Origin of the sequence: Emcibacter sp. SYSU 3D8, from assembly GCF_039655875.1 — a bacterium.
Classification (GTDB): domain Bacteria; phylum Pseudomonadota; class Alphaproteobacteria; order SMXS01; family SMXS01; genus RI-34.
Window position 1 is genome coordinate 1 of sequence record NZ_JBBYXK010000008.1, and the last position, 57,671, is coordinate 57,671.

General features: G+C 65.0%; 48 protein-coding genes (1 of these 48 running past the window's edge). 19 read left to right on the forward strand and 29 right to left on the reverse strand.

The window, feature by feature from the left end; all coding sequences use genetic code 11:
- Positions 1 to 928, forward strand: a 928-nt coding sequence (locus WJU21_RS18665) for an SRPBCC family protein (protein WP_346324982.1), incomplete at its 5' end; no start/stop codon positions are given.
- 75 nt (positions 929 to 1,003) lie between these two features.
- Here the strand turns inward: WJU21_RS18665 and WJU21_RS18670 are convergent.
- The 5 genes from WJU21_RS18670 to WJU21_RS18690 form a co-directional block, all read right to left on the reverse strand.
- Entirely contained in the window at positions 1,004 to 2,257 is a 1,254-nt protein-coding gene (locus WJU21_RS18670) for a cation:proton antiporter (protein WP_346324983.1), read from the reverse strand.
- A 69-nt stretch (positions 2,258 to 2,326) separates the two neighbouring features.
- Positions 2,327 to 3,574 carry a cytochrome P450 gene (locus tag WJU21_RS18675; RefSeq protein ID WP_346324984.1) on the reverse strand — a complete coding sequence of 416 codons (1,248 nt, stop codon included), beginning with the start codon at positions 3,572 to 3,574 and terminating at the stop codon, positions 2,327 to 2,329.
- Positions 3,575 to 3,634: 60 nt separating this feature from the next.
- Positions 3,635 to 4,990, reverse strand: a complete 1,356-nt coding sequence (locus tag WJU21_RS18680) for an MFS transporter (protein ID WP_346324985.1) — start codon at positions 4,988 to 4,990, stop codon at positions 3,635 to 3,637.
- 104 nt (positions 4,991 to 5,094) lie between these two features.
- On the reverse strand, positions 5,095 to 6,090 hold the full coding sequence (locus tag WJU21_RS18685; protein ID WP_346324986.1) for an MDR family oxidoreductase: 996 nt from the start codon (positions 6,088 to 6,090) through the stop codon (positions 5,095 to 5,097).
- Positions 6,091 to 6,223: 133 nt separating this feature from the next.
- The gene (locus WJU21_RS18690; RefSeq protein ID WP_346324987.1) at positions 6,224 to 6,487 is read right to left on the reverse strand and encodes a DksA/TraR family C4-type zinc finger protein; all 264 of its coding nucleotides are present in this window, start codon (positions 6,485 to 6,487) and stop codon (positions 6,224 to 6,226) included.
- Between the two features lie 119 nt (positions 6,488 to 6,606).
- Here WJU21_RS18690 and WJU21_RS18695 point away from each other — a divergent pair, with 119 nt between their 5' ends.
- From WJU21_RS18695 to WJU21_RS18705, 3 genes are all read left to right on the forward strand, one after another.
- Positions 6,607 to 7,878 carry a cytochrome P450 gene (locus tag WJU21_RS18695; protein ID WP_346324988.1) on the forward strand — a complete coding sequence of 424 codons (1,272 nt, stop codon included), beginning with the start codon at positions 6,607 to 6,609 and terminating at the stop codon, positions 7,876 to 7,878.
- A gap of 134 nt (positions 7,879 to 8,012) precedes the next feature.
- On the forward strand, positions 8,013 to 9,377 hold the full coding sequence (locus WJU21_RS18700) for an aromatic ring-hydroxylating dioxygenase subunit alpha (protein WP_346324989.1): 1,365 nt from the start codon (positions 8,013 to 8,015) through the stop codon (positions 9,375 to 9,377).
- A gap of 3 nt (positions 9,378 to 9,380) precedes the next feature.
- Positions 9,381 to 10,169: an enoyl-CoA hydratase-related protein gene (locus WJU21_RS18705; RefSeq protein ID WP_346324990.1), complete on the forward strand. Its 789-nt coding sequence runs from the start codon at positions 9,381 to 9,383 to the stop codon at positions 10,167 to 10,169.
- Here WJU21_RS18705 and WJU21_RS18710 read toward each other — a convergent pair.
- From WJU21_RS18710 to WJU21_RS18720, 3 genes are read right to left on the reverse strand one after another with little or no spacing between them, the layout of a single operon-like run.
- On the reverse strand, positions 10,166 to 11,215 hold the full coding sequence (locus WJU21_RS18710) for an acyl-CoA dehydrogenase (RefSeq protein ID WP_346324991.1): 1,050 nt from the start codon (positions 11,213 to 11,215) through the stop codon (positions 10,166 to 10,168). The two genes, WJU21_RS18705 and WJU21_RS18710, sit on opposite strands and share 4 nt — an antisense overlap.
- A gap of 19 nt (positions 11,216 to 11,234) precedes the next feature.
- Positions 11,235 to 12,419 carry an acyl-CoA dehydrogenase family protein gene (locus WJU21_RS18715; RefSeq protein ID WP_346324992.1) on the reverse strand — a complete coding sequence of 395 codons (1,185 nt, stop codon included), beginning with the start codon at positions 12,417 to 12,419 and terminating at the stop codon, positions 11,235 to 11,237.
- Positions 12,416 to 14,077 carry an AMP-binding protein gene (locus WJU21_RS18720; protein ID WP_346324993.1) on the reverse strand — a complete coding sequence of 554 codons (1,662 nt, stop codon included), beginning with the start codon at positions 14,075 to 14,077 and terminating at the stop codon, positions 12,416 to 12,418. The genes WJU21_RS18715 and WJU21_RS18720 overlap by 4 nt, the downstream gene beginning before the upstream one ends.
- Positions 14,078 to 14,365: 288 nt before the next feature.
- On the opposite strand from WJU21_RS18720, the gene WJU21_RS18725 reads away from it, so the two are divergent.
- Positions 14,366 to 15,433, forward strand: a complete 1,068-nt coding sequence (locus WJU21_RS18725; RefSeq protein WP_346324994.1) for an AraC family transcriptional regulator ligand-binding domain-containing protein — start codon at positions 14,366 to 14,368, stop codon at positions 15,431 to 15,433.
- 7 nt (positions 15,434 to 15,440) lie between these two features.
- Here WJU21_RS18725 and WJU21_RS18730 read toward each other — a convergent pair whose 3' ends face one another.
- Entirely contained in the window at positions 15,441 to 16,673 is a 1,233-nt protein-coding gene (locus WJU21_RS18730; protein WP_346324995.1) for a cytochrome P450, read from the reverse strand.
- Between the two features lie 28 nt (positions 16,674 to 16,701).
- Positions 16,702 to 18,975, reverse strand: a complete 2,274-nt coding sequence (locus tag WJU21_RS18735) for a TonB-dependent receptor (RefSeq protein ID WP_346324996.1) — start codon at positions 18,973 to 18,975, stop codon at positions 16,702 to 16,704.
- Positions 18,976 to 19,227: 252 nt separating this feature from the next.
- Between WJU21_RS18735 and WJU21_RS18740 the strand changes: the two genes are divergently transcribed.
- From WJU21_RS18740 to WJU21_RS18755, 4 genes are all read left to right on the forward strand, one after another.
- Positions 19,228 to 19,752, forward strand: coding sequence for a nuclear transport factor 2 family protein (locus WJU21_RS18740; RefSeq protein ID WP_346324997.1), 525 nt, complete (start codon positions 19,228 to 19,230; stop codon positions 19,750 to 19,752).
- A gap of 306 nt (positions 19,753 to 20,058) precedes the next feature.
- Positions 20,059 to 20,826 (forward strand): Sir2 family NAD-dependent protein deacetylase, encoded by a 768-nt coding sequence (locus WJU21_RS18745; protein ID WP_346324998.1) that lies wholly within the window; start codon positions 20,059 to 20,061, stop codon positions 20,824 to 20,826.
- 62 nt (positions 20,827 to 20,888) lie between these two features.
- A complete protein-coding gene (locus WJU21_RS18750; RefSeq protein WP_346324999.1) occupies positions 20,889 to 21,227 on the forward strand; it encodes a type II toxin-antitoxin system RelE/ParE family toxin in 339 nt (112 codons plus the stop codon).
- A 4-nt stretch (positions 21,228 to 21,231) separates the two neighbouring features.
- A complete protein-coding gene (locus tag WJU21_RS18755; RefSeq protein ID WP_346325000.1) occupies positions 21,232 to 21,558 on the forward strand; it encodes a transcriptional regulator in 327 nt (108 codons plus the stop codon).
- A gap of 14 nt (positions 21,559 to 21,572) precedes the next feature.
- On the opposite strand, the gene WJU21_RS18760 is transcribed toward WJU21_RS18755, so the two are convergent.
- Positions 21,573 to 22,487 (reverse strand): HNH endonuclease, encoded by a 915-nt coding sequence (locus WJU21_RS18760; RefSeq protein ID WP_346325001.1) that lies wholly within the window; start codon positions 22,485 to 22,487, stop codon positions 21,573 to 21,575.
- Between the two features lie 520 nt (positions 22,488 to 23,007).
- Here WJU21_RS18760 and WJU21_RS18765 point away from each other — a divergent pair.
- A complete protein-coding gene (locus tag WJU21_RS18765) occupies positions 23,008 to 23,766 on the forward strand; it encodes an abortive infection family protein (protein WP_346325002.1) in 759 nt (252 codons plus the stop codon).
- Positions 23,767 to 23,805: 39 nt separating this feature from the next.
- On the opposite strand, the gene paoC is transcribed toward WJU21_RS18765, so the two are convergent.
- From paoC to WJU21_RS18785, 4 genes are all read right to left on the reverse strand, one after another.
- On the reverse strand, positions 23,806 to 26,004 hold the full coding sequence (gene paoC, locus WJU21_RS18770; RefSeq protein ID WP_346325003.1) for an aldehyde oxidoreductase molybdenum-binding subunit PaoC: 2,199 nt from the start codon (positions 26,002 to 26,004) through the stop codon (positions 23,806 to 23,808).
- A 15-nt stretch (positions 26,005 to 26,019) separates the two neighbouring features.
- Positions 26,020 to 26,973 (reverse strand): xanthine dehydrogenase family protein subunit M, encoded by a 954-nt coding sequence (locus tag WJU21_RS18775; protein WP_346325004.1) that lies wholly within the window; start codon positions 26,971 to 26,973, stop codon positions 26,020 to 26,022.
- Positions 26,970 to 27,617: an aldehyde dehydrogenase iron-sulfur subunit PaoA gene (gene paoA, locus WJU21_RS18780; protein ID WP_346325005.1), complete on the reverse strand. Its 648-nt coding sequence runs from the start codon at positions 27,615 to 27,617 to the stop codon at positions 26,970 to 26,972. The genes WJU21_RS18775 and paoA overlap by 4 nt, the downstream gene beginning before the upstream one ends.
- Positions 27,618 to 27,848: 231 nt before the next feature.
- On the reverse strand, positions 27,849 to 28,472 hold the full coding sequence (locus WJU21_RS18785) for a glutathione S-transferase N-terminal domain-containing protein (protein ID WP_346325006.1): 624 nt from the start codon (positions 28,470 to 28,472) through the stop codon (positions 27,849 to 27,851).
- 128 nt (positions 28,473 to 28,600) lie between these two features.
- Between WJU21_RS18785 and WJU21_RS18790 the strand changes: the two genes are divergently transcribed.
- From WJU21_RS18790 to WJU21_RS18810, 5 genes are all read left to right on the forward strand, one after another.
- Complete coding sequence (locus WJU21_RS18790; RefSeq protein ID WP_346325007.1) at positions 28,601 to 28,771, forward strand: hypothetical protein; 171 nt, start codon at positions 28,601 to 28,603, stop codon at positions 28,769 to 28,771.
- A gap of 196 nt (positions 28,772 to 28,967) precedes the next feature.
- Positions 28,968 to 30,272 (forward strand): hypothetical protein, encoded by a 1,305-nt coding sequence (locus tag WJU21_RS18795; protein ID WP_346325008.1) that lies wholly within the window; start codon positions 28,968 to 28,970, stop codon positions 30,270 to 30,272.
- 177 nt (positions 30,273 to 30,449) lie between these two features.
- On the forward strand, positions 30,450 to 31,376 hold the full coding sequence (locus tag WJU21_RS18800) for a tetratricopeptide repeat protein (RefSeq protein ID WP_346325009.1): 927 nt from the start codon (positions 30,450 to 30,452) through the stop codon (positions 31,374 to 31,376).
- 249 nt (positions 31,377 to 31,625) lie between these two features.
- The gene (locus WJU21_RS18805; RefSeq protein ID WP_346325010.1) at positions 31,626 to 32,141 is read left to right on the forward strand and encodes a sigma-70 family RNA polymerase sigma factor; all 516 of its coding nucleotides are present in this window, start codon (positions 31,626 to 31,628) and stop codon (positions 32,139 to 32,141) included.
- A gap of 147 nt (positions 32,142 to 32,288) precedes the next feature.
- Positions 32,289 to 33,113, forward strand: a complete 825-nt coding sequence (locus tag WJU21_RS18810) for a PA2169 family four-helix-bundle protein (protein WP_346325011.1) — start codon at positions 32,289 to 32,291, stop codon at positions 33,111 to 33,113.
- On the opposite strand, the gene WJU21_RS18815 is transcribed toward WJU21_RS18810, so the two are convergent.
- On the reverse strand, positions 33,099 to 34,088 hold the full coding sequence (locus WJU21_RS18815) for a glucokinase (RefSeq protein ID WP_346325012.1): 990 nt from the start codon (positions 34,086 to 34,088) through the stop codon (positions 33,099 to 33,101). The genes WJU21_RS18810 and WJU21_RS18815 overlap by 15 nt on opposite strands.
- A gap of 96 nt (positions 34,089 to 34,184) precedes the next feature.
- Between WJU21_RS18815 and WJU21_RS18820 the strand changes: the two genes are divergently transcribed.
- Complete coding sequence (locus WJU21_RS18820; RefSeq protein WP_346325013.1) at positions 34,185 to 35,921, forward strand: SbmA/BacA-like family transporter; 1,737 nt, start codon at positions 34,185 to 34,187, stop codon at positions 35,919 to 35,921.
- Here WJU21_RS18820 and WJU21_RS18825 read toward each other — a convergent pair.
- From WJU21_RS18825 to WJU21_RS18875, 11 genes are all read right to left on the reverse strand, one after another.
- Positions 35,902 to 37,263 carry a GH1 family beta-glucosidase gene (locus WJU21_RS18825; RefSeq protein ID WP_346325014.1) on the reverse strand — a complete coding sequence of 454 codons (1,362 nt, stop codon included), beginning with the start codon at positions 37,261 to 37,263 and terminating at the stop codon, positions 35,902 to 35,904. The two genes, WJU21_RS18820 and WJU21_RS18825, sit on opposite strands and share 20 nt — an antisense overlap.
- 74 nt (positions 37,264 to 37,337) lie before the next feature.
- Entirely contained in the window at positions 37,338 to 37,811 is a 474-nt protein-coding gene (ybaK, locus tag WJU21_RS18830; protein ID WP_346325015.1) for a Cys-tRNA(Pro) deacylase, read from the reverse strand.
- Position 37,812: 1 nt separating this feature from the next.
- Positions 37,813 to 39,930: a sulfotransferase gene (locus WJU21_RS18835; protein WP_346325016.1), complete on the reverse strand. Its 2,118-nt coding sequence runs from the start codon at positions 39,928 to 39,930 to the stop codon at positions 37,813 to 37,815.
- Between the two features lie 198 nt (positions 39,931 to 40,128).
- Positions 40,129 to 44,961: an autotransporter outer membrane beta-barrel domain-containing protein gene (locus tag WJU21_RS18840; protein ID WP_346325017.1), complete on the reverse strand. Its 4,833-nt coding sequence runs from the start codon at positions 44,959 to 44,961 to the stop codon at positions 40,129 to 40,131.
- Positions 44,962 to 45,396: 435 nt separating this feature from the next.
- Entirely contained in the window at positions 45,397 to 49,911 is a 4,515-nt protein-coding gene (locus WJU21_RS18845) for an autotransporter domain-containing protein (protein WP_346325018.1), read from the reverse strand.
- Between the two features lie 461 nt (positions 49,912 to 50,372).
- Positions 50,373 to 51,038 carry an MIP/aquaporin family protein gene (locus WJU21_RS18850; RefSeq protein WP_346325019.1) on the reverse strand — a complete coding sequence of 222 codons (666 nt, stop codon included), beginning with the start codon at positions 51,036 to 51,038 and terminating at the stop codon, positions 50,373 to 50,375.
- Between the two features lie 29 nt (positions 51,039 to 51,067).
- Positions 51,068 to 51,580, reverse strand: a complete 513-nt coding sequence (locus WJU21_RS18855) for an arsenate reductase ArsC (protein WP_346325020.1) — start codon at positions 51,578 to 51,580, stop codon at positions 51,068 to 51,070.
- 11 nt (positions 51,581 to 51,591) lie between these two features.
- A complete protein-coding gene (locus tag WJU21_RS18860) occupies positions 51,592 to 52,044 on the reverse strand; it encodes an ArsI/CadI family heavy metal resistance metalloenzyme (protein WP_346325021.1) in 453 nt (150 codons plus the stop codon).
- A complete protein-coding gene (locus WJU21_RS18865) occupies positions 52,041 to 52,415 on the reverse strand; it encodes a metalloregulator ArsR/SmtB family transcription factor (RefSeq protein ID WP_346325022.1) in 375 nt (124 codons plus the stop codon). Before WJU21_RS18865 ends, WJU21_RS18860 begins: the two co-directional genes overlap by 4 nt.
- A gap of 67 nt (positions 52,416 to 52,482) precedes the next feature.
- The gene (locus WJU21_RS18870; protein ID WP_346325023.1) at positions 52,483 to 53,172 is read right to left on the reverse strand and encodes an RES family NAD+ phosphorylase; all 690 of its coding nucleotides are present in this window, start codon (positions 53,170 to 53,172) and stop codon (positions 52,483 to 52,485) included.
- Positions 53,169 to 53,603, reverse strand: coding sequence for an MbcA/ParS/Xre antitoxin family protein (locus tag WJU21_RS18875; protein WP_346325024.1), 435 nt, complete (start codon positions 53,601 to 53,603; stop codon positions 53,169 to 53,171). The genes WJU21_RS18870 and WJU21_RS18875 overlap by 4 nt, the downstream gene beginning before the upstream one ends.
- Before the next feature lie 219 nt (positions 53,604 to 53,822).
- Between WJU21_RS18875 and epsC the strand changes: the two genes are divergently transcribed.
- Complete coding sequence (gene epsC, locus WJU21_RS18880) at positions 53,823 to 54,821, forward strand: serine O-acetyltransferase EpsC (protein ID WP_346325025.1); 999 nt, start codon at positions 53,823 to 53,825, stop codon at positions 54,819 to 54,821.
- Positions 54,822 to 54,916: 95 nt separating this feature from the next.
- On the opposite strand, the gene WJU21_RS18885 is transcribed toward epsC, so the two are convergent.
- Both WJU21_RS18885 and WJU21_RS18890 read right to left on the reverse strand, forming a co-directional pair.
- Positions 54,917 to 55,255, reverse strand: coding sequence for a hypothetical protein (locus WJU21_RS18885; protein ID WP_346325026.1), 339 nt, complete (start codon positions 55,253 to 55,255; stop codon positions 54,917 to 54,919).
- Positions 55,252 to 55,692 carry a DUF4112 domain-containing protein gene (locus WJU21_RS18890; protein ID WP_346325027.1) on the reverse strand — a complete coding sequence of 147 codons (441 nt, stop codon included), beginning with the start codon at positions 55,690 to 55,692 and terminating at the stop codon, positions 55,252 to 55,254. The genes WJU21_RS18885 and WJU21_RS18890 overlap by 4 nt, the downstream gene beginning before the upstream one ends.
- Before the next feature lie 197 nt (positions 55,693 to 55,889).
- Between WJU21_RS18890 and WJU21_RS18895 the strand changes: the two genes are divergently transcribed.
- Positions 55,890 to 57,071, forward strand: a complete 1,182-nt coding sequence (locus tag WJU21_RS18895) for an NAD(P)/FAD-dependent oxidoreductase (protein ID WP_346325028.1) — start codon at positions 55,890 to 55,892, stop codon at positions 57,069 to 57,071.
- Positions 57,072 to 57,139: 68 nt separating this feature from the next.
- Positions 57,140 to 57,671, forward strand: partial view of a tetratricopeptide repeat protein gene (locus tag WJU21_RS18900; RefSeq protein WP_346325029.1) — the 5' portion only. It continues 17 nt past the right edge of the window; the window shows 532 of its 549 coding nt (coding positions 1-532); the start codon lies at positions 57,140 to 57,142; its stop codon lies beyond the right edge, outside the window.

A 57,671-nucleotide genomic window follows, 5' to 3' on the forward strand; every position in this document is an offset into this window, starting at 1 on the left:
CCGCCTGATCGAGGTGCGGGTCGACACCTGGGGCGGCTTCGTCTGGTACACCATGGACAACGACGCGCCGCCGCTGCTGAAGTACCTGGAGCCGATCCCGGACATCCACAGGAACTTTCCCCTGGAGAAGCTGGTGCGCATTCTCTGGGTGCGCGTCGAGTTGAACTGCAACTGGAAGTTCTCGTCGGACAATTTCAACGAATCGTATCACACCCGCACCGCTCATCCGCAGGTGGCGCCGATCATCGACCAGGACCATTTCACCTCGCGCTACGAGATATTTCCCAACGGCCACGCGCGCATCATCCAGATGGGCCGCCCGTCGCTGCGTGACCGGCTGCCCGAGGGCGTGCCGCACCCGTTCGACGACCAGCTCCGCGCCTGGGACATCGATCCGGACCGCTATGCGACCTTCGAGGAAAAGGTCACCCAGGGATGGATCGATCTCAAGGAAGCCAAGCGCAAGCTGGGACCGGACCGCGGCTATGACCATTTCGCCCGGCTGACCGACGAGGAGATGACGGAAAGCCCGTTCGGCGTGGTGTTCCCGAACATCGCCTTCGGCGCCAATGCCGAGGGCATGGGATTCTTCCGCTGGGAACCGCACCCTGACGACCCGGAGAAGTGCTATTTCGATCTGTGGGAATTCGCCTATCCGGCCAAGGACTCCTACCGGGGCCGCCTCACCCAGACCACGCTGGCGATGAAGGAAGCCGATTACGACTTCCGCGTCTATTCGGGCCCCGAGGCCGTCGCCGACCTGAGCGACCGGGTGGTGTTCCAGGACTGGGGCCTCAGCCCAGGCCAGCAGGCCGGCTGGCGCTCGCGCGGCTATCAGGAGCCGTATCTGGCGGCGCAGGAAACCCGCGTCCGGCGTTTCCATGAAGTGCTGCACGACTATCTCGACGGCAAGCCGCCGGGACGCTGAGGGCGGTCGGCACGGTTTCGCCGACTGATCTTTCCAAGGTGAGGGACCGGGCCTTCGATGCCCGGTCCCTGACGTTTATTGCCGTGGATCCCGCTCGCTGGACGACCGCCCGTCAAGCCGGTCCATCAGCGGCGTGACGGTCATGCCGTGCACCACGATCGACATCAGCACCACGAAACCGATAAGCGCCCAAAGCAGTTCGGCGTTATCGAACGTTCCATGATTGAGCGCATAGGCGAGATAATAGAACGAGCCGATACCGCGGATACCGAAGAACGCGATCATCATCTTCTCCTTCCTCGGCTGCTTCAGCCCGGCTAGCCCGATCCAACCGCAAAGCGGGCGAATGACGAAGATGAACGCCATGCCGGCGATTGCCGCCGGCCAGGTCAATGGCTCCAGCATGCCCGCGGCGATGGTGCCGCCAAACACGACCAGCACCAGCAGCATCAACAGGCGCTCGATCTGTTCGGCGAAATCATGCAGCTGGGCGTGATATTGGTGCCCTGCATCGGTGCGCCGGAGCGTGATCGCGGCAATGAATACGGCCAGAAAGCCGTAACCGTGAACCAGTTCGGTCACGCCGTAAGCCGCCAATGTCGCACCCAGGGCGGCGAATCCGTCGCCGCCGGCAGCCAGCCGGGCAGCCATCGGCAACCTGAACATCAGCCGCGCGAACAACTGGCCGGACAGATAGCCTGCCACGATGCCCGCTGCGATTTTCCAGAGCACCTCGTAGGCTACCCAGTTGGTGAGCTCGTCGGAAAGGCCGGCGCCCGCCGCTACGGCCGCCGCCGCCAACGCCAGATGGGTGAACGGAAAGGCGAGTCCGTCATTGAGCCCAGCTTCCGATGTCAGGGCAAATCGCGTCTCGTCTTCCTGCTCTGACCCCGGCGGCCCAAGCTGCACATCCGAAGCGAGCACCGGATCGGTCGGCGCCAGCACCGCGCCGAGCAGGATCGCCGCCGCAGGCGCAAGCCCCAGCAGCCACCAGCCGGTGATCGCCATGCCCAGGATGGAGAGCGGCATAGTGACGGCCAGCAGACGCCATGTCGGCAGCCATTCGCGCCAGCCGATCCGGCGCTTTATCTTCAGCCCCGCCCCCATCAGCGACACGATGACCACCAGTTCGGTTAGCCGCTCGGCAAGGTCCGGATAGGAAATGGGATGCAGCTGCCGGCTCGGAGAAAACAGGCTGAACACGCCGTAGCCCAGCAGTACGCAGATGATCGGCAGCGACAGCGGCAGGCGCCGCAGCAGCAGGGGCAGCCAGGCCGCGGCAAGGACCACTATGCCGACGAACGCCAGGAACAGAGCGTAAAGGTTCATCCACGGGAATGGATTCCGGGGACGTCTGGTTCCGTTTGGACACGCAGAAAGTTGCGCGCGAGCCGCCGGCTAATGCCGTTTGCGGAACGTGATCGGCAGCTTGATGATGGTTCGTTGCAGCAGGCTGGGCAGGTAGGTGACACCCTCGAAACCTGCCGGATACCGGAAATCCTCCATCCGTTCCATGATCGCCGAGAACGACGATGCCATCTCGACCCGCGCCAGGGTCGCGCCCAGGCAGTGATGGATTCCCGAACCGAATGTCACATGAGCGCCAGCATTCTTGCGCTTGAGGTCGATGTCCTCGGCGGCCGGGAACATGGCCTCGTCACGGTTGCCTGCCGCCCAGCGCATGTTGATCGGCGTGCCCTTCGCCAGCGAAACGCCGCCCAGCACCACATCCTTGGTCGTGACCCGGTAAAGGCCCTGGATCGGTGTCTCCAGGCGCAATACTTCTTCGACGAAATTCTTCATCAGCGACGGTTCGGCCCGAAGCTGGTCCACCACGTCCGGCCGGTCCAGCATGATCTTCATGCCGGCGCCGATCGCGCTCGTGGTCGTCTCGTTGCCGCCCACCAGGATCTCGCCCAGCATGGACAGAATCTCGGCATCGTCCAGATAGCGGCCCTCCGGCAACGGCGTATGGATCAGTCCCGAGATGATGTCGTCCTCGGGCGCCGCGCGGCGCTTGTCGACGATAGCCTTCATGTAATGCTGGGAATTGACCAGCAGCTTGGCGGCTTCGTAGTCCTGCTCGTCGGTCAGCATGTTGGAGATGCGCGACATGGACGCATCCGACCATTCCTTGAACAGGTGGATGTCCTCGCGCGGCACGCCGATCTGTCCGGCGATGACGATGCACGGTAGCGGAAACGCGAACTCGCGCATGAACTCGCACGCACCCCGATCGACGAATGCGTCGATAAGCTCGTGGGCGATGGCGTCGATGTCCGGAGTCATCTTCTTGATCCGGGAACCGGCGAACACCGCGTCCACCAGCGACCGCTTTGACTTGTGGATCGGGTCGTCCATGCGCGACAGCGAAGGATACTGCTTGAAACCCTGCTCGCGCAGCAGCGCCTCGCTCCGCGCCGGCACGCCGCCCGGCCGCAGCGAGATCCAGTCCAGGTCGCTGGAATAGGTGACGGGATCCCGCACGATCTCGCGCAGCAGGTCGTAGCCGGTCACCATCACCATCCCGGTGTTCGGATCCCGGTAGACCGGCGCATTGTTCAACAACCAGTTGTAGGCCTGATAGGGGCACTGCTGCACATCCCGGTCCATCAGGTTGAACGGCATGGCCGGCTGCGTGTTCATGAGACTACCTCCCCCGAGATTGACTGCATGATAGCGCGCGCGCCGCGCGGCTCCAGTCTCTTATGCAGCCGTCGCCGCCTCGGTATCTGCCAGGCTCTTCCGGTACATCCTGAGGCCGAGATACATCAATACGCATACCACGGGCGGCAATCCGCAGTTCACCACCGCCAGCGACCAGGGCAGCAGCTGGTCGTCCTTGAACACATAAGTCGTCAGGAATCCCACCGAAGTCGCGCCCAGGCTGATCCCGACGATGTTGCTCACGAACAGGTAGAATGACGAGATTTTGGCCCGCATCTGGTTCGGCGTGATCGACATCATCGCCGCGCCGCTCAGTCCTGCGGGAACGGCAGCCAGAAACTGCCACAGCGCCAGGCAGGCAACCGCCCACCAGGCATCGGGCGCGAACAGGAACACGCCTGCCGCGACCGGCGCGGTCGGGATGGCGCAGATCAGTGTCGCCCGGAACGGTGCGTCACGATATCCGCGCCTGTCCAGCCAGCTGGCGTACCAGCCGCCGAAGAACGCCCCCGAGGTGCCGAAGACAAGCACCACCATGCCGTAGACGTACCCGGCTTCCGAGGCTGTCCAGCCGAAGCTGCGCGAGAAGAACACCACCATCCACGAGAAGTTGCCGTAGGCGACCAGCACGAGCATCGAGTAACTGATGAACAGGGTCGTCAGTGTTCCCTTGTGAGACCGCACAAAGGCCACGAACTCGGCCATCTGCTGCTTGCTATCCACAACCTCCGAGGTCCGGCCCCGCCGCAACGGTTCGCGGACCGTCAGCATCAGCATTGCCAGTATCAGCCCCGGCAAGGCCGCGGCAACGAAGGCCGCCTGCCAGGGTTTCAGGTCGCCCAGCAGCGGTAGATGCAGCGTTCCCGCATCCTTCAATGCCGCGATCAGCGCCCCGCCCAGCACCATGGCAAGCCCCACCCCCGTCAGGTTGCCCATGGTGAATACGCTCATCGCCATGGCCAGCTTCCGCTTGGGAAAGTAGTCGCTGATGATGGAATAGGCCGACGGCCCCAGCGTGGCCTCGCCGACGCCCACGCCGATGCGGGCGAGGAACAGATGCACGAACTGCGAGGCCATGCCGCAGGCCGCTGTCGCCATGCTCCAGAAGGTCACCCCGGCGATGATGATGTTGCGCCGGCTGCGCTGATCCGCCATCAGCGCGATGGGCACCGACATCAGCGCGTAGAAGATGCCGAAGGGCGGCCCTTGCAGCAGTCCGATCTCGAAATCCGTCAGGCCCAGGTCGGCCTTGATGTCGGCCACGACGAGCGCAATGATCTGCCGGTCCAGGAACGAGATCACCGCCCCGAAATACAGCACGATGACCACGTACCAGGCGTAGGTCTGGTTCGGCCACGGCTGTTCCGCCGTCGGTGACTTCGCCTGGTCGCTCATTCGGAAACCTTCCCCGTCGCGGCATCGCCGCGGGCGGCGAATGTAACCCTGTGGAAACCTCGCGCGAAACTAGATCACCGGCGATCTACCGGCAAGCATGACTTTTAACGCTGGAGCGCAATGACAGCGCGGCCCCGCACCTTGCCCTGCAGAATCTCCTTCGCCAGTTCGGGCACATCCTCGAGCCGGGCATTGAAGGTGGTGCTCTCGAGTTTGCCGAGCGGCAGGTCCGTGCCCAGCCGACGCCAGGCTTCCTGGCGCGGCGCCATGGGCAGCATGACGGAATCGATACCGTAGACGGCAATGCCGCGCAGCAGGAACGGCAGGATACTGGCCGGCAGGGTGACGCCGCCCGCCAGGCCGCACACCGCCGCCGCGCCGGCATATTTCAGCATGGACAGCGCATGCCCGATGGTCGGCCCGGCCACCGTGTCGACGACGCCGGCGAAGCGTTCGGGCAACAGCGGATGATCCGGCGCCTCCGAGATCTCCTTGCGCTCGATGACGTGGTCCGCGCCCAGGCTCTTGAGGTAATCCGCCTCCGACAGACGGCCTGTCGAAGCTGTCACCTCGTAGCCCAGTTGTTTCAGGATGGCGATGGCCACACTGCCCACACCGCCTGCGGCGCCGGTCACCAGCACCTCGCCCATGCCCGGCTTGACGCCGTGTTTCTCGAGCGCCAGCACGCACAGCATGGCGGTATAACCCGCCGTGCCGATTGCGGCCGCCTGCCGGGTGGAAATGGTGTCGGGAAGCTTCACCAGATGGTCTGCCTTCACCCGGGCGCGGCTGGCATAGCCGCCCCAGACAAGCTCGCCCAGGCGATAGCCGTTCTGCGTCACCCGGTCTCCGGCCTTGAACCGCGGATCGTCCGATGACGTCACGGTGCCGGCGAGATCGATGCCGCCCACATGCGGCCAGGACTTCACCAGTCCAGCGCCCGTGGTGAGGATCATGCCGTCCTTGTAATTGAGCGTGGTGTATTCGACGTCGACCGTGACATCGCCCTCGGGCAGCGCCGAATCGTCCATCTCGACCACGTCGCTCACAACCTGCTTGTCGTCGCCCAGCCGCGACAGCAGCGCGTGCATCTTCGCCATGTCTCTGTTCCTGTCAGCCATGAATGGTTAGGCGCGTACGCTGGCCCAAGCCGCGCCCGATGTCCATGCCTGCACCGTTTATTCGGATAATTCAGAAGGTATGATTTTCCCCCGGAGCAATTGCCGGCGGTCGCTATCGCAACTGGCTGTCCTTGCTGCCGCGCCTGTTGAAACCCTGGTTAGACGGGCGCTTGTCGCGCTCGGACTGGCAGTGGACGCAGGTCTTCACCCCCGGCACCGCGGCGCGCCGCCGCTCCGGGATTTCATCGCCGCAGATCACGCAATGAGTCTCGCTTTCGCCCGCCGGCAGCCGCGCCCGCGCATGCTGGACGGCGTCCTTCACCGTATCGTCGATCTGATCCTGAACTGCACCGTCACGCGCCCAGCCGTTCGCCATTGTGTCCTCCGGCGCTTGGAAATGTACTCTCGATAGATGGGGTTCGGCGCGCGGCATTCCAACTCTGGTCAATGTCCGTTGGCGCTCTATACTGGCCGCTCGACCAAGGAGCAGATCACATGTCGCAATGCCCGTTCTCCAAACCCCAGGACATCAACTTCATGGATCCGGTCGTCCAGGAGAACTGGTTCGAGGCCTACAAGGTCCTGCACCGCGATGCGCCGGTCTACCATATGGCCGACCTGGACATGTACATCGTCACCAAATACGACGACCTCGACAAGGTGCTGAAGGACCCCGTCGGCTTTCCCAACGACTATTCCGCCGAGGCGCAGGAGACGCTGATCCAGCACCCCGAGGCGCAGGCGCTGTATCACACCGAAGGCTGGCCGCGCCTGATGCCGCTGTCGACCAACCTGCCCGAGCACCGCTCGTTCCGCGCCCTCATCGACAGCTACTTCACCGCCAGTGCCGTCCGCAAGCGCGAGGCGCTGGTGCAGGCTCGCATCGACGAACTGGTCGATGACTGGATCCACAAGGGCGAGATCGAATTCATCAAGGAGTTCGCCGAGCCGCTGCCCATGGCGATTATCGCTGAAGCGCTGGGCTTCCCGCGTGTCGACCTGCCGCGCCTCAAGCGCTGGTCCGCCGCCTGGGTGAAACCCTGGTCGCGCGGCCTGACCCTGGACGAGGAGAAGGAGTGCGTCCGCACCCATATCGAGTTCCAGCACTACATCCACGAAACCGCGCTGGAGAAGCGCGCCAACCCGACCGATGACGTCATCAGCCACCTCGCGACCTGCGACTATGACGATCCGCTCACCGGCGAGACGCGCAAGCTGACCGATGCCGAAGTGATCGGCATCAGTGATCACCTGCTCACCGGCGGCAACGAGACCACCACCTTCGCGCTGGCCAGCGGCCTGTGGCTGCTGTTCCGCTATCCGGACATCTATGCCGAACTCAAGGCCGACCGCTCGAAAGTGCGCATCTTCGTCGAGGAGGCGCTGCGCATCGAGTCACCAACCCAGGGCCTGATGCGGATCGCCGCCGAGGACACCAGTCTGCGCGGCGTCGAGATCCCCAAGGGCGCCGTGGTTCATGTTCGCTACGGCGCCGGCAACCGCGATCCAGAACGCTACCCGGATCCGGACCGGCCCGATCTGAACCGCCGCGCTTCGTCCGCCCACCTGGCTTTCGGCATTGGCGAGCATATCTGTCCCGGCGCGGCGCTCAGCCGCTTCGAGCAGAATCTGGCGTGGAACACCCTGCTCGACCGCCTCGACAATCTCCGCCCGGTTCCGGACAAGGACGATTACACGCACATCCCCGGCTTCTGGCTCCGCGCCCTGAAGCAGATACATGTGCGCTTCGATCCGGCGAAGGCGTAAAGCGGCGAGCCGGTCTGGCGGCCGGCTGCCTGTCGCTGGATAAGCCAAATTTGTCGCGGCATATCAAGATCGGTGCCCCTGTTCGTCTCTAGTTTGTCCGTCATGTGATGGACCGGCCTGACTGGAGAACGCCCATGAGCGACGGCACCGAGCGCTATGCCGCCGACGAAGTTCGCGACGATTTCGTTCCCAAGGAGGTCTATTACGCGCGGGATTTCGCCGAGCTGGAGGCCGACCGCCTGTGGCCCCATGTCTGGCAGATCGCCTGCCGTGCCGAGGAAGTGCCTCAGGTCGGCGACTATGTCACTTACGACATCGTCGACGATTCGATCATCGTCATCCGCTCGGCCGACGACCGGATCAGGGCGTATCACAACGTCTGCCCGCACCGCGGCCGGCGGCTGCTGTCCGGCCACGGCAATACGCGCCAGATCGCCTGCCCGTTCCATGGCTGGCGCTACGGTCTCGACGGCCGCAATATCAAGGTCATCGACAAGGCCGACTGGGGAAACTGCCTCGATCCCGACGACATCCGCCTGTCCGAAGTCCGGTGCGACGCATGGGGCGGTTTCATCTTCATCAACATGGATTCGGACGCCGACCCGCTGAGCGATTTCCTCGCGCCGGTCACCCGCTATTGTGAGAAGTTCGAATTCGAGAAGCTGCGTTACCGCTGGTACAAGACCGTGGTGATGCCGGCCAACTGGAAGACCGTGCTGGGCTTCTTCAACGAGTTCTACCACGTCCAGCAGGCGCATCCGCAGCTGCTCGAATTCACCAACGACTACTCCAAGAGCGGCGAGTTCGGCCGCCACGCGCAGATGTGGTTCGAGGCCGACGGCGCCATGCCGTTCAGCCGCTCACCCCGTCTGCCGGCGCGCCCCGAACCGCCCATGAAGGAACACATCGTCGCCTTCGCCGAGCACTACAATGTGGCGCTGAAGGCGATGCTGTCCGAGCGCAACTATGCCGCTGCCATGCGGGTGCGCGACGAGGTGCCGCCCGAGACGCCGCCGCTCGACACCCTCGCCAAGTGGGCGGAATTCCAGGTCGAGGCCGCCATCCAGGACGGCGCCGGCTGGCCGGCGGAGCTGACGCCCGAATACATCGAAAGCTCGGGTCTGGACTGGCACGTATTCCCCAACACGATCTTCCTGCACGGCATGATCGATGGCGTGCTGTGGTACCGGATGCGGCCCAACGGGCGCGACCCGGAAAGCTGCATCTTCGATGTCTGGTCGCTGGTCCGTTACGCACCGGGCAAGGAGCCGCCGCTGGAGCGCCAGTTCTTCACCGACTGGCGCGACGGCGACTGGGGCCTGATCTACGAGCAGGATTTCGCCAACATCCCCGAGGTCCAGAAAGGCTATCACTCGCGCGGCTTCAAGGGAGAGCGCACCAACCCGGTGCAGGAACGCGCCATCTCCAATTTCCACCGGGTGTTGCGACGCTTCCTCAAGGACCCCCACGACACGCCGCCGATTACCCGGCAACGCTGAGCCATGTACCGGGCGTACCGGCATATCGCCGCGAGCCGGCGCGGGCGTATTCTCACCCTGACATTGGACAACCCGCCGCTCAACGCGGTCAATCGGGCGCTCCATGACGAGTTGTCCCATATCTTCCACGACGTAGCGCGCGACGACGGCAGCGATGTCATCGTGCTGACCGGCGCCGGCAAGGCGTTTTCGGCCGGCGCCGACCTGGAGGAAATGAAACGCGCCACGGAAGACCCGGCGCTGCGTTCGACGCTGATGTCCCGCGCACCGCACATCGTTCACGCCCTCCTGGCGCTCGACAAGCCGGTGATCGCCCGCCTCAATGGTCATGCGATGGGTCTCGGCGCCACGCTTGCCCTGCTCTGTGACGTGGTGATCGCGGCCGACATCGCGCGCATCGCCGACCCCCATGTGGGCATCGGGTTGTCTGCCGGGGATGGCGGCGCGCTCATCTGGCCGCATCTCATCGGTTACGCCCGCGCCCGTCATCACCTGCTGAGCGGCGAGGCGCTGTCCGCGACCGAGGCTGCCGCCATCGGGCTGATCCACAAGGCGGTACCGCCTACGGCGCTGGATGCCGCAGTCGACAGCTACGCGGACCGGCTGGCGAGCGGCGCCATCCTGGCGATCCGCGCCACCAAGCGGTCCATCAACATGGCGCTGTGCCGCGAGGCCATCGCCAGCACCGAGGCCCATATCGGCCTCGAGGCGCTGACCATGGCGTCAAACGATCACCGCGAGGCCGTATTGGCTTTCCTGGAAAAGCGTCCACCGGTGTTCACCGGGACCTAATCCTCCATGTAGCGGGCAAGATGGGTTTCCACGTCGCCGAAACGCCGCTCGGACACGATGGCCCGGCGCAGATAATGGCCGACCCGATATTCGGTGGTGAAGCCGATGGCGCCGTGCAGGTGCACGGCCATGCCGGTCACCCGTTTCGCCGTTTCGAAGGTGTTGACCCAACAGCCCGAGATCGCCTTCCGCCGCTCCGCACGGCCACGCCCGAACGCCGAGATTGCGCGCAGCACGCTGGAGCGGACACTGTCCGCGTCGATGAACAGGTCGGCCACGCTGTGCTGCAACGCCTGGAAATTCGCCAGCTTCTGGCCGAACTGGCTGCGCGTTTTCAGATATTCGGCGGTCATCTCGATGGCGTTGTCCATACCGCCCAGCATGTCGGCGCACAGGCACAGCCGCGCCTCGTCGAGCGCGTCCTCGATGACATCGAATGCGTCAGGGGACAGCAGGTTGTCGGCGGCGACAGCCACATCGAACCGGAAATCGGCGCAGTCTCGGCCGTCGACCGTCCTGTAATCCCGGCAATCGACGCCCGCCTGTTCCCGGCCCACCAGAAACAGCCCCACGCCGCCGCCGAGCGCCGCCGTGACCAGCAGGTCGTCGGCCCCCGAGCCCCCCATCACCAGCAGCTTGGTTCCCGACAGGCGGTAAGTGCCTCCATCGCGTTCGGCAGTCAGCCGCGGCACCAGTTGATATCTGCTCCCAGGCTCGTACAGGGCGGGCGCCAGCCGCCGCGAGCCGGCAATCATCTCGCACAGCAGCGCGGTCCGTGCATCGCCTGCCATCAACCGGTCGACCAGGCGGGTCGCCAGCACCGCGCCATCGATGAAAGGATCGGGCGACAGCGCCCGTCCCATCTCCTCGGCAAGGACAGCCAGGTCGGCCACCGAGCCGCCCAGGCCACCCGCATCCTCGGGCGCAGCGATAGCCAGCCAGCCCAGTTCGGCATAGCCGTGCCAGCCCGCCCCGGCCTCCTGGGCCAGATAGCGCCGCGCGCTATCGCGCAGCATGGCCTGCTCGCTGTTCAGGGTGAAATCCAATCTCGCCTCCAGCGTTGTCTCAACGGAACAACGTGTTCCAGATGATGGTGCGTTGGACCTCGTCGGACCCGCCGAAGATGGTTGCCGCCCACCAGTACAGATATTGCGTGGTGCGGCCCGCGGCGGCCGGCGGCGCGAAGGCAGGCAGCGGCGCGGACTCCTCCGGACGGAAGGCGGGCGCCGCCTGCGGTCCCAGGATCGCCATTTCCAGGTCGGCGGCGCGCAGCAGGCATCGAGCGCCCCGCACCGCCAGCGCCGACGCCGCAGCGCCCAGCGCCGGGCTGGACTCGCCGGCCAGCACCCGCAGCACCGACCATTCCAGCGCGTCCACGTCGATGGCGAGCCGCGCATGCCGGCGGCGGAATTCCATCGCCTGCGCCTGTGGCAAGCCATTGTCACGCTCGGCCTCGATCAGCGCCGGGATGCGCCCCACATAGCGGCACAGCATGCCCGCATAGGCATTGTGCGTGCGCTCGTGCTCCAGCAGGAATTTCGCCTGGGTCCAGCCGCTGTTGGGTTCGCCGATCAGGTTTTCCACTGGCACGCATACGTCATCGAGAAACACCTCGTTGACGTGATGGTCGCCGTCGAGGGTCTCGATCGGCCGGATGGTGACGCCCGGCGCAGTCATGGGCACGATGATCATCGACAGTCCCGCCTGCGGCTTCACCTCCGGATCGGTGCGCGCCAGGCACACCATGAAATCCGCCATGTGGGCGTCGGTGGTCCAGATCTTGTGGCCGTTGAGGACATAGTCGCCGCCGTCCCGCACCGCGCGGGTCCGCAGGCTTGCCAGGTCGGACCCGGCCTCCGGCTCCGAGAAGCCCTGGCAGAACCAGTATTCACCGCTCAGGATCGGCCCGAGAAACCTGTCGCGCAGCTCCGGCGAACCGAACCGGCACAGTACCGGCCCCACCATGGACAACGCGATCAGGCAGATCTCCGGCACATTGGCCAGCCCGCACTCCCGCTCGAAGATGTAGCGCTGCACCGGCGACCAGCCCGTGCCGCCAAACTCAACCGGCCAGCCCGGCGCCGTCCAGCCGCGCCGGTGCAACGCCGTCTGCCATGCCGCCACCGTCGCCCGGTCGTTGTGGAAACCCATCGCCTCGCGCCGCGCCAGCGCGGGCGGCAGGTTGGCGGCGATGAAATCGCGCACCTCCTGCCGGAAGGCCTCGTCTTCGGGCGAGAAGTCCAGCTTCATGCCGTCGCTTCCCGTTCCCGCGCGTAGGCGGCCGCCATCTCGCGCAGTCTGTCCTTGCGCACCTTGCCGGAAGCGGTCTTGGGAAGTTCGTCCACGACGATGACGCATTCCGGTGTTTTCTGCCGCGCAAGGCCCGCGTCGCGGACCAGCGCCGCCACCGATGCCAGGTCGACGGCCGCACCCGCCACAGGCACCACAAATGCGCAGATGGCCTCGCCGGTCCGTGCGCTCGGCATGGACACCACCGCAACCTCGTCGATCGCCGGGTCGCCGAACAGCACATCCTCGATCTCCCGCGCGCTGATATTCTCGCCGGCCCGGATGATCAGGTCCTTCTTGCGGCCGGTGCAGACCAGATGATCGCCCTCGACCAACCGGCCCAGGTCGCCCATGCGGAAAAAGCCGTCATCGTCGTAGGCATCCAGATTGTCTTCCGGACGGGCATAGCCCAGCGCCATGCTCGGCTCGCGCGACAGGATTTCGCCCTCCGCACCGTCGTCCGCCGGTGCACCCGTTACCGGATCAACAATCTTCACGTCGCAGCGGTAGAGCCGCCCATCGGTCTCGGCGGCCGGCGCCAGATCGTCGCGCGAGGACGGGCCACGCGTCATGGTCGGCGATTCCGTCGCGCCGAACACGCGGAACGGGACGCAATTGGGAAAGCACGCAGCCGCCTCCCGTATCAGGCTGGGCGGCACCGACGCCCCACCGCACAGGAAATAGCGCAGGCTGTCCAGCGTCTCGCCGCGCTCGCGCGCCACCGCGACCAGGTCCTGCATGAACGGCGTCGCGCCCAGCATGAACGAGCAGCCATGGCGCCGGATCGCGTCGAACGCCTGGGCGCCGTTCCAGACGTCGGTCATCACCACCGGCACATCGCAGGTCCACGGCACGTTCAACGCCCACAGATAGCCGCTGATATGGGTCAGCGGCGACGGTGAGAAGGTCCGGTCGCCAGATCCCAGCCCCATGGCCGCCGTCATCTTCAGCGAATCCGCGTTCAGCGTGTTGTGCGAATGCAGCACTCCCTTCGGCCGGCCGGTCGTGCCCGAGGTGTACATCAGCAGCTTCACCGCATTGGGATCGACCTTGCGCGCCTCGGCGAGCGGCGGGCCGTCCAGCAGATCCTCGAAGTACAAAAAGTCCTCGGCGCGGTCACGCACTGTCACCAGCAGCGGCGGCGCATCGAATGAGGGTGCAAGCCGCGCCATCATCGCCGCATGGTCGAAGTTGCGGAACATCCGGGGCACGAAGACAACGCGGGTGCGCGCCTCGTTGAGCATGTAGCCAACTTCTGCATCGCGATAGATCGGCACGATGGGATTGGCCACCACGCCGGTCATCGCCGCCGCCAGGTTGATCACCGCCGCCTCCCACCAATTGGGCAGCTGGAACGAGATCACCGCGCCCGGTTCGAGGCCGATGCTGACAAACCATCCGGCCAGGCGCCGGGCGCGCTCGTATAACTGCCCGCGGGTCAGCGCCACGTCGTTGTCGATCATCTGGACGCGGTCGGGCGCGGCGCCCGCCAGTGCCGCCGCGTCGTCGGCGATGGTGCGGTTCAGCCAGTCGCCGGAATTCACCCATTGTTCGGCCCGTGCCGGATTCCACCGCACCGTCCATCCGCCCGCATCGCGCCTTGATGTCTGCTCGTCCACCAGCCCTCGCTCCCCGTCGCTGTTCGGCCCCAACCTATCGTGGACCGGTATCCGTTTCTTGGCTACGCGCGACAATCAGACCGCAGCAGGCGACCGCTCACCCCCACCCGCGCGAAACATGAGATCCCGGTAGCCTGATCCTAGGGAGCCGATCCGGCAATATCTTGATGTTTGACGACAATCGCCGGATATTCAGCGGCAGGGCCGCGCTCGGGCGAGGTGTACAGGTGCCCACGGCGAGGATCCTGAACGGTTACCGGAAACCCGGAACCAGCGGGGAGCGAACCAATGTCTATTGTCGCACTGGACGACCGCACTGCGAATGCCGGCGCCGGGTCCCGGGCCGCGTTGGTCAGGATCGAATCGCTGAGGCTTTATCCCGAGGTCGTGCGCCGCCTGGGCGGCAAGCCGGAAGAGATCCTGGCGCGCGAGCCGCTCGACATCGCCCTGCTCGATCAGCCGGGCACCATGATTCCCTACCGCAAGATGATCCGGCTGCTGCACCGCACCGCCATTGAGCTCGAGCGGCCCGATTTCGGCCTGTTGCTGGCGTCGCGCCAGGGCGGCGCGGCGGTGCTCGGCCCGCTTGAGGTGGCGATGACCAACGCCGCCACACTGGGTGACGCCTACCGTTACTGCGCCCAGCATCTGAACGCCTATAGCTCGGTCGGCGATCTGGACATCGACATGGATTCCGACATGGGCCGCGTCGCGATCAGCTGGGGTATTCATCTCGACCGGCTGTTGCACCACGAACAGGCCATCGAGCACGGCATCGCGCTGATGCATCACGCCATCCTGACCATCTCCGGCGGCGCGGTCCGGGCGAAGGAGATCTGGTTCGCCCACGACCATGTTTCGGCGCCCGAGCATTACGCCGGCTATTTCGGCGCCCGGGTGCAGATGAACGCGCCATTCAACGCCGTTTTTCTCAACCGCAGCGACCTGGCGGTGCCGATCTCCAATCGCAGCCAGCAGCTCTTCGAAATGGCGACCTCGTTCATCGACACCCAGTTCCCCGACGCCGCCAAGCCGCTGTCGACCAAGGTCCGCTCGATCGCAACGCGGCTGTTGCCCCATGGTGGCAGCTTGCATCTGGAGGTCGCCTCGGCGCTGGGCATGCATCCGCGCACCATGCAGCGCCGGCTGCGCGACGAGGGCGTGAACTTCGAGGAGATCAAGGACGAGGTCCGCCGCGACGCCGCCATCCGCTATCTGGGCCAGCCGAGCATCCCGCTGACCCGCGTCGCCGCCATGCTGGGCTACAGCGAGCCGTCGGTGCTGACCCGCAGCTGCTATCGCTGGTTCGGCAGTTCGCCGCGCAAATACCGCAAGGCCATCGCGGGCACGGCCTGAAGCCGCTTTACAGCTTGTCGAAGGCAATTTCCAGGCGGCTCGGCCCATAGGCGAAGAAGTGGGTCTGCCAGTCCACGCCGTCCTCGCCGCGCGCCAGCCGAAGATTGCCCATCCGCCGCAGGATGCCGGCGATCGCCACGCGCAGTTCGCCGCGGGCCAGCTGGTTGCCGACACAGAAATGCGCCCCGACGCCGAAGGCGAAATGCTTGCGGGCATTGCCGCGGTTGACGTCGAGCGTATCGGGATCGGGAAACACCTCTGGATCGCGGTTCCCCGCGCCATAGCGCAGCACGATGATCGCGTCCTTGGGGATGGGCGTGCCGCCGATTTCGGTGTCGCGGGTCGCCCGGCGCCACAGCCCCTGCACCGGCGCGTCGAGCCGCAGCACCTCCTCGACGAATTTGGGGATCAGCGCCGGGTCGGCGCGCAGGCTCTGCTCCAGCCCCGGCGTGGTGACGATGCGGTACATGGCGCTGGCCAGCGCGCCCACCGTGGTGTCGCTCCCGGCCGGCAGCATCTGCTCGACGATCTGGATGATCTCCTCGGTGGACAGCCTGCGGCCGTCAACCTCGGCATGGACCAGATCGCTCAGGATGCATTCGCGCGGTTTTTGCCGATATTCCTCGGCGCGGGCGACGATGAAGTGCTGCAGCTCGCAAATCGTGTGGGTCAGCTCGATCTGCCGCGCCTCGCCATTGTCCGGGTCGTTCTCCTGCACGATGGCGTCGGCCCAGCGCTTGAAGTCGGCGAAGCGCTCGCGCGGCAGGCCGATCTGGTCCGACAGCACATGGTTCGGGATCTTCACCGCCAGGTTGAAATAGAACTCCACCTCGCCGTCATCGATGATCTCATCGATCATCTCGTCGACGACGCCTTCCAGGTACTCCTCCATCTTGCGCACGCGGGTGATGGTGAACACCTTGTCGACCAGCGCGCGGTGGATGGTGTGGACCGGCGGATCGGACGCCACCAGCGCCGTCACCGGCATATAGCCTTTCTCGCGGTAGATCGCGTCGATCTTCGCCTGGTAGGGCGCGTTCTTCACCATCAGCTGGCCGGTCACGTTGGAAAACGTCGCCGGATCGCCCGCCGCCTTCCTGATCTCGTCATAGCCGGTCACGATGTAGAAGCCGCTGCGCGGGTCCAGATAGACCGGCCCGTCCTTGCGCACCTGCGCATAGGCATCGAACGGACAGCGCTGGACCTCCGGATCGCTGAAGCTGATGGGCGTCGATGCCATGCCTGTTCCTTCCCGCCGCGCGGACCGATCAGAAATCATAGTCTATCGTGACACCGATCTCGCGCGGCTCGTCATAGGAAACGCGCGCGGCGCCGGCCGAGATGGTCGTGGAATTGTACGACTTGGTGTTGGTGAGGTTGCGGCCCCACAGCGAGAAGCGCCAGTTGCTGCCGTCCGGACGATAGCTGATCTCGGTGCCGAAGCGCGCATAGCCCTTTTGCACCAGCACGCCGAACGGATCGTAGGGCAGGTACTTGCTGGTGTAATGCAGGCTGGGCGACACGCTGAGGTCGCCGTCGCCGGCCCGGGTTTCGTAGGTCAGGCTGAACACCGCGCTGAGCTTGGGCGCGCGCATCAGCCGGTCGCCGCTGACATCGCCGACGATGGCGCCGAGGCCGCCCGCGGTGATCGGCGGGCCGAACCCGGCGGCGTTGGGAAAGTCGGTGAAGTCCGCCTTCGGCATCCAGGTGGCGCCCAGCCGCAGCGACAGCCCGTCGGTGACCTGCGCCGTGCCGTCGAATTCCAGGCCGTAGATGCGCGCCGAGGCCGCGTTGGTCGGAATGATCGCCGTGCCGGTGAACGACTGGATCTGCAGGTTCTTGTAATCGTAGTAGAAGCCCGCGGCGTTAAAGGTGAAGTTCGCCTGCGCCGTCTTGAAACCGATCTCGTAGGCGGTGACCTTTTCCGGATCCACCGCCGGGCCCACGGTCAGGATCGGCAGGATGCCGCTCTTGAAGCCCTTCGAGAACGTGGCGTAGATGTTGGTCCGGTCGTCGATCTCGTAGCGCAGGCCGACGCGCGGCGTCACGCTGTCCCAGTCCGGATCGGCGAACTCGAAATAGGGCGCGCCGAAGAACGTCACGAACCCGGTCTTCTTCTCATAGCTGTAGCGTACGCCGGCGGTCAGGGTCAGGCGGTCGACGATCTCGTAATCCGCCTGGGCGAAGATGCCATAGGCCTTGGTCTTGACCTTGGTGGTGGCGGTCAGCAGCGGCGGATAGACCACCTGCGGCGCGCCGGGCAGCGCCCCGTCGGTGAAGTCGTTGATCCAGGCCGGGATCTTGCCGTTGCTGATGAAGATGTTGCCGCCCACCAGGAACGTCAGCCGTCCCAGCTGCTCGGAGGTGAACAGGAAATCCTGGAAGAAATTGTCGTTGGGCTGCTGGTCCTTGAACGCCAGGCACGCGAATGTCGACGGCGCCGCGGCCAGGCATTGCGGAGAATAGGCCGCGTCCACGTCGACCCGCTCCAGATAGCGGCTGAGCGTATAGGCGCTGGTCGAGGTGAAATTGCCCACGCCGGTATCGATGTCGATCTTCAGGCTGCCGCCGTAATTGCGCAGCCGGGTCAGCGGATCCGGCGCGTCATAGGCATATTGCCACGGCGCGGTGCCATAGACCGCGTCGGGATACAGCGAAGCCGCCGTCAGCCCGTCGACCGGCAGGCCCACGCTGCCGTGATCGGTAGCGCGCTGCATGTAATAGGCCGTGGCCAGGATCGTCACCCGGTCGCTGGGCGTGATCAGCAGCTTGCCGCGCAAGGTGTACGAGCGCAGCCAGTCCATCCGGTCGGACGGGTAATTGCCCGCCGCCGCCGGCACCATGCCCGGCACGATGTTGCGCGAATAGCCGTCCACGTTGCGGTAGGCGAACGAGAAGCTGGCCGCCACCTTGTCGGCCACCAGCGGCCCGCTGACGAAGCCCTTGATGCCCAGATCGTAGGACGACCGGCTGGCGCCCGCGCCACCGTAGAATCCTGCGCTGGCGCTGACGCTGCCCGTGGTCTCGAAGCTGGGCGAGCGGGTGATGATCTGGATCGCGCCGCCGGTGGCGTTGCGCCCGAACAGGGTGCCCTGCGGCCCCTTCGACACTTCGATCCGCTCGATGTCCGGCAGGTCGATGGAGGCGCCCGCCTGGGTGCCCTCGTAGACCCCGTCGATATAGAGCGCGATCGGGTTGTCCGAGCCCGGGCCGGTGACCAGCGTGGTGATGCCGCGCAGCGCCGGCTGGACGAAGTTGCCCTGGGCCTGGAACGTCAGGCCGGGCGTCACCTGTTCCAGGTCGCGCAGATTGTCGACGCCCGCCGTCGCCAGCTGCTCGCCGGTCTGCACGGTGATCGAGATCGGCACCTCTTCCTGCCGCTCGGCGCGGCGCTGGGCGGTCACCGTGACCTGGTCCACCCCGGCCGCCGGCGCCGGCGCCGGCGCGTCCTGGGCCCATGCCGGCGCGGCGGCGCAGGCCGCCAGCAGCGCGGCCCCGGCCAGATAGCGGCCGCTGATCCCGAAAATTCCGTTGATGCTCATCCCCGTGCTCCCCGTGACGCGGTTCCTGTGGTTTCCCCACGACTTGCGGTTTCCCATGCGTCCCACGGATAATGAGTGGCGGCCTCGCCGCGCGTCTTTATCTTTGACGACAATTATCCCGGCGGCAGGCGGCAACTTGCCGGGGCCAGGCAGCGCGCGCCGTGTCGCGCCCGGCCCACGATTTGTCGCCGCCGGTCAAGATGCGCGCCGGGGCGCGTGCTAGGCAGGATTCACCGTCCGGGGAGGAACAGCATGCAGGACACGTTGAACGAGATCGTCGCCCATCACCGCATCCGCCAGGTGCTCGAGCGCTATTGCCGCGGCATCGACCGGCTCGACGCCGGCCTGATCGACAGCGTCTACTGGGACGACGCCACCGACAACCACGGCATCTATGTCGGCCCCGGCCGGGACTTCTCGGCCTTCATCGTGCCCATGCTGCGCGACGCGTTCACCTGCACCATGCATGTCATCGGCCAGTCCAACATCGCCGTCACCGGCGACCGCGCCGCCGCCGACACCTATTTCGTCGCCTATCACACCCGGCACGAAGGCGACGATGCCGTGGTCGACGTCGCCGCCGGCCGCTATGCCGACATGCTCGAGCGCCGCGGCGACGAATGGCGCATCCGCGACCGCACCGTGGTGATGGACTGGGTCGAAACCCGCCGCGGCCTGGCCGATGCCGCCCTCGCCCTGGACAGCTTCACGAACGGGACGCGATCGCCCGACGACCTCAGCTACGACGCGTATAAATGGGCAGCCTCATCACGCTGAAGCGCGCGTAAAACATCACCGCCCGCTCATAAATTCTCGTCATCCCCGCGCACGCGGGGACCCAGATGGGGCGTCCACGTAACCCCTCAACCACTCGGTCACGAACAAACATCTGTCCGTTGACCAAGTGCATGGAAATGATCGCACTCCACGCCCGACTGGGTTCCCGCGTGCGCGGGAATGACGACCGTTGATTGTATGAATACTGAGCGTCTAAAGCGGACAACCAGCCCAGCGCACACAACCCAAACCATTGCCCGAAACCCACCAAACGCTATCTTGGGGAAAACCCCCAGGGAGCCGCCCGTGACCGATGCCCATGCCACCCTCCGCCAGCTGATCGACGCGGCCCGCCGCGTCGTCGTCTTCACCGGCGCCGGGATCAGCACGGAATCCGGCATCCCCGACTTCCGCAGCCCCGGCGGCTACTGGACGAAGAACAAGCCGATCCAGTTCCAGGACTACCTCGCCTCCCCCGAGATCCGGCGCGAGGCCTGGCGGCGCAAGTTCGACACCGACGGCACCTTCGAGAACGCCCGCCCCAACAAGGGCCACATGGCCATCGCCAAGCTGGTGCGCCAGGGCAAGGTGACCCACGTCGTCACCCAGAACGTCGACAATCTGCACCAGGCCTCGGGCATCCCGCCAGAGAAGATCATCGAGCTGCACGGCAACGCCACCTATGCCCTGTGCCTGAGCTGCCGCACCCGCTACGAGATCGACGACCTGCGCCGGGCGTATCTGGACGACGGCGCGTATCCCGGCTGCGGCTGCGGCGGCGTGGTGAAGACCGCCACCATCTCGTTCGGCCAGTCCATGCCCGAGCACGAAATGCTGCGCGCCCGCGACGCCACCCTGGAGTGCGACCTGTTCCTGTCCATCGGCTCGTCGCTGGTGGTCTACCCGGCCGCCGGCTTCCCGATCATGGCCAGCCGCAACGGCGCCGCCCTGGTCATCCTCAACCGCGACCCCACCGACCTGGACGACCACGCCGACCTGGTCATCAACGACGAGATCGGCCCGGTGATGGCGGATGTGGTGGGGCTGACGAATGCGGATATGGTTGGGAACTGAACCGACCGTTACCGCGATCTCTGGACTATTGGTAACGTATATGTTACTTATATGGCTGTGGCATGATCGTCAGGGAATATATTAGGGAAGACGGCTCCAACCCGTTCCGCTCGTGGTTCGACGATCTCGATTCCCAGGCGGCGGCAAAAGTGGCGACCGCGATCCTGCGGCTTGAACTGGGCAACCTTTCGAGCTTGAAATGGATTGGCGGCGGACTGGGCGAATACCGCATCGACTGGGGGCCGGGCTACCGGCTCTACCTGGCCGCAGACGGTGACGACCTCATTATCCTGCTGCTGGGCGGCACCAAGAAGCGGCAGCAGTCGGATATCGACCGAGCGGGCGCCCTGCTCGCGGAATACAAGGCCCGCAAGGCGGCGGCGAACAAGAAGAAGAGGTAGCGGCATGGCGCTGACACGCGATTTCAAGGACACCGTGAAGGAGCGCATGCTGCGCGATCCCGCCTTCGCCCGGGCGATGCTCGACGAGGCCGCCACCCTGTTCCTCAACGGCGAACCCAACATGGCGCGCCTCATCCTGCGTGACCTCGTCAACGCCTCGATCGGTTTCGAGACGCTAGCCGCCGAAACCGGCACGCCGAGCAAGAGCCTCCATCGCATGCTTTCCGAAAGCGGCAATCCCGGCATGGACAATCTCGCCGCCATCTTCGGCGCGGTCCGCAAGTATCTGGGCGTCGATATGCAGGCTCACGCGGTCGAGGCCGCCGAGTAGGACAAGCCGTACGATTATCCCCAACCGCCCGCAAAGCGTTCGCGATGCCAAGCAATGTAGTCTGGCCGAGGCCAGCTACGCCGGTCCGAAGGCAATCGAATCGACTGCCCAACTATCGGAAACAGGGATCGCAGTTCAGCTGGAACCTTATTGTGTGAAACCAGCAGTTCGAAGTCGTCATTCAGGCTGATCAGGTGACGGTCAAAAAGCCAATGTGCGGTGGCTGAGAGTGCTATACCGTTTTGAACGATGTCAGGCCCGCCATCGGCAACGGGCCAGATGTGCGCCGCTTGCGCTTCCGCTTTTCCACCGCCGTTGATGATGCGAAGTCCCGTAACCGCACAGGTACTGTCATAAGCATCCAGAACGGCTTTACGAAATGCTGCGTCGCGAACCTTCCGGTTCACGAGTATCTGCTCAATCTCGCGTTCAGTCGGCGGTTCGCGGAGCAATACCGCCGTGCTCGTATCGAGGTGATACGTATCTAGTTCAAGACGGATTGCGTTGGCAGGATCGAGCACTTCTTCGAGTCCCGCTTCGACGATGGCCGCAAAATCGTCTCCATCCAGCAACCGTACTGAACGCCCCCTCAGCGCACGTCCAACGGTAGATGGATCAGCGTATTCACGAAGGAAGCGTTCAGCGAACCTGCCCATTGCATCTCGATACGGTACATGCCGATCGAAGGGCAAAAAGTCTCTTACTCGCGCATAGAATAAATTGCTGTCAGCTGGATCTGGGTCAATCCTGACCATACGCGCGACAGCAACATAGGCCTTGCGTCCCCGGGCCGATCCCGTCTCGCGATAGAGAATCCAGTCGCCAACACATTGCTGCGCCAAGCGAAGATAGACTTTGGGGAAATGATAGCGCTCGTCTATCAAGTCGTCGTACCGTGACGAGCCGCTAATTTCGAAGACCCCCTTCATGGAACGGAAAATAGAGTAAAATCTCTTGTCGAGCCACCAGAAGCTCGCATGGTTCCCAGTGCAATTTTGGTGAACAAATTGTCCGAGTTCTCAGATCTCAACGTGTTCCAGATGTATATCGCAAACGGCGGAAAGGCCGGGTTCTGGCTCCGTCGCACCACGTGGGGAATACCTGTGCTCAAGTGACATCGGTAGGCGAGTTTAAGGGCCCAGCCCCGTATTATGGCAACCCGGTAGTGCTCGCCGATATCTACGATCTGTCGACTGGAGAATTGAAGCAGGAGGGGGCCCGCATTCCTGTTCCTGGAACCTTTAAGACGTGGCGCCAAATCGATCCTCCCACCTGGAAGCGATGAATAACCTCGACCCCACCGTCCTGGACGATCACGCCGCCCTGGTAATCAACGACGAGATCGGCCCGGTGATGGCGAAAGTCGTGGAGCTGACTAACGCCGATATAGGGGGTTTAGTCCGGCTTGCAGTCACGATGGTGCACAGGATGCTGTTAATAGGTTAAATGATGGATCTGAGTGACATTCCAAGCGCAACCATTGAGCAAGTAGGCATGATGGAAGGCATCCTCATCGCAGCTGCTACAGGAGGCTCATCAGATAACCATATCTACGAACACCTGCGCCGCGAATTCATGGCTGATCCCGCAATCCGCGACCTACTTCCACGTTTTGTCCGGACTTATCGCAATCTCAGTGCCTTCTGGCCCTACATTAAGAATCAGGCGGGAACTTACGCGGAGCGGCGACAAATCATTAGCGAAGCGTTTACGCCGCTTATAGATCACCTTGAGGGTTACAATAGCGCACCAGGCGACATCGCAATATCCAGTGTTTTGGAGGGGTTCGATGCGGATGGCGTCTACGCGATATGGTCAAAAGCGCTCGCTCGACGCAACACCGATCCGGAAGGCGCAATTACGGCCGCAAGGACACTGCTTGAAACCGTGGTAAAGCGGATCCTCGATGAAATGGGCGAGACGTACTCTGAAAAGGACGACTTGCCAAAACTCTATGCCAGAGTAGCAACATCGTTGAAGCTCGCCCCTAGTGTACATACTGAAGAGCCGATCAAGGCGATCCTCGGCGGGGCAATGAACTTGGTTAACGGCATTGGGACATTGCGCAACCGCTTATCTGACTCTCACGGTAGAGGCGGAAAACTCCCTGTAAGGCCGTCACCGCGTCATGCCAACCTTGCCGTCAATGCGGCCGGAGCAGTTGCAGCTTTTCTCGTCGAGACATACTTAGAACGAACTTCTTCGTGAAATTACAAAAAAGCGGCGTCGTTACTGAATAAGATATGCTCAAACCATCTCCGGCATCCCCTTGAGCAGCTTGTCCAGCGTCACCGGATAATCCCGCACCCGCACCCCCGTCGCGTTGTACACCGCGTTGGCCACCGCCGCGCCCACCCCGCAGATGCCCAGCTCGCCCACGCCCTTGGCCTTCATCGGTGACGAGATCGGGTCGGTTTCGCCCAGGAACACCACCTCCTGGTGCGGGATGTCGGCGTGCACCGGCACCTCATAGCCGGCCAGGTCGTGGTTGACGAAGAAGCCGCGGCGCTTGTCCACCACCAGGTCCTCCATCAGCGCCGCGCCCACCGCCATGGTCATGCCGCCGATCACCTGGCTGCGCGCCGCCTTGGGGTTGAGGATGCGGCCGGCGGCGCACACCGCCAGCATGCGGCGCACCCGCACCTCGGCGGTCGCCGCGTCCACGCCCACCTCGACGAAATGGCCGGCAAAGGTCTGCTGGGCATATTCCTTGGCCAGCCCCCCGAACTCGATCAGGTCCTCGGCCACCAGCTCGCCGTTCCTGGCCGCGTCGGCCAGCGCCACGCTCTGCCCGCCGGCGCGGACCATGCCGTCTTCGAAGATGGCGGTCGCCGGATCGAGGCCCAGCGCGCCGGCCGCCGCTTCGCGCAGCTTGATGCAGGCCGCATAGACGCCCGAGGTGGAACAATTGGCGCCGAACTGCCCGCCCGAGCCGCAGGACACCGGGAAATCCGAATCCCCCAGCCTCACCACCACCTTGTCCAGCGGCAGGCCCATCATCTCGGCCGCGGTCTGGGCGATGATGGTATAGGAGCCGGTGCCGATGTCGGTCATGTCGGTTTCCACCGTCACCACGCCGTCCCGGCCCAGGCGCACCCGCGCCGCCGAATTGCGCACCGGGTTGCCGCGGATCGCCGCCGCCATGCCCATGCCGACCAGCCAGCGGCCGTCGCGCACCGAACCGGTCCGGGGATTCCGCCGGCTCCAGCCAAAGCGCTCGGCGCCCTGGCGCAGGCACTGGGTGAGCTGGCGCTGGGAAAATTTGCGCTCGGGCTTTTCCGGGTCCACCTGGGTGTCGTTGAGGATGCGGAATTCCACCGGGTCCATGCCCAGCTTTTCCGCCATCTCGTCCATGGCGATCTCCAGCGCCATCAGGCCGGGCGCCTCGCCGGGCGCGCGCATGGCGTTGCCTTCGGGCAGGTCGAGCGTCGCCAGCCGCGTGCGGGTCATCCGGTCGGCGCCGGCATAGAGCAGCCTGGTCTGCTGGGTGGCATATTCCGCGCCGCCGCCGGGCAGGTTGCCCGACCAGCTTTCGTGGCCGATGGCGCCGATCCGGCCGTCGCGCCCCGCGCCGATGCGAATGCGCTGGATGGTCGCCGGCCGGTGGGTGGAATTGTTGAACATCATGGGCCGGGACAGCGCCACCTTCACCGGGCGTCCCACCTGGCGCGCGCCCAGCGCGGCCAGCAGGGCGTCGGCGCGCACGAACAGCTTGCCGCCGAAGCCGCCGCCGATGAAGGGCGAGTCGATGCGCACCTTTTCGGGCGGCATGCCCAGTGTCGTCGCCACCTCGTTGCGGGTCAGGTCGATCAGCTGGTTCGACGTCCAGATGGTCAGCGCGTCGCCATTCCAGGCGGCGATGGAGGCGAAGGGCTCCATCATGGCGTGGGCGTGGTCGGGCGTGGAATAGGTTTGGTCCAGCGTCACCGGGGCGGCGGCGAACCCGGCCTCGAAATCGCCGGCGGCGCTGTCGGGCTCGCGGCGCTCGGGCTTCACCGCGCCGTCCAGGGCCGCTGCCAGGTCATAGCGGCCATCGGCCCCGGCATAATCCACCTTTATCAGCTCGGCGGCCGAGCGCGCCTGCTCGAACGTCTCGGCCACCACCAGCGCGACGGCCTGGTGATAATGCGCGATGTCCGGTCCGCCCAGCAGCGCGGCGGTGTTGGCCCGGCCCTTGCCGAGCGGGCCGGCTGTCCGTGCGGTGACGATGCCGAGCACGCCGGGCGCCCGCTTCGCCTTGCTCAGGTCCATCGACACGATGCGCCCCCGGGCGATGGCGGCGCCCAGCACATGGCCATAGGCCTGGTTCGCCGCCACATCGTGCCGTTCATAGGCATAGGGCGCCGTGCCTGTCGTCTTCAGCGGCCCGTCGATCCGGTCGGTGGGTTTGCCGACGACCTTCAGCCGGTCGATGGGATTCGTGGTCGCGGGTGTGTCGAACTTCATGGCTCAACCCTTTCGCTAACTGGCTTTCGCTTCGGCCATCACCGAGGCGAGCGTGCGCTCGACCAGCGTCAGCTTGAACGCGTTGTCATCCGTGGTCCTGGCGCCGGCGAGCAGGCCGGCGGCGACCGCCTTCGCGCCGCGCGGCATCTCGCGTTCCGCGACCTCGACCCGCCACGGCTTGGGCGCCACGCCGCCCAGCGCGACCCGCCCGCTGCCGTCGGGCTGCACCACGGCGGCCACCGAGACCAGGGCGAAGGCATAGGACGCCCGGTCGCGCACCTTGCGGTAGACGTGCCGGCCGCCGATCGGCTTTGGCAGGCTCACCGCCAGGATCAGCTCGCCCGGCTCCAGCGCCGTCTCGACGTTGGGCGTGGCGCCCGGCAGCTTGTGGACGTCGGCGATGGGAATCCGCCGCGCCGTGCCGTCCGGCTTCATGGTCTCGACGGTCGCATCGAGCGCGCGCATGGCCACCGCCATGTCGCTGGGATGGGTGGCGATGCACGCGTCGCTGGTGCCCATGATCGCATGCGGCCGGCTGAAACCCGACATGGCCGCGCACCCGCTTCCCGGCGCCCGTTTGTTGCAGGGCTGGTTGGTGTCGTAGAAATACGGGCAGCGCGTCCGCTGCAGCAGATTGCCCGCCGTCGTCGCCTTGTTCCGCAGCTGGCCGGACGCGCCCGCCAGCAGCGCGCGCGACAGCAGGGCATAGTCGCGCCGCACCCGCTTGTCGGCGGCCAGGTCGGTATTGCGTACCAGCGCGCCGATCCGCAGGCCGCCATCCGCCGCCGGCTCGACCTTGTCCAGTCCCAGGCCGTTGATGTCGATCAGGTGCATGGGCGTCTCGATCTGCAATTTCATCAGGTCGAGCAGATTGGTGCCCCCGGCGATGAACCGGGCGCCCTGGACGCGGGCGGCCGACGCCACCGCTTCCTCGGGCGATTGCGCCTTCTGGTAGCTGAACGGCTTCATGTCCGCCTCCCCGCCACGTCGACGATCGCCTCGACGATGTTGGAATAGGCGCCGCAGCGGCAGATATTGCCGCTCATGCGCTCGCGCAGTTCGTCCGGCGTCAGCGTGGCGGCAGCGGACAAATCGGCGGTCACATGGCTCGGGATGTCGTCCCTGATCTCGTCCAGCACCGCCACTGCCGAGCAGATCTGGCCCGGCGTGCAATAGCCGCACTGGAACCCGTCATGGGTCACGAAGGCCGCCTGCATAGGATGCAGGTTGCCGGGCCCGCCCAGGCCTTCGATGGTGGTGACCGAATCGCCGCCGTGCATCACGGCAAGGCTCAGGCAGGAATTGATCCGGCGCCCGTCGACGATCACCGTACAGGCGCCGCACTGGCCGTGGTCGCAGCCCTTCTTCGACCCGGTCAGCTTCAGGTGCTCGCGCAGCGCATCGAGCAGCGTTGTCCGGGTGTCCAGTTTGAGGGATACCGCCTTGCCGTTGACCGTGAACGACACCGTCGCCAACGACGGCTGGCCGTTTCCCTCGGCCTGCGCGTTGGCGGCCGCGCCCGCGACCGTCGGCGCCGCCGTCAGCGCCACCGACAGGGCCGCCCCCTTCAGGACGGTCCGTCTGGAAAAGTCGAAATCACCGGGTTTGTCCATGGGCGGCTCCCTTGCTTGGCGACTGCGGTAACCGGACAGACTTGCCGGGCGCGAAAGCGACGCGTCCCCGAACGCTCCAGGCCGCAGGGCCGGTATCTGTACGGCGCTCGCTCCCCGGCGGATCGCCTGTGGTTACCTCCGGGAAACCTGACAGTAATGTAGTACGTACTGGCGCCCAAGTTCAGCCGTGAATCGATCCGCGATCCGTAAACTTGGCCGCAACAGCGAACATTACCGCCGGACCAGCGGGCTCCGGTGCGTCTCCAGCGCCTTCAGCACCGCCGGGCGCTGCGTCATCCGGTCGGCGAACCGGGTATAGGCTTGCAGGCTGTCCATCGGGTGCTCGTCGCGCAGGCCCCAGTCGTAGAACACCAGGGCATAGCCGTCGCACACCGAAAATTCAGCGCCGCCGATCCATTCGCCGCCTGCCAGCCGCTCGTCGATCTGGCGCAGCGCGGCCCAGAACGCCTCGCGCCCCACCGCCTGCAGCGCCGGATGGGCCGCCTCGTCGGGCGTGAAGCGGTGCGGCGCGCGGAACTGGCGCCGGGCGATGTGCACGCTGCTGGTGCCCCAGGCCATGAAGGAATAGGCCCGGATTCGGGCCATGGGATCGGCGGGCAGCAGGTTTTTCTCCGGCGCCTGCAGCGCGGCCCAGGTCAGGATGGCGATGTTCTCGGTCAGCAGTTCGCCGTCCAGCAGCAAGGCCGGCACCTTGCCCGCCGGGTTGATGCGGTAATAGTCGGTGCGGTCGCCGTTCAGGTTGACGAAACCCAGCGCGTGGGCAACCCCGGCCTCCTCCAGCGCGATCTGCGAGGCCAGCGAACAGGATCCGGGGCAATAGAATAGTGTGGGCATCGGGTTCCTCGCGCATTCACGTTTCAGTTCAGGTCTCGGCCCGCCGCCGTGCTTCGGGGGCGGGAACAAGTCGGCTGCCCTCGTGTTACAGCCGTCAGGGCACAGGGCAACATCAAGGGTGCAGCATCATGAACCAAAAATCCGAACCTGCAACCAACCGGCCAGAACCCATGGCGAGCAATCGCCCGGGACGGCGCACCGTCACCACCGTCGCGGTCATCGTCCTCGCGCTGGTACTGGCGATTGCCGCGGCCATGCTGCTCGGCGTATTCGGCAGCCCGGCGTGGACGCAGTCGTGACGCCGTCCATCCCATCCTGACCGCCCGCGCCGCCGTGTCTGCCGACACCTCGTGCGGATAGCTCGAGACCGCCGGCTTCACATGACGCGCGCCTGACTTTTACGGGTTTCCGGACCATGGCCATCCTTGTTCCGGTCTGGCCACCCCGACGCGCCGCGACTATTGTTCCCGAAAGTCGATCTGAACGGGAATCGCCATGTCCGGCCAACGGAATCTGCGCCTTGCGGCGCTCATAATCGGCGCGCTCGGCGCCACCCGCCTGCTGTGGCTGGTGGTGGATGTGATCCGCCTCGGGCCGGTCACCGGCTGGTGGCTCGAGGCGGCGTTCTATGGCGTGCTGGTCCTGAACGCCGTCCTGCTGCTGAAGGGATCCGATCTTGCCTGGTTCGGCGCGGTGGTCATCTTTGCCTGCGGTGTCGTCACCGGCATCGACACGCTGCTCGATCTGCTGCTGGCAGCGGATTCACTGGAGCCCATCCATCTGGCGCAGACCGCACTGCTGCTGGGCGCCGGGCTGTTCGGCCTGTGGGCGCTGCTGGTCTCGCCAGAGGTCAAGACGCTGCGGGCAGCGCGCGGGCGCCGCGACCCTTACGCGCTCATCATCTCGATCACGTTTGCCCTGATCATAACAGCGGGTGTCGGCTGGTATCTGGACCGGCTGTCCCCCGAAATCCAGCGGACCCTGGGCGAGCAGGCCGGCATTGCCACCGCCTTCGCCGCACTGGTCGCATTCCTGGCAGCGCGCAACCGCAAGACGCCGGTGCGTTGGGAATACCTGCCGCTGGTCGTCGCCGGCGTGGTGCTCGTGGCCAATCTGGAGATCATCGCCGAGCTGCGCACCTTGCGTCCCGCAGCGGCGGCCCTTGCCGCAGCCCCGCCCGAATCCGACGCGGATCTGGCGGCCATCCTGCCGGGCACCGCATTCCGGATCACCACCGAGTTGCAGGCCGCAAGGCGCGAGACCCTTGCGCGCCTGGAAGCGCACACCGGCGCCATCGGTCCATGGCCGCAGATGGCGGCGCTGACGCCAGACAAGGTGGCCGATCCCGCCGCTATCGATGCCGCCGCGGCCGCCCTGGCCGTCAAGTCGGTCAGCATCCGCGAGGCGGCCAAGACCTATGACGCCATCCTCGGCCGCTTCGTAGAGCGCCGGCGCAAGATCATCGCTCCGCTTTCCGAGGCATTACACCGCCGTGTGGACCGGCGCTTCGAACAGGAGGAGAACGCCTATCGCAGCCATTACGGCGCCCGCGTCCACCTGCTGTCGCGGGCCGCCGGCGACCTGGCTGCCATGCTCGCTGTCCTGCAAGCCCAGCGCGGCCGCTATGCCGCCGACTGGGGCGGCGCGCTGACCTTCCAGGATGCCGCCGCCCAGGCCGCATTCCAGGCCCGTCAGGCATCGCTCGAGGAACTGGTGGTCTGGAACGGCCGGCTTCGGGCTGAGGGCGCGGCGCTGGCCGAGAGCCGGCCCGCATGGGCATGGCTAAAGGCTGCCGACTGAGTCACCCGGCGGGCAGGAAGCACCGCTCCCGCCACGGCCCCTTGCTGCACCACGGAATCTTTTCGACCCCGGGAACTTAATCCGGGGTGTCGAGTTGTCTTTTCGAACGCAGCGCAAATCCACATGAAAAACTCAAATCAACAAATCCTCATGCGCCGCATCAAGGGAAATATCTCGATGAACGAGCACAGTGTGATCTTTTCGGAACTTGACCCAGACCTTCGCCGCGCGCGCACGACTTTGCGTGTCCTTGGCACGCTGGCTGCTGGCGCCGCCATCGCGGCGGTATGTATTGCATCGTCCTCACCTTTATTTGCGGCCACCCCCGCCGGGGCGTCCCTCTGCCGTGAATATTTCCAGGCCGAAAACTATGACAAGGCGCGGATGCATTGCGCCGCGGCCGCCGAGGATGAAGACAGCGGTTCACGCGCCGCGCTGGGTTGGATGTACCTGCACGGCAAGGGCGTCCCCGCCAACAAATCCGAGGCCGCGCGCCTGATCAAGGCGTCGGCCGAGCAGGGCAACATCGCCGCATCCGCCGTGCTGGGCGGCATGTACCTGAACGGCGTCGCCGTGCAGCAGGACACCGAGCAGGCCCGCAAATGGATCGTCAAGGCGGCCGAGGGCGGCCACGAAGGCGCCCAGGTCACGCTGGGCAATCTCTATATCGGCGAGCGCCCGGATTCCGGATCCGACAACAGCGTGCGCCTTGCCAAGGCTACCGCCGGCAGCGCCGCCGGCTCGAGCGGCGCAACAGACGTGATCCTTGCCGAGCCCCGGTCGGAGTCGATGGCCGCCGCCGCGCCCGATCCGAAGGCTGCGGTCAAATGGTACAAGAAGGCGGCCAAGAACGGCAGCGCCGCCGGTCAGGCCGCGCTGGGTGAAGCGTACCGCCTCGGCCTGGGCGTCGAGCAGAACGAGGTCGCCGCTTATATGTGGTACACGCTCGCCGCCGAGCAGGGTTTCCACGCGGCCGCGGATGCCCGCGAGATCGTGGCCGCCCAGATGATGCCCAAACAGATCGCCAAGGCCCAGGAAAAGGCCCGCGACTGGAGTGACAGTCACACCAGGCGTGAAGACCGGGCCCCGATGGCACGCCGTTAGCCAGGCTTCTCGAGAAACGGAGGGCCGTCCCGCAGACGGCCACTGACCCCGCCTCGGCCAGAATTCCCCCATCGAGGCGGGGTCGGCACCCGGAGCCGCGCGTCCGCGAGCCCAAAAAAATCACCCCGAACACCTGATTACCGAACGAAAGCCAGATTACGGCCACAATTCGTGCGTTGGGACAAGTATCAGCATCACCGGTAGGTGAACACCTTACCGCCAACGGCAACAGAGAGAGGATACCCCACCATGTCGAGGATATCTCACCTCAATAATGACTTCGCGAGCGTCGAGGAACACATCCCCGCTTTGCGCCGCTATGCTCAGAAGCTGGCTCGTAACCCTGACGATGCGGCAGATGTCGTCCAGATGTGCCTGGAACGCGCGCTTCGCAACTTTCATATGTTTCAGCCGGGCACCAACCTGCGCAGCTGGCTGTTCACGATCCTGCACAACGAGTTCATCAGCGAGGTGCGCCGCCGTGCCCGCCGCGGCCATTCGGTGCCGCTCGAGGATTGGCTGGACCCCGGTTGCCGCGGCGGCCAGGAAGAAGCCATCGAGATGCACGAGTTCGAGAAGGCCTTTACCGCGCTGGCGCCCAAGGACCGGGAAATCCTGCAGATGGTCGGTATCGACGGTACCTCCTATGCCACGGCAGGCGCCCGCCTGAAGCTCGAGATCGGCACCGTCAAGTCGCGGGTCTTCCGCGCCCGTGAACGGCTGCGCGGCCTCATGGAAGGTACCGACAACCGCATCGCGGCCTGACACCAATGCGCCGATCACCGGGCAGGTACAGGCCTGCCCGGTGATCGGACTCATTCCATTCGAACGCCGCAATCTATCGGGAGCCACGGAACTTCCTGTCGGTTCTGGCCTTTATCCTTCATACTCACCCCCCTGCAGGAGATAGCGATGAACCGCTCTGACACAGTCACGGTGCTCTCGCGCACCGGTTCCAAGCTCGCCGACGATGCCAGCGCCCTCTCGGGCGATGCCGTCAAGTTGCTGGAGACCATCTACGCCGATGCGCGCGACAGCGCCCGCGGCTACCGCGAAGCGGCCGAGGCCGCGACCAGCGGCGCCATGAAGGCCCGGCTCTACGGCATGGCACGGCGCCGCAACGCCATGGCTGGCCAGCTCGAGATCACCATGCGGTCGCTCGGTCTCGAGACCGGCCACGACGCCAGCGTCACGGAGAAGCTGCGGCACTATTTCGATGAGCTGAAGTCCAAGCTGGAAACCGGGGACACGCGCGCGGCAATCGCCGGTATCATCCGCGGTGAAGGCGCCTTCGTTGAGAGCATCGACAAGGCGCTGCGCGAGTCCCTGCCCGACGCCATCCACGGTTTCCTCGAGCGGCAGCAGCGCCAGGTCAAGGGCGCCATCGACCGGTTCTCCGGCGACATCGCCAGCAGCGACCGCCTTGCGGCTCTGAAGCAGACGGCCATCAAGTACCGGAAGCCGGCCCTGTTCGTCCTGCTCGCTCTGGGCGTTGCGGGTCTGGCGACGGCGGCGATTGTTCAGCAGCGCCGCCACGGCGCCGTCACCCGCTCGCTTGCCAGCGCGCGCGGTGCGCTCGATAGGGCGCTGGCCCAGCTCCCCTCGCAGACCCAGGTGCGGCAGTCGCTCAGGAATATCGACCTGCCGACCATGCGGATGCCCGACATCAACATGCCCCACCTGCGCATGCCGGTACGGTCGGACCTCAAGATGCCCTCGTTTCTAAAGCGCCGCTAGGCTCTCCACCGCGAGCCGGGCCGACCCATAGAGCCCGGCATCCGGATCCTTCGCGACCCTGACAGGCACCGACCGCAGCAGACTTGCCATGCGGCCCTTGCCTGTCAGGGTCGCGATGAATCCGGGCGACTGCATCGCCGGAAGAATGGCCGGCGGAATGCCGCCCGCAAAGCATAGCCCGCCCACCGCCAGATATCTGAGCACGGCATTGCCGCCTTCGCGCGCCAGCGTTTCAGTAAACAGGCCCAGCGCCGCTGCGCTCAGCCCGCAGCCGCCCGCCAGCGCCCGCTCGGCAATCGCCGCGGGGCGCCGCTCCACCGGCAACGCCGAAATCGTCTCCGGCCATTCGTAGCGGCCCGACGCCACGAGAAACGCCGCGATATCCGCCAGTCCCGGACCGCTGATCACCCGCTCCCAACTCACATGACTGTCGGACGGTCCCGCCAGATAGGCGCGCAATTCATCGTCCAGCGGTGATGCCGGGGCAAAGTCGGCATGTCCGCCCTCGGACGGCATCACGCGGTGCCGGCTGCCGTCCCATAGCAGGCCCGCCTCGCCCAGACCTGTTCCCGGCGCCACGACTGCCATGCTGCCTTGGCCCCATGGATGTGTGCCCGCCTGAAGCACGGCGAACGCCGCCTCGGGCAAATGGGCGACGGCCTTGGCGATCGCGGTCAGATCGTTGACGACCGTTACCACGCCGATACCCGCGGTGGCTGTGAGCGCAGATGCATCCAGCACCCAGTCCAGATTGGTCATCCGGCACACGCCGGCGTCGACCGGCCCGGCGGCGCCGATGCAGGCGGCATCGACCTTGACGCCGCGCAGACCCTCGCAGCCGGCAAGCACATCGGCGATCCCGGCATGGTCCGCATTCAGCACAACGTGCTTCCAGACCAGCCTCAGCGCACCGCCGGCAGTCTCGAACAGGCCCAGCCGTGTCCGCGTACCGCCCACGTCGCCGGCCAGGATCACGGGGATCCGCCTGTCGGGTGTTCGCAAGTTCCTGCGAACGTCGTATCATTGTTATCCATCGCCAGATGCCACCACGCATTGATCGGAGCCGTCATCATGCCGTCCGGATCCAACCCCAAATCCGCGGCGGTGGACGGGGTCATCGGATGGGTGCTGTTCCTGCGGGCTTTCTGGCGTATGGCAGGCGGGCCCTGGCGGTCGCGGCAACGCTGGAGCGCCATCGTCCTGGCCAGCGGTCTGGTGCTGCTGACGGCCATGCAGGTTGGCGTGGCAATCGCGCTGAATATCTGGAACCTGCGGTTCTTCGATGCGGTTGAACAGAAAGCGCTGGACAGATTCTTCACCCTGATCGGCGTCTTTGCCCTGATCATACTGGCCAATGTCGCCATTACCATAAGCCATCTGCAGGTAAAGCGCCGCATCCAGGTCAACTGGCGGCGCTGGTTGACGCGGCGGCTGATGCGGAACTGGATGACGGGCGGGCGCCACTACACCCTCGGCTTTGCCCCCGGCCGGCATGACAATCCCGATGGGCGCATCGCCGAGGACATCCGTATCGCCACCGAATATGCCATCGATATCGGACATTCAGGACTCTACTCCACGATGCTGCTGATCACCTTCGTCAACATCCTGTGGTCGCTTTCCGGCACGCTTGATATTGCGGTTTTCGACACCCGCGTCGTGATCCCCGGCTACCTGGTCCTGGTCGCTCTCGTCTATACGGCGGCGGGCGCCTGGATCGCCCTGCTGCTTGGCCGCCCCATGACACAGGCCGCCACCCGGCGGCAGGCGTCGGAGGCCGACTTCAGATTCGGCCTTGCCCGCGCGCGGACCCACAGCCTGGGCATCGCGCTGATGCGGGGCGAACCCGACGAACGCCGCCGTTTCCTCAGGTTGTTTCACCGGGCGTACCGCGCCTGGGATGTCCAGACATCGGCCTTGCGGCGGTTCTTCTATTACATGGCGACCTGGCCGCTGCTGAACCAGATCTTCCCCATTCTCGTGGCCGCCCCTCGTTTCATCACCGGCAGCATCACACTTGGCGTAATGATGCAGACTGCCCAGGCGTTCGGACAGGTGGTCGCGGCCCTGTCATGGCCGATCGACAATCTGGCGAAAGCGTCCGAATGGCGCGCCTCCGCGGAACGGGTAATGCAGATGCAGGATGCCCTTGCTGGCCTGCACCGCGATGGCGAAAGCGCAGGCCACATCGGCATCTCGACCGGCACTGTCAAGAAATTGGAATTCCGGGGACTGGTGCTGACGGATGCGGACTCCAAACCCCTGACCGCCCCCATCGACCTGACCATTCTCCCGGGCGAACGGGTGATGATCGACGGCGATCCCGCGCTGACCGGCCATCTGTTCCACGCCGCCGCCGGACTTTGGCCCTGGGGCTACGGCCGGATCACGCGGCCGGTCGGGGCCGCCGTGCATTTCATGCCGGAGCGGCCCTACATTCCGGTGGGCTCGCTGCACGATGCGCTCTGCTATCCGGCGGCAAAGAACACATACGGCATCCTCGGCATCGTCGGCGCCCTGACCCGCGCAGGGTTGGCCTCGCAGGCCGATCACCTGGAAGACTCGGCCATCTGGGACCAGACCCTGTCCCTGGCCGATCAGCAGCGCCTGGGATTTGCCCGCCTGTTGCTGGTCAAGCCGGAATGGGTGGTCCTGCACGATGCCACGACGGCGCTTGCCGCCGAAACCGAGCTGGACATGATGAACCTGATCCGGGAAGCCTGTCCGGAAGCGGCCATCGTGATCATCGGCACCCGCCCGGCGCTGAACGCCGGTTGCGACCGGGTCATCAGCCTGAAAGGCGCCTGACCTCGCCGGACACCCGGCCGGTCCGCGCCACCGCCTCAAACCAGCGGGCCGAGGTTTTGGGTATGCGGCGCTGGGTGGCGAAGTCCACATAGACGATGCCGAAGCGGTTGCCGTAGCCCGAGCCCCATTCGAAATTATCGAGCAGCGACCAGACGAAGTAGCCCCGCACATCGGCGCCCAGGTCCATCGCCTCGCGCATGGAGCGGATATAGGTATCCAGAAACGCAATCCGGCCGGTGTCATCGACGGTCCCGTCGGGACCGGGCGCGTCATTGCCGCCGCAGCCATTTTCCGTCACGAAGACCGGTAGCCCGTAGCGATGGCTCACGGTTACCAGCGTGTCGCGGAACGCATCCGGGTGAATGCTCCAGCCGATGTCGGTGGACGGCATCTCCGGCGGCGCGCTGCCCCAGGCATAGCCCCAGGTCATCTTCGGGTCGGCCCTGGCGAAGATGGGCCCGTAGTGGTTGAGACCGAACCAGTCTATGGGCTGGCAGATGCGGGCCATGTCCCCCGCCCGGACATGCGGCGCGATCGCCTCGGCGGTCAGCGGCGGATAATGCCCGCGCAATTGCGGGTCGGGGAACGCCAGGTTCCAGTGCTCGTCCAGCAGCGCGGCCGCCCGCCGGTTCTCGGCGGTATCGCTTTCCGGCACCACCGGCTGGACATTGTGTACCGCGCCGATGGAAGCGTCCTTGACCGTCGCCCGCAGCACCGCGACCGCGTCGCCATGGGCAAGGTTGACGTGATGGATCGCCTGCAGGTGCGCCGTGCGGTCGGTGATGCCCGGCGCGGCCCAGTCGATGGCATAGCCGAACATGGTGAATACGCCGAATTCGTTGAAGGTCGCCCAGCGCTTGACCCGGTCGCCCAGACGGCGCGCCACCAGCGCCGTATAATCGGCGAACCAGCCGGCGCTGTCCCTGGCCGTCCAGCCGCCCAGATCATCCAGCGCCTGTGGCAAATCCCAGTGATAAAGGCACAGCCACGGCTCGATGCCCGCCTCCAGCACCCCGTCTACCAGCCGGTCATAGAACGCCAGCCCGGCCTCGTTGACCGCCCCCTTCCCGGCCGGCAGCACACGCGGCCACGCCACCGAAAACCGGTATGCCCCGACCCCCAGTTCCTTCATCAGGCCTATGTCTCCGGCATAGCGGTGGTAATGGTCGCAGGCCACGTCGCCGGTGTCGCCATTGGCCACCCGGTCCTTCATCAGACAGCGCGTATCCCAGATGCTGGGGCCCCGTCCGTCCTCGCGGGCCGCGCCCTCGATCTGGTAGCTGGAGGTGGAAACGCCCCACAGAAAGTCCGATGGAAATTCGATGGCGGGTCGTTCGCTCACGCCGCGTCCCCTTGCATCAGGATCCTGTCATCTCGCGGCTCGATCCTAGCATCGCCCGCTGGCGGGCGGAAATGCTACACCGAGATTGGCGCCGTTCTTGCCTTCAGCACGGCGACCGCGTCCGCCGGCTTCAGCCGCACCTGCAGGCCGCGCTGGCCGCCATTGAGGAACACCAGCGCCTCGCCCAGCGCCGCCTCGTCCACGGCCGCCGGGAACACGCGCTTTTGCCCAAACGGACTGATGCCACCGACCACATAGCCCGTCACCCGCTCGGCCTCCGGCGGCTTCATCATCTGGGCGCTTTTGCCGCCGAACAGCGCCGCCAGCTTCTTCATGCTGACTTCCCGGTCCGATGCCAGCACCACCACGACCGGCTTGCCGTCCACCTCGGCCATCAGCGTCTTCAGTACCCTGCAGGGCGCCTCGCCCAGCGCCTCGGCCGCCTGCAACCCGATGCGGTCGGCGTCAGGCTGATAATCATAGGTGTGGACCGTGAACGTCACGCCCGCCTTCTGCAGCGCCAGCGTCGCCCGCGTCGTCCTCGACACGTCACGTCTCCTGCGCAGCCAGCCGGTCGATGAGCGGCTGGATCACCGTGCCGTATTTCTTCCAGCGGTCCACGGAACGCGTATAGATCGGCTCGCGCACCTGGGTGACGCTGGCGGTCTTCACCGGACGCTTTGCCTCATAGAACGACAGGCATTGTTCTTCCCACGGCAGGCCGATGAACTCGATCAGCTCCCGCGCCTTGCCCTCCGTGTCGGCCACCAGGTCTTCATAATTGACCTCGTGGAAGGCGCCTGCGGGCAACACCTGACGCCAGTGATCCATCAACTGGGCATATTTGCCGTAATAGTCCGCCAGATCGTCGAAATCGTAGGAATAGGGCAGGTCCTCACGGAACAGCCGCGTGAAGCACGAGATGCAATTGTCGATCGGATTGCGGCGGATATGAACGATCTTCGCGTTCGGCATGATCAGGTTGATCAGCCCGATATAGAAGAAGTTCGTCAGCATCTTGTCGGTGAAATGCGGCGTGTGGCCGGACCAGTTGGGCACGTCGCGCAGATAGCTCGCGACGATGCCATCGGCATGTTTCTGCGACAGGAACTGGAACACCTCGGGAAAGCGCACGGACTCGCTGAAGTCCTTGACGACAGTTTCGTTCAGGCTCTGGTTCAGGGTCCGCACCTCGCCCGCGCCGAATACCTGTGAATGGCTCGAGATGATCTGTTCGGTCAGCGTGCTGCCGGACCGCGGCATGCCAAGCACCAGGATCGGCGCCGCCGTATCCGACCCCCGGATCTGCGCGCGTTTGGCGTCCAGCGCCTCCCTGGTAAACACCTCGCGGATGCGGTCGAACAGGTACAGGCTCGCCTGCTTGTTGTAGTTCAACTCGGCGCGCTTGAGCCTGGCGCCGGCCATGAAGGCTTCCATCGCCTTCCGGCTTTCGCCCACGTCGTCATAGACCTTCCCCAGCGCATAATAGACGCCGATTTTTTCGTGATCCGAAAGGCCGTCGACCGACGCGGACGCGGCAATGAAGTTCTTGTAATGAATATCTTTTTTCGTGAACTTCTTGGCGCCGGCCAGATTGGTATAGACCCGCAGCGCGTCGGGCGCGATCCCGATGGCGTTCTCGAAATAGCGCCGCGCCTCATCCATGTTACCCAGTTCCATGTGCGAGGCGCCGATCTGGTTGTTGAGGTCGACCGAATCCGGCTCCGCCGCCAGCGCCCTGTTGAACCAGTCGAGCGATTCCTCGGTCAGCCCCATCTCCCGCTTCACCCGCCCCATGAGCGCGAGGGCCCGGTGATCGCCGTCGTCGAGCGCCAGCGCCTGCTCGGCGGCCGCCAGCGCGCCATTCAGCTTGTGCTCCTCCTGCAGCAGCTGGGCCATCATCAGCAGAGGCTCTAGCTTGCCCGGATACATGGTCGTCATGCGCGACAGCAGCGTCAGCGCGTAGTTCGAATTGCCCAGTCCGTGTGACGCCGAGGCAATCCCGGTCAGCGCCTCCATGTGGTCCGGCTTGATCTCGGTGGCGCGCCTGAACAGCTTCTCGGCAGCCGCGAAGCCTCGCTGCGCCAGATAGGCCTTGCCGGCATTGGTCAGCGCCTCGACATAGGTCGGCCGCAGCTCGACCGCCCGCTCGTAGCAGCGGATGCTGGCATCCGCCTGTTCCCTGACCCGGTAGAGATTGCCCAGGTTGTTGTGCGCCTCGGCAAATGCCGGCTTGATCTCGATCGCCCGCTTGTAAGCGGCCTCGGCGTCATCAAGCTCCTTGCGCTCGAAGTGAACGATGCCAAGGTTGTTCCACGCATCCGCATAGCCGGGCGCCAGCGAAACAGCCTTTCGGCCGTGACTGGCCGCGCTGTCCAGGTCCCTGGATTGCCGGTACATCTCGCACAGATTGCTGTGGAACACCGGCAGGTTCGCGTCGCGTGCCACCGCCCGCTCAAGAACCTCGATGGCCCCGGCCAGTTGTCCTGCCCGGTGCAGCACGAAGGCGCGCATGGCGATGGTGTTCGCGTCATGGGGAAACTGCGTGATCAGTTGCTCGGACAGGGAAAGCGCGGCGGGCAGCTTCCCCTGGCTGGCCAGGTTGATCGCCATCGTCACAGCGTCTTCCCGCTTGATGCGTTTCTGTTCCGGCTGCTTCTGTTCCAAATCAATTCCCTGCATTCAGTGGGCCGGCACGTCGCGCCGGTTTCCAGCCCGGTGTGCGGCGCATCCGATCCACGGCTCAAACAAAGACACGGCGCATCATACAGGATGCGCCGTGTCCTCGCTTCTTGCTGCTTCAGCGCCGCCGGGACAAGGACGCATCCTTCTCCCGAGGCACTGTTTCTGAGGAGTTTCCGAGCCTCAGAACTTTACGCGCACGCCGCCCTGGATGGCATGGCTGTGATAACCAGAGCCAAACGCGCCCTGGTAGTCGAAGAACACGCCCACGCCGTTGCTCATCAGCGCGGTCACACCGGCGCCGACAACCGCGAGGTCCTTGGTCACCTTGGAACCGATGGCGGTGAACGGCTCGTTCGGCAGACCGTTCAGGTTCGCCACGATCCACGACGGATCATCCTTGAACTCATGACGCCATTCGGCCCGCAACTCGGGGATCCACTTGGTCGAACCTTCGCCCCAGACACCCGACAGACGCGCACCGAGGCGCGACTGGAACGACTTGCCGGTACCATCGAGGATATCGAGGCCCAGATCGCCGCCGCCCGCTTCCGAGAACGGATCCGCGTCGACGCCCGAATAGTTCAGGCCGGCGAACGGACGCAGCGCGGCGCCGTTGCCCAGTTCGAACAGATAGCCCGCTTCCACATGACTCATCAGGCCGTCGCCGTCATACTTCGATGAGGCACCGGTGGTGCAGTTGAAGCCCAGGCACGTCGTGTCGCCGTACTGGATCGTCCGGTTCACGCGATAGCTGTCGCTGGCATAGGTCAGCGAGCCGTCGACATAGAACTGGTCGACCGTGGCGGACAGGTAACCGCCGATGGTCCAGCGCTTGATCTTGCCCAGATCGCCATCGTCGAAGTCCAGCTTGTCGTCCATGTAGCCGGTAACCAGGCCGACCGTCACGTTCTGCGAGACCTGGAAATCGGCGCCCAGGACGGCGCCAAAGGTCTCTTCGTCATAACCGGTCGCTTCCACGTCGCCGCGGGTGCTCGACCAGCGGCCGAAGGCACGGCCCCAGAATGCGAAGCGGGATTCGTCGGCGCCCGACGCACCGGCCGCCGACAGCGGCGCGATGGAGTTGGACGATCCCTTGGGACGCAGCATCACGACCTGGCCGTCCGCGCCGCCCGTGTGACGAATGTCGTTCAGGTGCTCGGACAGGGCCATGTGATAGGGCTCGGACAGGTTCGCCGCGGCCCGCATTACCTGGGCATGCTCGGAACCCGACCACGAGTTCAGCACCCGGTCATACTTCGCCGGATCGGTCAGGGTGAACATGGCCGACAGGATGCTGTTCAGTTCGGGACCATTGGCCGAGGGCACGCGCGTCGGATCGTAGCCATCCTCCAGCGCCGTCGCGACCGAGGTCGAGTTGATGGTCAGGCCCGGCACCGTGTTGAAGGCGTTCCGCTTCCACGAGATGGTCACGTCCTGCTCGTTCACCACTGCCGAGAAATCCAGCAGCAGCGTGTCGCCCAGGATGTTCACATTGTCGAACGTGCCGACAACATCGCCCACGGTTTCGATCACGATGTGGCTGCCGTTATCGCCGTAAAGGCCAGGCAGCGCCACGGCGCCCAGCGTGCCGTCGATATTCGCATCACCGGTCGTGGTGATGATCCCGGCGTCGGTGGGGTTGAAGATGAAGGTCAGGGTGCTGTCCGGGTCCATCGTGAACGTATCGACGGCAATCGAACCGGTCGTGCCCATCACCAGCGACGCGTTCTTGTTCAGGTTCGCTGCGCCGGTATTCTGCACGGTGCCGTTCATCACGAAAGTGACAGCCGTGTCGTCCCTGCCGATGTTCAGGGCGCCGGCGCCGTCGAGGGTGAAGTCGGCGTCGGCGGTGACCGTCCCGTCAGCCGGCGTGCCGGTGCCGGTGAACACGTTCACCACGTCCAGCGCATCCGCATCCACCAGGCCGTGGATCGCGCCGCCCGTCCAGTTCAGCGTGTCGTCGTTGCCCTGGTCCATGGCGATCGCGGTCTTGCCCGAAATCTCGCCGCCCTGCTGGTTGACGATCAGCGGTACCGACGCGAACGTGGCGTCAACGGCGATGGCGGAACCGCCGGCCTCGTTGGTGGCCGAAATCGTCCCGCTATTGGTCACGGTGATGTCATTCTCGGGCACCTGGTTGGCGATCTGGTTGCCGCCAGGCTCACTGGTGGTCACTTCGATCACCGGCGCCAGCAACAGGGCGACGGCGGCCGACTGATCGGCACTGCCAGTCACCGAGGCGCTGATCGTGCCGCTGTTGTTGATCAGCATGCCTGCCGAAGCGTCCGGCAATGCCAGGCCGATGGCGAAGGCTCTCGCAACATTCTGCGCGTCCGCCGTGGCCGAGATGGTGCCGCTGTTCACGACCGTGTCGATCCCGCCCGACAGGACGCCACCGATCGCGGTCACTGTTGCCGACGTCCCCAGGGTCGACGCCGCGGCCTGAGATGCGTCGACGGCATCAACATTGTCGGTGAGGCTCAGCGAGGCGCTGGCCATCAGGGTGCCGGAATTGGTGAAGGTATGCAGTGAGCCTTCTTCCGGCGTGGTGAAGTCCGCGCTCACGCCGATTGCCAGGACACGTGCCTGGTTCGAGACCGACACATTGCCCGCCTCGTCGCCGGCGCTGGCGCTGGCGGTCACATCGACCGAGGCCGATGCTGTGGCCGAGATCGTGCCGGAATTGGTGATGTCGCCTTCGACTTGGTTTTCGAAGGCCACGCCCATTGCCAGAACCGCGACATCGTTATCGATGGTCACCGATGCGGTCGTCTCGCCACTGGCGGAGACGTTTTCCACCAGGGTCGCCGACGCCGTTGCCGAGATCGTGCCGGAATTGTCCAGCCCGGTTACAGTGCCGTCCAGCAGCATGCCATAGGCCGTCGCCGTCTGGTCGATATCGTTGAGATATGCCGAAGCCGAGCCCGTGGTGCCGAACGCGGCGGCGTCGACCATCAGGGACACCGAGGCATTGGCCGCGATGCCGCCCGCATTGACGATATCGAACTCGCCGCTGCTGTCCACTTCCACGCCCCAGGCCTGTGCCTGCTGCTCGATTCTGTTGACGTCGACAGTGCTCACCGGGCCTGTCGCGGTCAGATCGTAGCTGGCCGTATGACTGGCGTCGGCCAGAATGGTGCCGTCGGCCTCGTTGGAGATCCTGCCGTTCGCATGGCGGACGCTGGCGCCCCACACACCGGTCCACAGATCGTCATCGACATCGATATTGGCGCTGGACGAGACATCCGTCGCCGCCGCGGTCACGGCGAGGCTGGCCGAGGCAACGGCCGAAATGGTGCCGCTGTTGGTGTAATCACCCTCGAAATTGTCGATCCAGGGTCCCCAGGCCGACGCATACACACCATTGTCGATGTCGATGCTGGCGCCCGTCACGCCATTGGCGGTCAGGTTTTCCGTCGACGTCACCGTAGCGGTTGCCGTGAAGGTGCCCGAATTGTCGAAGCTGGTCACGTTGTCCAGCCAACTGTCATAGGCCCAGGCGCCAACCTGATCACCATCCATCTGGATATTCGCCTCGCCAACGGTGGCGGTCGCAGCCAACGTGGCGTCGAAGGAAGCGGCAGCTTCCGCCGAGACGGTGCCGGAATTGACAAAATCATGGATGCCATTGTTGGTATACAGCGCGGTCGCGTCAGCAGTGACCCGTTGCAGCCCCACATTGGCAATTGCCGCCGTCCCGACGGCATTCAGGTCATAGCTGGCGGAGGCAACGGCCGATGCCGAAATCACCCCGTCCACGCCATTGCTCAAGGTGCCGTCAAGGGTCTGAATCTCGAGACCGTTGGCATAGGCTTGGATCCGGTCAGAAGAACCGCCGTTCTGGCCAACAAAGGCGTCGGAATCGGCGCTGAAGGCGTCGGCGATCAAATCAAGGCCGGCCATGGCCGTGGCCGAGATCGTGCCCGAATTGGTGAAGTCGCCCTGCAGGTTCTGGATGTTGGCCGCCGAGGCGTCTGCGTCGACCTGGTTATACGCATAGATGGTCGCCGAGGTCTGCGCATCCGCCGTCAGGGTCTCGACCGCCAGGGCAGAGGCGGTCGCCGTGATGGCGCCCGAATTGGTAAAATCGGTGAGCGTGTTTCTCGCTTCTACGCCATTGGCATAGGCATCGACATTCGTGTCCAGTGCCACATAGGCCTGATCGTCCGATGCCGTCGCGTCGACGCCGACGGCGAGCCCAGCGGACGCATCCGCGGAGATCGAGCCCGAATTGTCGAGATCGTAGTTGCTGCCGCTGACATAAAGTCCCGTCGCGCTCGCGGCAACCACCATCGGGTCATCGGTGCCCAGATACACATAGGCGCCGGCATCATCGGCAACGATGTCATAGGCCGCCGCGGCGGTGGCCGTCGCGCTGAGCGACAGCGAGGACGTGTTGCTGACCGAACCCGAGAAGTCCGAGATATAGAGCCCGGTTGCATAGGCCCGGACAGTGTCGGAAACGACGGCGGTCTGCACCGGGTTGGCGGCGGTGCCGAACCCGAACAGCAGGTCGGCGGTGGCAACCGCCGATATGGTGCCGTTATTGGTCACGTCGCCGGCGACATCGTCAATATCCACGCCCGTGGCGGAAGCAACGACATAGTTGGAATAGCTGCCGTCGTCCGTGACAACGATGTCCACGGCGGCCACGGCCTCGGCACTGATGATGCCATTGTTGACGAAATCGCCCTCGATCGTGCCGCTGAGATTGAGCCCGGTGGCCGCGGCATTGAAGCTGGTGGATTCGGTCGCGGTGATGCTCACCAGCGTCTCGATCAACCCGTTGTTGAGCACGTCGCCGCTGACATCGGCATAGACCTCCATGCCGTCGGGGCTGACCACCGCGCCGGTGGCGACGATCAGGTCACCGTCGACGTCCGCGTTGATGATGACGGAATCCTGCGAGCCCGTGATCGTGAGCGCGAGCGCCGGCGTGGACCAAGCCGCGCCTCCGCACATCAGCGCCGCGAGCGATACAGAAATTTGCAACTTCTTATTGAACTTGGACAATGCTTTTCCTCCAGCAATCCGGCAGCAACTGATTTGTGCGTTGGCAGCATAATGCATCCCCTCCGCTGCACCGCAATCGGAATTGTTTCGACTTCGGTTTATCGGGATTGTTTTTGCCAGGTGTGGCACGAAAGACGCACTTTCAGCGGTCACGACGAAACACGGCGCCCCCTTGCGAGGGCGCCGTGTCTGCGACGTATCCGGTTCCGTTTGGTTCCAGTGGAGCTGGTTATGGCCGCACGGTTCCGGTTATCGAAGTCAGCACCTTACCCGAACTCCGCCGGGGATGATATGGCTGTTCTCACGCACTCCCCCGCCACACGCGAACACGGCGCACCGTAAATGACGGTGCGCCGTGCCCTTGCTGCTGCTGCTATTTTGGAGGTGCCGGCGGGCGGGAGCCGAGGTGCCCGCCGGTTCTCCGTGTTGACCGCGTCAGAACTTGACGCGGACTCCGCCCTGCGCGATGTGGCTGTTGTAGCCAGAGCTGAACGCGCCTTGATAGTCGAAGAACAGGCCCCAACCGCCCTGGAACTGGGCCGAGATGCCCGCGCCCACCACGGCCATGTCACGGCCGACCTGGGAGCCGCCAGTCGTGAACGACTGGCTCGGCAGGCCCACGAGCGAGGCCTCGATCCACGCCGGGTTGTCCTTGAACTCGTGCCGCCACTCGGCACGGACCTCAGGCACCCATTTCACGTTGCCCGAACCCCATTCACCCGACAGACGGGCGCCGAGACGCGACTGCAGCGACTTGCCGGTGCCGTCGACCCCGACCAGACCCAGATCGCCGCCACCGGTTTCCGAGAAACCGTTGTGGTCGATGCTGGTGTAGTTCAGGCCCGCGAACGGCTGCAGCCTTGCGGTTTCGCCCAGCAACCAGTTGAAGCCGGATTCCGCATGGACGATCCAGCCGTCGCCGCCGTATTTGGACGAGGCGTCGGCGGTGCAGTTGTAGGCCAGGCAGGCAGCGCCGCCGGTGAGGATGGTGCGGTCCACCTTGTAGTTGTCGCTGGCATAGGTGAACGAGCCGTCCACGTAGAAGGCGTCCCATGTGGCCGATGCGTAGCCGCCGATGCTCCAGCGCTTGATGCTGGCGCGATCGTTGTCATCGAAGTCGATGCTGTCGTCGATATAGCTGCCGACCACGCCGACCAGGAATGTCGGCGACAGGTTGAAGTCCATACCGAGCACGGCGCCGTAGGTATCTTCGTCATACCCGTCGGCATTGGCATCGCCCCGCGTGCTGGCCCAGCGACCGAAACCACGGCCCCAGAACGACAGGCGGCTGTCCTCGGCGCCCGACTGGCCGACCGACGAAGCCGGTGCGATCGAGGTCGAACCCTTGGGCAGAAGCTGCACCACCTTCTGCTGCTTGAAGCCCGTGTTGCGGTTGTCGTTCAGGTGCTCGCCAAGCGCCATCAGGTAGGGCTCGGACAGGTTGGTCGCCGCGCGCATGACCTGGGCGTGCTCCGAACCCGACCACGAGTTCAGCACCCGGTCATACAGGCCGGCGTCGGTGAGCGTGAACAGGCCACCGAGCTGATCGTTCAGCTCCGGCGTGTTCTTTGACGGCGGACGGCTGGGATCGTAGGTATCCTCGATCACGCCGGCCACCGACTTGGAATTGTCGCTCAGACCGTCGACCTCGTCGAAGCCGTTGCGCTCCCATGATACGGTGACATCCGACGGATTGACCACGGTCGTGAAGTCGATCAGCAAGGTGTCGCCCACGGCGCCGACACTGTCGAACTTGCCCGCGACCACGCCGCCCGCATCGATCACGATGTGGCTGCCCTTGTCGCCGTAAAGTCCGGCCAGCGCCTGCGTCTGCAGGGTGCCGTCAGCATTGAAGTCGCCGGTGGTGGTGATCAGGCCGGCCTTTGTCGGGTTGAACTGGATCACCAGGGTGCTGCCGTCGTTCTGGTTGAACGTGCCGGTATCGATCTTGCCGGTCGGGCCGACGACGAGCTTGCCGTCGGTGTTCAGGTTCGTCTCGGCCACATTGGTGGCAAGGCCGTTCATCACGAAGGTGACGGGTGCGCCCTTGTTGCCGATGTTGAACTCGCCCGCGCCTTCAAGGGTGAAGTCGGTGCCGGCTGTCACCGTGGTGGCGACGCCCTTGCCGTCCTTGTCCTGTGCCTGGATGACATTGACCACGTCGGCGCTGTCCGCGTCGACCAGCCCCTTGATGGTGCCGCCCGACCAGTTCAGCGTGTCCGCGTTGCCCTGGTCCATGGCGATCGCCGCCGTGGTGCCTTCGATCGTGCCGCCCATCTGGTTGATCACCACCGGAACCGGCGCGGTTTCGGCGAAGATGCCGTAACCCAGGCCGCCCTCGGACTTGTTGATCCCCGAGATGGTGCCGGTGTTGTTGACGGTGATCACGCCGGCTGCGAGGGCTTCGGCGTCGCCGTCTCCTTCCGCCAGCGGCAGCAACACTTCGGCGGGAAGAACCGAGTCCTCGCCGATCAGGCCGTCGAGCAAGCCGTCGAGCAAGCCGTCGGGCAGCGGGCCGAGCAACAGGCCGACCGCCGCCGAATCATCGGCATTGCCGCTGAGTTCGGCCGTGATCTTGCCGCTGTTGTTCACCACCAGTCCGTCGTCGGCATCGGGCAGCCAGAGGCCGACCACGCCTGCCGCCGTGCCGCTGTCCTCGCCGGCGATGCCGGTCGTGGTCAGCGAACCCGTCGCCGAGATGGTGCCGCTGTTGGTCACGGTCGACGGATCGCCCGCCACCACCGCACCGGCCACGACGAGACCGCCCAGCGTTTCCTGGTCCGGCGTCACGTCCTTGGTTGCCGCCGGCTGGGTAACGTCGATCGTCAGGTTGCCGGTGGCGCTGATCGTGCCGCTGTTGGTGAAGGTGCTGGCGGGATCCTTGGAGTCCGCCGGCGCCTCGATGTCGGCGTAGAGGCCAACCGCCGCCACGCCCGCCAGGTTCGACGAGCTGATGTCGCCCAGATCATCGGCATTGTCCGAGGCCAGGTCGATATCGTAGGTGCCCGTTGCCGACGCCGAAATGGTGCCGGAATTGGAGACGTTGCCGTCGATCGGTTCCACGAACGCCGCGCCAACCGCCGCCGCATAGAGAGTGCCGCCGTTCGAGGCCACGCTGTCGATATCACCGTCGCCCGTCAGGGTAGCGGTGTGCGAGGCCGTGGCCGTTGCGGTGATCGAGCCCGAATTGTCGAAGCCCGTCGCATCGCCCATGTCGAGCAGGCCGATAGCCAGTGCGCCGGTAAGGCTGTTGCTGACGCCGACGCCGCTGGCATCGGTACCGGTCGAGGTGCCCGACGCGGTCGCCGTCGAGGTCGCCTTGGCGGTCGCCGAGATGCTGCCGGCGTTGGTCACGCTGTTGGTGTCGGGATCTTCTTCCGTGTCCTCGCCACCGTTCAGGGAAACGCCGATGGCGTTGGCCATGGTGATGGTATCGGCAACGGCGACGCCGTCCGATGCCGCCGCCGTCGCGCCGGTCGCGGCCAGGTCGATGGAAGAGGTGGCCGAGGCATCGGCTGTGATCTTGCCATCCTTGGCGTTGGTGAAGCTGCCGTCGAAATCGTCGATCAGCACGCCCCAGGCGTCCGCCTTCACGAAGCTGCCCGACACGATCATGCCCGGCGCCACATCCGCGGCCCCGGCATCGGCGATGATCTTGAGGTCGGCCGAGTTGGTCGAGGAGATTGCCCCCGAGTTGCTGAACGGACCGTCCAGACTATCGATGATCACGCCGAAGCTCTCGCCGCCGACCTGGTTGTCGAGGACCACGGTGGCGCCGTCGTCACCCGTCGCGATCGCGTCGATCGCCAGGGTCGAGGTGCCGTTGGCGGTCACGGTGCCGGAATTGGCGAACGAGGCAAGGCCGCCATCGACTTCGATGCCATAGGCGTCGGCATAGACCCCGTTATCACCGAAGATCTCACCGGTTCCGGCGCCGTCCACATCGGCATTCAGGGTCCCCGAGGCTTTTGCATCGGCGGTCACGCTGCCGGTGTTGCTGACGCTGGTTGCGTCGTCACCGATATAGAGCCCGACGCTGACGGCATCGGCGACAACACCGAAATCTTCGCCGCCGATGAGGGCGTCGTCCGTTCCCGCGGTCGCGGTGCCGTTGAACACCGAGGTTGCGCTGGCTGCCGCGGCGATCGAGCCGTCATTGGCGATGGCATCGCCGCCGCCGTCGAGCGCGACACCCAGGGCGAACGCTTCTGCATCGACATCGTCGACATTGAACAGCGTGGCGCTGGTGCCGGACACGTCGGCGGTCACGTCGCTGGAGGCGGTGGCGGTCGCCTTGATGGCGCCGTCCTTGGTGTTGGTGAAATCGCCTTCGTCAAGCGTACCCTCGACACCATAGGCTGCGGCATAGGTTTGCGAGCCGCCATCGATGTCCGAGCTGCCCTTGGCGGAATCAGCCGTGATGTCCGACGAGGCATCCGCGGTTGCATTCGCCGTGATGGTGCCGGCATTGCTGATGCTGCCATCGACATTACCCAGCGACACACCGCCGGCATAGGCTTCGGCGCCCGAGGGCGCGTCTTCGGAGATCGACGGGTCGCCGGAAAAATCGCCGATGACGCTGACCGAGGCGTCGGCGGTGGCGATGATCGTCTTGGTGTTGCTGAAGTTGCCGCCGATGTCGCCCCACACTTCGAGGCCTACCGCGTCGGCAATCACGTAGTCGGCGTCGCCGGCCGAGGGCGTGTCGATGAACTCGATGACGCCGTTGTTCATCACCGATCCGGCGACCGCGCCCTGCACGAGGATACCGCCGGGCGACACGTCGCCGGTGCTATCAACGGTCAGGTCGGAAATATCGGTGGTGATCACCACCGCGTTCTGCTCGCCCGAGATTGTCACGGCGTGGGCAGAGGAGGCGATCAGCGCTCCGCCACTCATCAACGCAAGCAACGAGACAGAGATTTTAAGCTTGTTATCCAAGCGCTTCATGGGAGCTCCCTTTTGCTAATAACCCCAATGGATTGATTGAAACCGGGCTGTACGGTCATTTTCACAAAACATAGATGCAGGTTGGTCCTTCGCCACAAAAAAAATGCACTCTCGTAAAACAAATTGTGACTTATTATCAATACGTTATCGTAATATTATCGTGTAATAGATTACCACTGCCGGCTAGATCCCTGCACCCGATATCCCTGCTGTTCGAGAGAAGCGCGCGAACGCGCCAGAAGTTCCACTAACGGAACAACATTTTATTCATGTACAATTCTCTCCACCTTTGCGACGCTCTTGCGGCGAAAATGCGCCGCCCGTCACGATCGCCGGCAGCCAGAATTTTTCCGGTGCCGCTCGGTGACGATCCAGGAGGTATGGTGGGAGTGTGTCGTCCGCAAGCCCCGCGCCAGACCTTGCCGAGTCGGCGCTGCGGCGGCGGATAATTTTTCAGGAAATCAGGCCGGGCGGGTGCCTCTGAGCATCCATTGCATGACCAGCATGGCGGTGATCGCACCGGTAATTTGCGCGCCCAGGAAAAATGGCACCGAAGATGGCGCAATCCCCGCAAACGTGTCGGACAGGCTGCGCGCGACAGTGACCGCCGGGTTCGCGAACGAGGTCGATGCGGTAAACCAGTAGGCCGAGGTGATATAGAGTCCGACGGCCGTTGCCGTGTAATCGGGCCGGAACCGCACCGTGCCGAGAATCGTGATCAGCAGGCCGAATGTCGCGACGAATTCCGAGAAGGCCTGCGCCGGACCCGCCCGCAGCTTGATCGATTCCTGCAGCACCGGCAGATCGAACATCAGGTGGGCCGCCCACACACCAGCGACCGCGCCAGCCGCCTGCGCAGCCACGTAAAGCAGCGCCGTCACCGGCGGCAGCTCGCGCTTGAGCGCGAATACCAGGCTGACCGCCGGATTGAGGTGCGCGCCGGATACCGGCCCGAAAATGGTGATCAGGACGGCCAGCCCCGCACCCGTCGACAATGTATTGCCCAGCAGGGCGATGGCATCGTTGCCCCCGGCAAGCCTATCCCCCATCACGCCGGAGCCGATGACGATGGCAAGCAGAAGCGCCGTCCCCAGCGCCTCGGCGACGAGGCGCCGCGGTAATGTCATGTCAGGCCCCCGGCCGCTGCGGCAGTCACTCAGGATACTTCCGGCAGCGTCCGCCCGATCTCGTCGAGACGCCTCTGCAGTGTCAGCCGGTCCAGCGACCGCATCGGCAGATTGACGAAGATCGATATCCTGCTCACCAGCATCCGGTAGGTTTCTGCAAAAGCGACGCGGATCTCCGCCTCGGAGCCTTCGGCAGCCGCAGGATCGGGAATACCCCAATGGGCCGTCATGGGCTGGCCGGGCCAGACCGGACACACCTCGTTGGCGGCGTTGTCGCAGACGGTGAAGACGAAATCCAGAACCGGCGCCCCCGGCTCGGCGAACTCGCTCCACGACTTGGAGCGCAGATCGCCGGTCGGATGGTTGAGCGAGGACAGCAGCGCGAGCGCATGGGGATGCACTTCACCCTTGGGATCGCTGCCCGCGCTGAACGCCCGGAAACGTCCCATGCCTTCCCGGTTCATGATCGCTTCGGCCATGATCGACCGGCATGAATTGCCGGTGCACAGAAACAGCACATTATAAGTGGACTGGTCCCCCATCGAGGTTCTCCTCAGCAGCAGCTGGCTGCGGCCGCGTTTGCCGCCGGAGCACAACAGGACGACTTTGGTGCGTCGTCGCCGGAGATGTCCTCACCATAGACCGGGCTTTCGCCGGTGGTCAGGAACGTCTCCCAGGCAATGCCCTCGGGATCGCGGATCCAGGTCTTCTCCGACTTCGCATAGCAGCAGGTGGTCTCGCCCTGATCGAGCAGCGGGCGGCCCGCCTGGCTGAGCCGTCCGTAGACCTCGCCCAGTTCGCCGGCGTTCTCCACCTGGATGCCCAGATGGTCGATGCCCTTGTGTTCGCCGCGCGTGGTAATGGCGAAATTCACCCGCGGATCCTCCAGCATCCATTTGGCATAGTCGGCCTTCACCACATCGGGATCGGCGGCGAACAGGTTGGAGTAGAAGCGGATCGACTGGTCAAGGTCGGTGACGGCGAGATTGACGTGAAAGCGTTTCATTGAACTGTTCCATTGTCAGAGGGGGTGCAGCAATCCGAGGGCTCGGCACAGCCGGCGACGACGCTGTCGAGCAGCGGCGAGCAGAATTCCGGCCGTCCCTGGCAGCAATCTTCCACCAGGAAACCGAGCAGATCCCGCATGGCGGTCATGTCCGCCGTATAGACGATCGACCGGCTATGCCGGGCCGACCTCACGAGAGCGGCGTTTGCCAGGACCGAAAGATGCGTCGACAGGGTGCTGGCCGGAAGGTCCAGTTCGCGGGCGATATCGCCCGCCGCCATGCCGTCCGGCCCCTGGCGGACCAGTAGCCGGAATATCCGCAGCCGGCTGTCCTGCGCCAGCGCCGAAAGTGCCTGAATTGCCAGTTCCATTTCCATATTTCTACAATTGCCGAAATAACGGATTGATGTCAAGCAGCCAATTGCGCCCGGAACGCATTCAGCCCGGGCGCTGCTCGGTGACCGTGACCGCGCCCGCACCATCCCAGGCAAAGCTCCAGCGCTCCGCCTTGCGCACATTGGCGACCATGGCCGGCCGGAAACAGGCGATGCATGTGCCGCGTCGCCGGCGCACACTGGGATAGATTATGCCCGGCGCCCCGCTCTCCAGCAGGACCTCGGCCAGCGCCTGCGACGCCAGGTAGGACTCCGGCGCCAGGCAATCGGCGTGGTCATCGGCGCCGCGAAGGTCATGATACGTACCGCCGAAATCCGCCAGATAGTCGTCATAGGTCACGGTTTCGCGCCAGCCGCCGATCTCGGCGAGCTCCAGCCCCTTGTGGAAGACGATCTCGTCCTGCGCCGTTGCCAGATCGAATGCCGCATACCACGCCCCGCGCTCCGGCCCGTTGAACCGGCTGCCCAACGGATGCGGATGGCAGAATGCCGCGTTGACGATGCGGTAGTTCGGCACGCTGAACACCAGTTCGCGGATGCCGATGCCGGGGAGCCGGTCGTTCTCGGCCTGCAGGCGGTCATTGGTGGCGTGATCGAGGTCGAAGATGTCCTGGAGGTGAACGTCGCTGTCGGCGATCCGCGCCAATACGCTGTCGCCACCATCGCTGTAGCGGGACGGGATCAGGCGGTGGGTATCGTTTTGCCGGATTGCCGTGGTCGGCGGCAGCCTCACGCGCCGCCTCGCCTGGCGTCCAGCAGGCGCCGCACGGTCTGCAACGCTGGAACGCCGCCCCGGCACATGAAATCCAGCGGCGTTCTGCCGCCGAATATCCGGTTGTTGTTGGGCAGCGCGACCCAGGCATCGGCAAGGTTCTCGGAATAGAGGATGTTCAGCGCCTTGAAGATGCCGACGAGATAGGAAATGCGGGTCAGCCGGTCCGCGTCCAGCACCCGCCTCCCGGTTTTCTTCAGCTCGTAATAGGGACCGTTGGACATGCCGCCCAGCAAAGCCCGCGCGTCTTCGTCGCGCACCGACCAGCGTTCCATGATGTTGAAAAATGCCTTCACGGCCGAAGGGCTCAGCCGCTCCCGTTCGGCACGCGCGGTCAGGTCGACAAGCGGCGACGGATCGTGACGGCTGTCGGGATAGTGCAGTGGCTGCATCATATTCTCCTGATACGGAGTATATATTATCCTGTTTTGAATTCGTCAAGCGTGGGGCGCGCCAAACTGCACAGGCTGCGTGCCGGCCTGCGCCGGCCGGAAACAGCGCCTCGATATTGCCTCTAGCGGCCTTTGGGCTATCTCCGGTAACATCAATGCCAACCAGTGAGCCCGGTTCATTGACGCGACCGGGCGTTTTTTCATGTGCCGGAAACCGCCATGTCAGCGAAGATCAAGACCACGGATCGTGCGCCCCGGGCGAGCTCGCAAGGGACGTCCCCGCAGGACTGGAACCTGGACGGCATCGTCGCCGGCCTGCGCGAGTCTCGTGAGATCAGGAACAATATCCGCTTCCGCGGCAGAATCAGCGAGTTGCCCGACCGCGCCAGCGTCTCCCAGGTCATGGAGCAGATTTCCGCCGCCCTGTTCCCGACCCATTACGGCCGCGCCGACCTGACCAGCGACAGCATGGACTACTACGTCGGCAGCACGCTCAACGGTGCGTTCACGGTTCTCGCCGAGCAGGTGCGCCGCGGCTTGATGTTCTCGACCGACCACGACAATGACAGCGACGAGAATATCCGTCAGCGCGCATCCCGCATCGTCCGCGAATTCGGCGACCTGCTGCCCGCCATCCGCGACATGCTGGTCTCGGACCTGCATGCGGCATTCCGGGGCGACCCGTCGGCCACCAGCCTGTCGGAGATTCTCGTCTGCTTTCCAGGCATGGCGGCGGTGATCCATTACCGCGTCGCCCATGCGCTCTACCGCCTCGGCGCCACGCTGCCCGCGCGCCTGATTACCGAGATTGCCCATTCGAACACCGGCATCGATATCCATCCGGCGGCTGAAATCGGCGAGAGCTTCTTCATCGACCATGGCACCGGCGTCGTGGTCGGCCAGACCGCCATCATCGGCGACCGGGTGCGGCTCTATCAGATGGTGACCCTGGGGGCCAAGAGCTTCCCCGCCGACGAGAACGGTGCGCTGATCAAGGGTATTCCGCGCCACCCGATCGTCGAGGACGACGTCGTGATCTATTCAGGCGCGACCATACTGGGCCGCATCACCATCGGCGCCGGATCGGTCATCGGCGGCAATGTCTGGCTGACCCAGAGCGTGCCGCCCGGCAGCAACGTCACCCAGGCGCAGATGCGCAACGACTGCGCGCTGCTCTATGACGTTTGCGCCCGCAAGGACGACGCACAGCAGGACTGACGCTCCAGGCCTTCCGGGGACTGCGGGACAAGCATGCCTCGCGCTGCGTGGCCGGAAACCGTGTCACGGCCGAGCGGCCAGATCATGTCCCGGCGTTATGGAATGCGCTGGGCAGTGGCGCGCGGGTCGTCCGGATGCCATTGCAGGGACGTCGTGCGCCGGTTGTAGTCGACCAGCCTGCAAAGCCCCCACGCGATCACCGAAATACTCAATACGCCCAGCGACCAGATCACGATGATCACCGTCTCGCCCACGCCCGCAAGCGTCCGGCCGAGCCATGACACCGTTTCGACCACTTGCGGTTCGGCAGCCAGCAGGTCTGCGTTGCCGGAAACCCAGTCACCGGAGATATCCACCAGCGCATAGGACAGCCAGACCGCGCCGCTCCACGGCACCAGCACGATCATCGCCACGATCCAGATGAAGATCTTCACTTCACCACCTGCCACGACGTGGTGATCGAGCCGTCCTCGGCCTTCAGCCGGGCCAGCTTGTCCAGATGATCCTGCAGCAGCTTGACGTTGCGCACATTGGCGCGGAAGAACACGTCACCCACCCAGCCAACCAGGGGCACCATGCTGATCACGGCATCGAGACCGACATTGCCGGCCATTTTCGCCAGCAGCATACGCGGTGCGCCAAGCTGACGCGCCTCCCACACCAGATACGCCGATACGCCGGTCGCCAGCAACGTGCCCGCACCCGGAACTATGTTGAGCAGCGCATCGGCGCCGACGCCAATGCCGGTGCCCGGAATGACGAACGCATTGTCCATCAGGCGGGCGAGGACGTCGAGCCGCGCGCGCGCCGCAACATGGGGATGCGCGTCGTCTTCATAAGCCTGGTAATGAGCAGATCCGGCGAAAGCCATTTGGGGCGACTCCCAGAATTCGGACACGGCTGCGTCCGTCAGGTGGAAGAGTCCGACATCGCGATTCACTGAACCGCCAGAGGGGCCCGGACCCAGTAAGTTCACAAATGGCAATTCGCGGGACGGATTCAAGGTCTCGCCTCTGTCATCTATGGGGACATCCGGCTATACAGGCGCTCGTTTCCAGGGAGATCCGGGTGCAACAGGTCGACGTCATCGTCATCGGCGCCGGGGCCGCCGGCATGATGTGCGCGGCCGAGGCCGGCAAACGCGGCCGGTCGGTCGTGGTCATCGAACACGCACGCGCGCCCGGCGAGAAAATCCGCATCTCCGGCGGCGGACGCTGCAACTTCACCAACCTGAACGCCGGACCGGCGAACTACATTTCGGAAAATCCGCGCTTCTGCATCTCGGCGCTGCGCCGTTTCACCCAGCACGATTTCATTACCCTGGTCGACCGGCACGGCATCGCCTGGCACGAAAAGACGCTGGGCCAGTTGTTCTGTGACGGCTCGTCGCAGCAGATCATAGACCTGCTGGTGAAGGAGATGACGCGCCGCGGCGCCGAGCTTCGCCTCGCCACCCCCGTCTCGGGCATCGACAGGGACGCCGATGGCTTCACCGTTGCCTTGCCGGGCGGCGCCGTGCGCTGCAGTTCCGTGGTCGTGGCCAGCGGCGGGCTGTCGATCCCGAAAATGGGCGCCACCGGCCTCGCCTACGACATCGCCCGGCAATTCGGCATCGGCATCGTCCCGACGCGCCCGGCGCTGGTGCCGCTGACCTTCGATCACGCCATGCTGGAACGGCTGAAGCCGCTGGCCGGCGTTGCCGTCGATGCGGCCTCGGTCCGCTGCGGCAAGACCCGGTTCGACGAAGCGTTGCTGTTCACCCACCGCGGCCTCAGCGGCCCTGCCATTCTGCAGATATCGTCATACTGGAAGCCTGGCGAGGAGGTCGCCGTCAGCCTGTTGCCCGGCACCGATGTGTTTGGCGAGCTACGCGCCGCCCGCGCCGCCAATGGCCGCCAGGCGCCCCATACGGCCCTTGCGGCGCTGCTGCCCAAACGCCTTGCCCAGGCCATCACCGACCGCGAGGGTATCGCCGGCAACATCGCCGACTTGTCCGACAAGCGTCTGCGTCAGATCGAGGGCGCCATCAACGACTGGCGGATCGTTCCTGCCGGAACCGAAGGCTATCGCACCGCCGAGGTCACGGCCGGCGGCATCGACACGAACGGCCTGGATTCCAGAACCATGCAGGCCAGGACGGTCCCGGGCCTGTTCTTCATCGGCGAGGCCGTCGACGTCACCGGCTGGCTAGGCGGGTTCAATTTCCAGTGGGCCTGGTCGTCAGGCTGGAGCGCCGGACAGGCCGCATGACGCTATGGCTGTTCTCGGGACACGCGCAGGAGTAGCCTTGCAGCCGTGAAGCGTGGGGAGACATAACGATGGATCTTTACCGTCAGGTCATCGATCTGATCGTCACCGCACCCGATCGCAAACCGGCCGGTGGCTTGCCGCGCCTGCTCGATTCGCTTTTCGCCGACCTGGCGGCCGACCCGTCGCCGCGTGCGGTCGACGACACCGAGAGCATGATCTGGAGCGCCTGGACGTCCCATCCGCACCCCGATGCGGTCGATGCCATGGGCCGGGCACTGCGCATGATGCACGCCGCCTCCTTTGAAGTGGCCGAACGCGAACTCGACCGCCTGACCGCGTCGTTCCCGCTGTGGGCCGAGGCCTGGAACAAGCGCGCCACCTTGCTGTTCCTGATGGACCGCGACGATGATAGCGTTGCCGACATCATCCAGACCCTGAAGCTCGAGCCCCGTCACTTCGGCGCGCTGTCCGGCTACGGCCAGATTTGCCTGCGCCGCGGCGACGAGGCCGGTGCGCTCGTCGCATTCGAGGAGGCGCTGCGCATCCATCCCCACCTCCAAAGTCTGCGCGAGGCAGTAACATCTCTCAACAAGCGGCTCG

Bases quoted from the DNA above. Each gene is read 5' to 3' on its own strand.
- WJU21_RS18670 (WP_346324983.1), bottom strand. From the start codon at position 2,257: ATGAACCTTTACGCTCTGTTCCTGGCGTTCGTCGGCATAGTGGTCCTT.
- WJU21_RS18675 (WP_346324984.1), bottom strand. From the start codon at position 3,574: ATGAACACGCAGCCGGCCATGCCGTTCAACCTGATGGACCGGGATGTG.
- WJU21_RS18680 (WP_346324985.1), bottom strand. From the start codon at position 4,990: ATGAGCGACCAGGCGAAGTCACCGACGGCGGAACAGCCGTGGCCGAAC.
- WJU21_RS18685 (WP_346324986.1), bottom strand. From the start codon at position 6,090: ATGGCGAAGATGCACGCGCTGCTGTCGCGGCTGGGCGACGACAAGCAG.
- WJU21_RS18690 (WP_346324987.1), bottom strand. From the start codon at position 6,487: ATGGCGAACGGCTGGGCGCGTGACGGTGCAGTTCAGGATCAGATCGAC.
- WJU21_RS18695 (WP_346324988.1), top strand. From the start codon at position 6,607: ATGTCGCAATGCCCGTTCTCCAAACCCCAGGACATCAACTTCATGGAT.
- WJU21_RS18700 (WP_346324989.1), top strand. From the start codon at position 8,013: ATGAGCGACGGCACCGAGCGCTATGCCGCCGACGAAGTTCGCGACGAT.
- WJU21_RS18705 (WP_346324990.1), top strand. From the start codon at position 9,381: ATGTACCGGGCGTACCGGCATATCGCCGCGAGCCGGCGCGGGCGTATT.
- WJU21_RS18715 (WP_346324992.1), bottom strand. From the start codon at position 12,419: ATGAAGCTGGACTTCTCGCCCGAAGACGAGGCCTTCCGGCAGGAGGTG.
- WJU21_RS18725 (WP_346324994.1), top strand. From the start codon at position 14,366: ATGTCTATTGTCGCACTGGACGACCGCACTGCGAATGCCGGCGCCGGG.
- WJU21_RS18730 (WP_346324995.1), bottom strand. From the start codon at position 16,673: ATGGCATCGACGCCCATCAGCTTCAGCGATCCGGAGGTCCAGCGCTGT.
- WJU21_RS18735 (WP_346324996.1), bottom strand. From the start codon at position 18,975: ATGAGCATCAACGGAATTTTCGGGATCAGCGGCCGCTATCTGGCCGGG.
- WJU21_RS18740 (WP_346324997.1), top strand. From the start codon at position 19,228: ATGCAGGACACGTTGAACGAGATCGTCGCCCATCACCGCATCCGCCAG.
- WJU21_RS18750 (WP_346324999.1), top strand. From the start codon at position 20,889: ATGATCGTCAGGGAATATATTAGGGAAGACGGCTCCAACCCGTTCCGC.
- WJU21_RS18755 (WP_346325000.1), top strand. From the start codon at position 21,232: ATGGCGCTGACACGCGATTTCAAGGACACCGTGAAGGAGCGCATGCTG.
- WJU21_RS18760 (WP_346325001.1), bottom strand. From the start codon at position 22,487: ATGAAGGGGGTCTTCGAAATTAGCGGCTCGTCACGGTACGACGACTTG.
- WJU21_RS18765 (WP_346325002.1), top strand. From the start codon at position 23,008: ATGGATCTGAGTGACATTCCAAGCGCAACCATTGAGCAAGTAGGCATG.
- paoC (WP_346325003.1), bottom strand. From the start codon at position 26,004: ATGAAGTTCGACACACCCGCGACCACGAATCCCATCGACCGGCTGAAG.
- WJU21_RS18775 (WP_346325004.1), bottom strand. From the start codon at position 26,973: ATGAAGCCGTTCAGCTACCAGAAGGCGCAATCGCCCGAGGAAGCGGTG.
- paoA (WP_346325005.1), bottom strand. From the start codon at position 27,617: ATGGACAAACCCGGTGATTTCGACTTTTCCAGACGGACCGTCCTGAAG.
- WJU21_RS18785 (WP_346325006.1), bottom strand. From the start codon at position 28,472: ATGCCCACACTATTCTATTGCCCCGGATCCTGTTCGCTGGCCTCGCAG.
- WJU21_RS18790 (WP_346325007.1), top strand. From the start codon at position 28,601: ATGAACCAAAAATCCGAACCTGCAACCAACCGGCCAGAACCCATGGCG.
- WJU21_RS18795 (WP_346325008.1), top strand. From the start codon at position 28,968: ATGTCCGGCCAACGGAATCTGCGCCTTGCGGCGCTCATAATCGGCGCG.
- WJU21_RS18800 (WP_346325009.1), top strand. From the start codon at position 30,450: ATGAACGAGCACAGTGTGATCTTTTCGGAACTTGACCCAGACCTTCGC.
- WJU21_RS18805 (WP_346325010.1), top strand. From the start codon at position 31,626: ATGTCGAGGATATCTCACCTCAATAATGACTTCGCGAGCGTCGAGGAA.
- WJU21_RS18810 (WP_346325011.1), top strand. From the start codon at position 32,289: ATGAACCGCTCTGACACAGTCACGGTGCTCTCGCGCACCGGTTCCAAG.
- WJU21_RS18820 (WP_346325013.1), top strand. From the start codon at position 34,185: ATGCCGTCCGGATCCAACCCCAAATCCGCGGCGGTGGACGGGGTCATC.
- WJU21_RS18845 (WP_346325018.1), bottom strand. From the start codon at position 49,911: ATGAAGCGCTTGGATAACAAGCTTAAAATCTCTGTCTCGTTGCTTGCG.
- WJU21_RS18850 (WP_346325019.1), bottom strand. From the start codon at position 51,038: ATGACATTACCGCGGCGCCTCGTCGCCGAGGCGCTGGGGACGGCGCTT.
- WJU21_RS18855 (WP_346325020.1), bottom strand. From the start codon at position 51,580: ATGGGGGACCAGTCCACTTATAATGTGCTGTTTCTGTGCACCGGCAAT.
- WJU21_RS18860 (WP_346325021.1), bottom strand. From the start codon at position 52,044: ATGAAACGCTTTCACGTCAATCTCGCCGTCACCGACCTTGACCAGTCG.
- WJU21_RS18865 (WP_346325022.1), bottom strand. From the start codon at position 52,415: ATGGAACTGGCAATTCAGGCACTTTCGGCGCTGGCGCAGGACAGCCGG.
- WJU21_RS18875 (WP_346325024.1), bottom strand. From the start codon at position 53,603: ATGCAGCCACTGCACTATCCCGACAGCCGTCACGATCCGTCGCCGCTT.
- epsC (WP_346325025.1), top strand. From the start codon at position 53,823: ATGTCAGCGAAGATCAAGACCACGGATCGTGCGCCCCGGGCGAGCTCG.
- WJU21_RS18890 (WP_346325027.1), bottom strand. From the start codon at position 55,692: ATGGCTTTCGCCGGATCTGCTCATTACCAGGCTTATGAAGACGACGCG.